This is a genomic window from Lacrimispora sp. 210928-DFI.3.58, from assembly GCF_020554865.1.
Classification (GTDB): Bacteria; Bacillota; Clostridia; order Lachnospirales; family Lachnospiraceae; genus Enterocloster.
Genome location: NZ_JAJCIC010000003.1, coordinates 115,343 through 173,013, shown reverse-complemented (window position 1 = coordinate 173,013; position 57,671 = coordinate 115,343). Strand labels below are relative to the sequence as shown.

Genomic DNA, 57,671 nt, shown 5'->3' with positions numbered 1-57,671 from the left:
ACCAGGAACGCCAGGCACCCAGATGCCAAAGGATGCAGGATCCGGCTCCTCTGCCTCTAATGCTGCTGCAAAATCTGCAGCTGCTACAGGAAGGACTTCCTCTACCTCTCCGTCCTCATTCTCAATCTCTGCCTCTGCAGTGATTCCGGCAGCCTCTGCCTCTGTCTCGAATGCCTGGATAGCTGCCTCATCCGGCTCCTCTGCTTCCAGAGCCTCTGTGATGCCATCTACATCAATGCCGGCCTCTTCTGCTGCTGCAATGTAAGCATCGATCTTTGCCAGCTCTGTCTCATAAGCGCCGGTAGCCTCATCGAAATCGCTCCGGCCGATGCCAGCCAGATACCAGCCATCGCCGAACACGCCGTCGTTTGCCCAGTCAGTAGCAATGGTTCCTACGCTGGTAACAGATACGTAGTACACGATCCACATTACGATAGCAAAGATCGGAAGTGCCAGCCAGCGGTTGGTAACAATGTGGTCGATCTTATCAGATGTGCTTAATTTCTGTTTGCTCTTCTTTTCATAGCAGTCCTTGATAATGGAAGCAATGTAGGTGTAGCGCTCATTGGTGACAATGCTCTCTGCATCGTCATCCATGGCATCCTCCACTCTCTTGATGATGCTCTCAACGTTAGGAACGCTTGTCATGGATGCTGCGATCTTCTCATCTCTCTCAAAAAGCTTGATAGCATAGAAGCGCTTCTGATCCTCAGCAATATCGCTCCCCAGATAGGTCTCGATCTCCTCCAGGGCTGCTTCCATATCCTGTCCGAACTTATGTACGGGAGCTGCGTTTTTCTTGTTCTGAGCTGCTGCTACTGCTGCATTTGCCGCTTCCGTGATGCCTGTTCCCTTTAAAGCGGAGATCTCCACAACCTGGCAGCCCAGATCCCTGCTCAAGTTCTTTACATTGATGGTATCGCCGTTCTTTGCAACAATATCCATCATGTTTACTGCCATGATCACGGGGATGCCCAACTCCATCAGCTGTGTGGACAGATACAGGTTACGCTCCAGGTTCGTTCCATCTACGATATTCAGGATGGCATCGGGGCGCTCTGTGATCAGATAGTTCCTGGCGACAACCTCCTCCAGTGTGTAAGGCGACAGCGAATATATGCCAGGAAGGTCCATGATGATAACATCCTTATGTCCCTTTAACTTACCTTCCTTTTTCTCCACTGTAACTCCTGGCCAGTTACCTACGAACTGATTGGAACCTGTCAGGGCATTGAACAATGTTGTCTTGCCGCAGTTCGGGTTTCCGGCCAATGCAATTTTAATTGACATTTTTCATATCCTCCTTGTCGCTTCTTATTGAGAAAATTTCTCAATAAATTAGTGTTAACTAACTAATAGACTTAAAAAAAATGCAGCTTTACTGCACTTCAATCATCTCTGCATCTTCCTTACGGATGGACAGCTCATATCCCCTCACTGTCACTTCCACCGGATCGCCTAAAGGTGCAACCTTGCGCACATACACCTCTACACCCTTTGTAATACCCATGTCCATGATACGGCGTTTTACTGCGCCTTCACCGTGGAGCTTTTTCACTGTTACGGTATTGCCGCACTTTACTTCCTTTAATGTCTGCACTTTACTTTCTCCTTCCTTTTCATACCCATGGCCTTTATATCATAATTTTATTTGCCATCTCTTTGCTGATCGCTACACGGGTCTCCTTTACGTTGACGATCACATTTCCGTCATTAATAGAAACAACGGTAACGTTCGCGCCAGGAACAAATCCCATGTTTTCCAGGTGGCGGCGGATCTCCTCCTTGCCTCCAACCCGTTTGATCGACGTTACTTCACCTTCTGTAGCCATTGTTAAGGGCATCATAATCACTCCTTCATAGTAAACCTACATGCGCCCGGCGGTCGGTGCGCCACCGCACCATGAAAACCTGGCGGGCGCACTTGGCATACCTGAATTTCGTGTCGCCTCACGGCGGCGGACTTTCATAGTAAGTGTATGCTAACTAATCGCCTTAAAAATTGCAGTCAGAAAAAGTTAGATTTTTCTAACTGCAAGGATAGATTAGCACTAACTAATCAGAATGTCAACAATTTTTTTCAATAATCTTCCAAATCTTCTAAATGCGGTCAGACCTTGATCCGTTCTGCCACATCGCGGCTTAGGGCAAGACGGCTTCCTCCCACGCTTACAATCATGTGGCCGATGAAGTTCTGTACCACCCGGATCTCGCTCCCCTCCTTCATATCATGGCTGTCCATCCACTCCAGAATCCCCGGATTTCCAAACATCCATTTTACCGTACATGTCTCCCCGCTTTTTACATTTGATAATGCTTCCATATTGCTGCACCTCCATATATCACATGTTTAAGGCTATTGTTTTCCTGCCCCTAGTATTGTCAGTCAAATTATTTTTCATACTATATATTGTAGTGACATTATGGTAGGTTAGTCAATCGTAAATTCATTTCCCGGTGATGGAAAATGGTAACAGTTCAGCCGGCCGCCGACTGAACTGTTACGGAAAATGTTCATCTTATCGCTTCCATATACTTGTCTCTTAGCTTCCTGACCAGATCAGGGGCCTTCATTCCCACTGCCCTTCCATCCAGTTCCATGGCTCTCATACTGGGATGGCTTGTGCTGGACATGATGATCTCGTCCGCCTCCATCAGCTCCTCAAGGGTAAATGCCCTCTCCTCCACCGGGATTCCCAGTTCTTTGCAGTATGCGATCATATGTTTTCTCTCTGTGCCGGGCAGGATCAGGTTATCCAAAGGATGGGTGACGAAAATACCGTCCTTGATCATGGAAACATTAGAATGGGAGCCCTCTGTCACATACCCGTCGCGGACAAATACTGCCTCATGGCAGCCTGCCTCCTTTGCTTCTTCAGCTGCCATGACATTGGGGAGCAGGTTCAGGGTCTTGATATTACAATGGAAGAAGCGGGTGTCCTTGATGCTTTTTAAGCGGTATTCGTCAGACATCTCCACCCCTTTCCAGGGCTTGCTGTATACGTACAGGCTGCTGGCTACGCCCTCCGGGAACAGGTGGTTCCTGGGAGAAACTCCACGGGTGATCTGCCAGTAAAGGAACTGGCAGCTGCTTTCCACCTTCAGGACCAGCTCCGACAGCAGCGCTCCGATCTCCTCCCTGGGGGCCGGAAGCTCTATCCTCACCATAGCTGCACTGCTGCACATCCTGTCCAAATGGTCCTCCAGTGCAAAGATCTTATGGTCAAACACCATAGCCGCCTCATAAATACCATCGCCAAAGTAAAAGCCTCTGTCATTGGCAGGTATCATCATGTCATTGATCAATGTGATCGTTCCGTTGTAATACGCAAGATTTTTCATTTGCTCCATGTGGGTATCTCCTTTTGCTGCCTTGCGCGCTTATCGCCTATCTGTCTTTCAGGTTTTACGTGCAGTGTGGGATTATTTTGCTGTTATCAGTATACAATTCTGATTTTTGTTTGTAAAGCGCCTGCTGGCCCATATCCTCAATTTTGGAAAAATTTTAATACCCGTCATACACCGGGCACTGCCGTTCCTGCATATAATAAAAGAAAAGAAGCCCCTAAGGACCTCCCATGAACCAACAATGCCGTTTCAGCAATGTCACAACGAATTACCTGAACATATTCCAGGCCATCTTAGATGAGATGATACTGGGCATGACATCTGCGTCCCTCACTGACAGCATTTCCCACAATTTCATTGTACAGATGATCCCCCACCACCGGGCAGCGATCGAGATGTCCCGCAACCTTCTGCGCTTTACCACAAATATTCCGCTCCAGGACATTGCCACCCGGATCATAACAGAGCAGACAAAGAGCATCCAGGATATGCTCCGCATTGCCGCCGGCTGCAGCCAGCTCAAGAATTCTCCGCAGGATCTTTACCTTTACCAGCACAGAATGCGTCAGATCATGGAAAACATGTTCGCCGACATGAGAAATGCTCCTGCCTCTAATGATATCAATATCAGCTTTATCTATGAAATGGTCCCCCACCACAAAGGCGCTATCGCCATGTCCGAAACCACCCTGGACTACCCGATCTGCCCGGAGCTGGTGCCTATTTTGCAGGCGATCATCCGTTCGCAGAAGATGGGGGTGGAGCAGATGGAGAAGCTGCTTTGGTATATGACTCAATCTCCTTAATGGCGTTTGATGCGCTGCTCCTGTTCATTCTGCAGTCGGATCTGCTCCTTGAGAATCAGAGGATAACAAACCAGCTCTCTTCCGTCTAAATCCTCTCTGCCCATGTCCACTGCAGTAATCTGATGATTCTCATAGGTGGTGTAGTAATAGATCCCCCTGTCCGCGTTGCAGCAGGAGGTATAAACGGTGATCTCATATTCCCTGTTTCCTGTCTGACAACAGCCACGTGTCTGCTGCACAGAGCCCAGGATATGAAAAAACTGACTCACGCTCTCTGATTCGGATTCTCCCGAAACAGAGTTCATCTTCGTAAACGCCGCCCTCACAAAACGGGAACCTGAGGATAAGTCCCCGGGCAGGCCCATAGCCCCCATACCTAAGCTGTAGACGGACAGGGGAAGCTGAAAAGCAAAGCGGTTTTCAGGCTCCTTTGGGGACAGGTGCATGTAATCATTCAGACGAAAAAGCTGCTCTGGAAAAGGCGGATTATTTGTCAGTATCCCCACCGGGTTATCATAAACCCGAAGCCCCTCCTTCACTGACTCCACTGTAATAGACTCCAGGCGGTCTGCGATCAGCCAGTGAAGCTGTGCCGCCGGCAGGCAGCGGTCAAAGACGGTTCCTGTCAGATTCAGGTTTTCAAGAAGCGCCCGTACCTCCTTTACGGACCCGCATTTCCCCAGTACCCAGGGGATAAACTCGAACTGGGCCACGTTGTCCCGATCCGGCTCCGCCCCCCGGTAGGCTGCATTTCCCACAAAGTTCAAGCCGGCCATCCCCAGTCCCTTTTCGTTCACCGCATCATAATACAGCGGATATCCCTTTGCAACATGGGCCATGCCGATGATCCCATAATGTGATTCCAATGCCTTCTTGTGACAGAAGGGAAGGAAATAATTGCGCGGGGTGATCACGACCTCCTCGCCGTATGAGCATGAATGATCCAGAGTGCGTCCAAAATAGAAATCCTTTGTCTTGTATGTGGCTGCTGTACACATGTCTATGCCTCCTTCAAGGTCAAGCAGCTGCAGGACCGTTTTTGTTAATTTTGATTTTGTTCGTTTTTAGATAGTTTGGGAAAATCTCAGCCTCTCTATTCGTGTCTTCGCCCTTTCTTTTTTATGACAGCTCTTCCCGGGGGACCTTAGGCTTCCGGACAAGGATCAGCGGCAGATATGAAATACCTTTTCTTCATACTCCCTAAATATTGAATTCTTCCCAATCCCTTTTTCGTAATCACCTCCGCATTGCAGCAGCTCGTCATGGTAGAACTTACTTTCGGAAAAAAAGTTATTGATCTGTATCTTCATGATCTTTTTGATGGATTTGACGGCTATTGTAAATAAAACGGTTCTGTTAGCGTCCACATCAATGATGATCTCCACTTCTCCATTTACAAAATCAGAAACTCTGAGCATTTGGTCAAAGGTACATATGACCTCACAGGCACCATTGCTATAAAATGCTTTCAGCGTACAGATACGGTCAAGCTCCCTCCTATGAAGCTTTCCATACTCTGCTATATTGCTGGTCCACTCCTCTGATTCAGCATTTCCATAATTCTGATAATGAAAGAAAGGAACGCTTATTCCAACATCACATAAAATATCGTTATGTTCATCATCAGGCCCTATTTCTAATCCATAATACAAATTATCAAGTAACAATATGTTATATGCTTCTTCTTTCATTCCTCCATAGGGCTTCAATCCGCTGAGGAGGCCTGCATAATTACACAATCCTAAAATAACTGCATTCTCGCAATACCGGTCTATGATGTCTACATCAGGAAAGAATGTTTTTATAAGCTCTGTAACAGAACATATCCTTGTCCCCAAACCTCCCAATAAAATGGAATCGATCACCATGTCATTATCTGAAAGAAAGCTTTGAACATTTTTCAGCAAATGCTCTATTTTTTTGTTTAGGGCATTCGTAAGCTCTGCAAATTCCTTTCGGCTTATATCAACGGAGAAGTCCACCAAAAAGCCCTTTTCATCCTCTAGATCGCTGATCAATAGCTCAGCCCTTTCCCTTTTGCTCAATTTTTTCTTGACCGCTTCCGCTTCCTTCAAGATATTTGACATGACTTTGTCATCAATCCTGGCTTCGGGCAGACCGGCTTTTATACTTTGAAGAATGTGATCATAGAGCACTCTGTCATAATCCAGACCGCCCACCTCATTATCCCCTGCCACGAAAAGCGTCTCCAGCACGCCATCTCCTGCTTCCATAACAGAGAGATCCGTAGTTCCTCCGCCCATATCCACTACAAGAATCTTGTCATAAGCTCTTTCCCTTTGAATGTAAGGATAATTCAAGCCCGCACAGCAGGGTTCACCGATTGAACGTATCAATTTGGCTCCCGTATACATGATCACTGCCTCTAAGGCATTATTCTGCTGAAATCCAAAATTGCCAGGCGTCGCTATCATGCAGTGCTTCACTTTTATACCGAAATACTGCTCTCCCCTTTTCATGATCGATTTTATATACAGCAAAGCTACGATTTCAACAGGCAGGCTGACATCAAATACCTGGTATTCTTTTCCTGTTCCCAGATACCGCTTAAAATCATTGATCGTAACATAGCTGTTTTCATCAGACTTCCTTTGCGCATCCTCCCCTGTCCAATAGTTCAGATATTTGTCAAAGCTGATCCATGTGGGAATATAGATGCTTTCTGACAGAGAAGGCAGGAAGTAAATCGTCTCCTCCACCGCTACGCCCAGGATCGTTTTTGAAGAACCAAAATCCAGCGCAAAGATAATATCCTCGCTTATTTTTTTCCCGAACCAGCTTATGCCCTGACTCATGTCTCTGAAGGAATGAAGCGTTATTTCACAAAGCAGATTCACATCAGCCAGGGATATATCTTCAACAGAAATATAGGGGTTCTGTATTTTTTTTCCGCATTTTTGACATAATAGTGGAACCTCTGTTTTTAAATAACCATTCAATTCTCTGACTGTTCTGCATTTTCCTTTTTCACTCAGAGCCTCTGTCAGGCAATAGGTAAAGATGCTCGCCCCCAGTTTCTTCGATTCAAAGGCCTCCTGGTTTGCACTGCAGGAAAAGAACACGGAGATCCCTTTTAGGTATTCTCTATCCGGTTCATAATCCCGGCTGAAACAGGGGGCTTTGGAATATACTACAGACTTACAGGCATCAATGAACAAAATGATATGGCATGCGTCAAAGCCTTTCAATATCCGGCACAGCAATTCTAAGGAAATGGATGTTTCCTCCAGATAATCCAGACAGGCATCTCCTAATGCAATATAATCATGGCCGTCCAGCCCTGAATGAAAACCGTGACCGCTGAAATAAACGATCAGGTTGTTGATCCCGCAATCAGTTAATTCTTCTTTTTTCTTGCACAAAAAAGAAATGACAGCGTTTCTTTCGGACCTGCAGCCGCTCTTGTCTGTACCTGATGATATTGTAAATATCTCTTCCTCCTTTAAGCGGCAATAGTTTACCAGAGAGGTACGCATAAGCTCCCGGTCATTTTCCGGGTATTTCAGGGCGGAAATCCGGGGATCTCCGTAAGTACTGCATGAAATCAGAAATGCTGCATTCATTTTTCTTTTTTCCTTTTAAATGTAAGGGTAATGCCGCCTGACATTCCCGCACTGACAGAGCCGATCAGACTCACCTCTCCTTCCGCCGAAACCTCAACGGAGACTTCAAATTCATCCAGCTCATACTCCGAGCTTCCAAAATCCATGCCATCCAGAATATGCATCCAATTTTGGCAGAACTGCCGGACATTTGCTGACAAGTATTCCGCATTAACCTTATACTTTGACCGCACTCTTCCCCCTACAGCCTCTGCTAATCCTTTGCTTCCATCGGAAGAGGGCCCTCCATAACCTAAAATTGATATTTCATAGTCATTTTTACTGGTTTTCAACATGATTACTCTCCTTTGTCAAATAATAGGTTCACTCATATATTTCCTCCACTAAAACACCATCTGATACATTGCATACATTTTCCGCCTTCATAAGATTTCAAGCGGGAATAAATTCATCACTCCTTCATAGAAAGTGCAGGACCATCCTGCTTTAAATATTCTCTTAACAGGAACGTACAAAAGTACGGAAATGTATAAATACTATCACTGTATCCAATATTCCCGGCAGTAAATTTTATGCCGCACTGTATATCAGGATACTTTTCACTTTGAATCAATGTTCTGAGGGATTTCGCCGTACCACGCTTTGCTTTTACCTCCACAGGCAGCAGATTTTTCTGAGTTCTTACAAAAAAATCTTCTTCCAACGTGGAATCTTCCCTTTTGTAGTAATATAAATCATACCCACATTTGGTTAATGCTTCTCCCACGATATTTTCATACAAAGCTCCCTTGTAAACACCAAGGTTTCTATTAGCCCGCAGATCCTCCTGCGCTTCTTCATCCAGCATAGCAACGAAAAGCCCTGTATCAAAAAAATAGAGCTTATATTTTGTGTCATCATAATTGCCGCGAAGGGGAAGCTCTGGATAATTGAGACAACAGCAGATATTGATGATTCCTGCATCTTTCAGCCATTCAATACATCCCCGGTAATCTTTGAATCTGGCGCCCTTTGCAACTTTAGAAATCTGAAACTTCTTGTTATCCTTTGCAAGCTGTATTGGAATCTGCTCAAACACATTAAGAATCCGTGCCTGATCCATACCCTCGGCATATTTGCGAATATCCTCTCTATAATCTTCCAGAAGCTGCCGCTGAATATCCAGCGTTCCTTCAAAGGTTCCCCGCATAATATATTCTCTTGCGACAGCCGGCATACCTCCCAGGATACAGTAATCCAGAAACAATCTGCTGTACACCGACATTTCCATCTCATTAAAAGCCTTTTGCATTTTCATATGCCATAGCATGTCTTCAATGTCCGCCTTGCCATATCCTTTTGCCCACAAAAATTCTTCAAAATCCATAGAAAACATATTATAATCTGTTTTATATCCGACACTGTTACTCTCAATTCGTTTGTAGTGAATACCCAACAGGGAACCACTGCAGATTACATCAAAACGATTGTCAATTTTAAAGAACTTCAATGATGTCGAAATCTCCGGATACTCCTGCAGCTCATCAAAAAAAATGAGTGTTTCCCCAGGCTCAAACCTTTTGGTTGGATCCATACGCGAAATATTCCGAATAATATCTTCCGTTTTATATCCATCCTCTGTAATCAGTTTGTACTTTGGTTCTTCAACAAAATTAATATAAATAATATTTTTATAGTTTTCTGTGGCAAAATGCAGTATAGACTCTGTTTTCCCTACCTGTCTCGGCCCTTTTACAATCAACGGTTTACGATTGGAATCTTTCTTCCATAAAGTCAGATAATTGTCGATTCGCCGCTTCAAATAAACCTCAACCATGTACATCCCTCCTCTCTGCTATTCCTATTATACAAAAAAATGAGCGAATTATGCAAGAGTAGCCGCAAAAAAATGAGCGAGTTTTTATCCTTTCGTTACAAAATTTCAAAAGAGCAAGACAACCAAACGTTTCCATTCATTGCCTTGCTCCCAAACAAATACCAATATTCAAATATCAAAGCATCCCTATTGCCTGTCCAACCCAATAAATTAACCCCAACGCCCAACTCGACAATATCCCATACAAAATCACCGGCCCCGCAATAGTAAATATCTTGCAGCCAACGCCTAAGACCTCTCCCTCCGAGTGTGTCAATATAGGACCAAAAAAATTTTTCAATGTCTGCCTGAAATATCCTTTTGACATATTTCTATTGATTCTTGTTTTTTAAAGATTTTCAAATTTCTCAATCACACATTGATGTTCCTTACTTTTTTTGTCATAGCTGACTCCAACAAGCAGCACATCTCCCCCGTAATCTTCAAGAGCACGGGGATACTTTTTTTCCTTGATCTGCTGAATCGCTGCTTTGGCATTTTTATTCCATTTCAGTTCAACCAGCAGCGCAGGGTAATCCCCCGCATACTCTGCTTTCGGAAGGAATACAAAATCAGCAAATCCTCTCCCTGCCGGCAGTTCCCGAATCGGTTTAAAATAATATTGCATAGAGCTTAAATACGCGATTGCAAGCACACTGCTGAGAGAATTTTCGTTATTGTACTGGATAGCTGAAACATAGTCCTCATGAATCTTTTCGATACCTTCAGCAACTGCCTCTCCATCCATATCAAGCGTTGCTTCAAGAAGTTTTTCTGATTCCCGCTGAAATTCAATCAGCTCATTCCACTTCTTACGCCTGGTTGCTGTTATAAATTCCTGACGAATTTCCTCATTTGGAATAAATGCAGTCTGGCTCTTTTGATTATAAGCAAGATATCCGAGATGGATCAGATAGGTAAGGATGTCATCCTTATTTTCAAAACTAACCGTATCGTTTTGGAACGATGTTACTCCAACCTCCACCGATGCACCGGACAGCATTTCAATAATCGATTCCCTTAGCCCGTCAAAATCCATGTTAATCAACGGCAGAATTGCCTCGTAAGAGCCTGTACTTGACCAATAACTCTGAAAATCTCCTCTGAGCATCACGCTCACAACTGCTTTAGGATTATATACCTGATAACCTGCAAGCTGGTATCCATCATACCAACGCTTCACCTCTTCAAAGTTCCGTCCATATTCTGCGCACAAATGACTTACTTCTTCTTCCGTAAAACCAATATATGGTGCCAGAATACTGGCATCCAGCATCGTAAACTCATCAAAATTATTGAGTGCAGACTGCGTTTTCACCTTTTTAATCGGCAGAATTCCAGTCAAATAGGCAAGCTGTATAAATCGTGTCGGCTCCGTCCCCTTGAACAATCCCCGCAGGAAGTTAATATACTCCTCCTGGACAGCCTGATTTGCTGCTTCATCGCGGATCAGTACGTCCCACTCATCAATAATAATAATGAATTTTCTGCCTGTTGCAGCATTGATGCAGGATAGAGCCTCAGCCAAAGAGGTAATTCTGTCGGACACAGTTTCCCCATATATCTCCCGTAACTCCTCAATAATGCTTTTTTTGATATAGGAAATCACTTTCTCAGGGCCACCGGCCGGATCCATGCACCACTGCACATCAAAATGAATCACATCATACTGATTCAAATGTTTTTTAAAGGTATCACTTTTACTGATTTCCAGCCCGTCAAACATTCTTTCCGAATCACATCCCCTGCTGTAATAGGCTGTAAGCATATTGGCTGTGATCGACTTGCCAAACCGGCGGGGCCTGCTGTTGCAGATCAATGCCTGTGTGGTATTCAGAACACTGTTCGTATATTCAAGGAGCCCTGTTTTATCTACATATATCTTTGAATTCAAGGCTACCTGAAACGCACTGTTGTCAGGATTTACAAATCTTCCCATTCTGTTTCTCTCCTTTACACCCATCCAACCTGGTTATCGCCCATTGCTTCGCCCCGGTATATTGCAAATAGCGGCGTCTCAAAGATTTCCTCTTCCTGAAAATCCTGCCGTTTCATCAAATTGATATACTCATAATTCTCTTTCAGAATATCAGCGATTGCCGTCTCTGTTGCTCCTGCGCGTTTCAAATAGTAACTGGTAATACCCAGATCCATAAAAAAACATCTTCTTCCCTGCTTAAAACCTAAATCATCCATTTCTTCCATTATTCCACAATAACCAATCATTCCGGAATGATACAGCCAATTAAGTGCGCGATTCCATGTTTCTTTTGAGATGTTACTGGAATGAAGCTCTGTTACCGGTTCCTGTAGTTCTTCACGGATACTTTCTTTCTCCAACCCCTTCTTTTCACGAAGCAGTGTGCGGCAAATGGCTGGAAGAATATCTCTAAAAATGCTGACATCCGTAATATTCCTGAAATACCGCGTAGATTCTTCCGAAAAAATCCGAATGATACGAGCCAGTTCTTCTTGTGCCGCCAACATATCTTTCTTTTTAAGATACGTTTCCACCACCTTAGGATAACCGCCAATCTGACAGTACAGGCCATAGACTTCTTTCAGTTGTTCATAAAGACCTGCCCTATTTTCATCTGCCGAAAGCAAAGGAAGATCAAGATACTTTTTATAAAGTTCCTCATCCAGCGCCTCCAGAAACTCTTTAAAAGACAACGTGTATATCTGAAGTCTTGTTATGTCACCGCCTGCAGACTTAAATTCCGGCTCCAGCACCCTTCCCAGATAACTTCCGGTAATCATAAAATAGGCTTTAAATTGTCTGGTAAACTCACTGATGCGGTTATAAATCTCTGCGGACTCCTGTATCTCATCTATAATGATAACCGTATTCTCTTCATCCTTAAATGTTTTATCATAGAGACGAAACGCATCATGAAGCGGATTTTCCGGCCGGTCATTTCCTGGAATCAATTCCGTTGCCTTCCGATAACATTCCATAAACTGTTTCCCAGAAAGTTCAAACAGATTTATGTATATCTTATGTTCAAAATTTTCATCCGCAAATTTATTTATAAGATAGGTCTTCCCTACCTGCCTGGCGCCGTTGAGTTCCAGAGTGCTCCGGCTCGTATCTTTTTTCCATTCCAAAAGCCGGTCATATATGGTACGTTTCAGATACATGATTCTACTCTCCTCTCAGCGCTCCTGATTTTATTATACCAAAAAAATTATAAATTCCTACTGATAATTTACTGGGGAACATAAATATTTGTCCTCTGTCTATGCCATACAGAAAAACAGACGCCTCAACATCGGATGCCTGTTTTCTCTTTTCTCCTTAACGAATTGCCTTTTCTGCGAATAAAAAACAAGACAATTGAACGTATACTGTCCTATCGTCTTGCTTTTAATCTTTAAATAGTATTAAATCTGAAAAATCCCCATCATCCCCCCAATCCAGTAAACCACTCCCAGCGCCCAACTGCTCAATATCCCATACAAAATCACCGGCCCAGCGATGGTAAAGATCTTACACCCGACACCGAACACCTGCCCTTCCGCCTGAAATTCAATCGCCGGCGCCACCACGGAATTGGCAAAGCCTGTGATGGGGACCAGGGCGCCGGCGCCGCCGTATTTTACAAGCTTGGGGTAGAGGTTGAAGCCGGTGAGAAGGACGCTTAGGAGGATAAGCTCCAGGGAGGTCCAGGCGGAGGCGGATTCCTTGTCCATTTTCATGGTCTCTGTCATGAAGGTCATGAGACATTGGCCCAGGAGGCAGATCAGGCCTCCTATGAGGAAGGCCTTTGCCATGGAGGCCCAGAGATTGTGTATTGGGGTGATCTCTTTTACATATTGCTCGTATTTTTTCTTGTCGATTTCCATAGTTCTCCTTTTTAAGCGCTTCCAAAAATGGTTCTATCGTCATTTTCAGACATTTCAGGGCGCTGCCATATCCTTCCAGAAATAGATGAGGGCACCTGCTAATTTTCCTGCTGCAATAGAGAAGATCAGATATTGGAGGCCCACTGCCAGATGGATCCTTCTGCTGATGGTGGGAAGGGCCTTTAGGGTTTCTGCCAAAGACATTGCCAGGCAGCCTACGAAGATTCCCACGCACAGCCCGCAAATGCATAAGAACAGCGCTCCCAAGGTGTTTCCCATAGGAAATGGGATTTCGTAAATATCCATTACATTTCCCAGGATGCCGCCCAGAATAATGATCGTCTCATATAGAAGTATGTGCTTCCTTGTGCCTGTCTTTCCCATCAGCCGCACAAATACGCCTATGATCGCAAGAAAGGCGTATACTCCTGCTGCTATGATGCCTCCAGCACTGAGTCCGATGATCCCTAAGAGTATCTGCCTAAGTAATATCAATCTTTGACTCCTTTCTGCTGTCATTGGCGATCAGAGTCTTTGTGATATTATCCTCATACAGGCGCATTTCTACCTCTAATGGTGTGGGATCTGTATTCAGCCGGATGGCCGCCACATGGTTGAAGAACAAGATAATGCCAAGTGCCAGACCAATGGAATAGCTGATCTCCAGAACAGAAAAACCATTTGATTCCCGGCCCATCACCAGCTTATATACCTCAGCAAATACATCTGTGACGTTCACATCATTGTTGAAGGTCATGATCGCAAAGGCTGCGCCAAAAAAACAAATGCCGCACACAAAGATGGTCTTTAGCCACTGCCATGCATACATGGGCCGGGAAGGAGGCTTGTAGGCTATAATGTAATCCTCAGCCCCCATGACGGTTGTTTCAATTGTGGGATCCAGAGCCTTCAATTGTCCGATAATGTCTAAGGAGCTCATGATATAGCGGCGCTTTCGGTCCTCATGGATGGTCTTGACCTTCATGGCGCTGCATTTATTTTGAATACTGCTGTTATCACAGTAGACCTGGGCTACATCCTTCAGAAACACATCCTTATTTGTCAGCTCTGTGATCGGATTGAATTTCACATATACGGTGTTGGTCATAATCCCTTGCTGCTCCTTATTGTCTCGTATTCCCCATATATCATGGCTTTGGGGTCAGTGACAAAGGCGGGCCATGCCTCTTTGCCGGCCCCTTCCTCAAGGAGGCTGTCCAGACATTCGTCTGCCTCCAGCTGCACCAGTGTCCCCTGGTCCTCATAGGATTTTCCGTGAATGCCAGAGAATACATACCACGCAGCGGCTCCTGCCAGAGCCAGCAGCGCAACCGCCGCCAATATCCCACATACGCGTTTTCCAAAACCCATATCATCACATCCTTTTCAAAAAATGTTTTCATTGGTTTCTGGTAATAGTATGGTTGGGCGGCTGTTTTTTTATTCTGAATTTTTTATTACGCTCGTCCCTCGCTTCATAAAAACCTACGGGAACCGCGAACTCCGCTTCGCTCCGTTTGCGTAGCAAATAGTTTCGCGCTCCGGCGATCAACTTTTTTTATAGCCCGGATTTCCTGCGCATCTCTTTTAATATCCTCTTTTCCAGCCTGGAAACCTGCACCTGGGAGATGCCCAGCTCTGAGGCGATCTGGGTCTGGGTCTGATTATAGAAATACCTTCTTACGATAATATCTCTCTGTCCGTCATTTAACTCTCCCATCAGATCCTTTAGCACCATGCGGTTTAAAAGCGCTTCCTGTTCGTTATTCTCCTCCTCTAAGCGGTCTAAGAGAGTGATCGCATTGCTGTCGTCGTTTCCACCTGCCGGGCGGTACAGGGATTCCACCTCGGCTCCCGCTTCCAGGGAAGCCGCCACCTCCTCACGGCTGGTCCCCAGCCTTCCTGCGATCTCCTCCAGAGTAGGTTCCCGGCCAAGGGTGTAGGTCATTTCTTCCCGCACACTTTTCACCTTTCCTGCCAGCTCCTTGATGGAACGGCTGACCTTGATCATTCCATCGTCTCTCAAAAAGCGCTTGATCTCCCCGGTTATCATGGGAACTGCATAGGTGGAAAATTTCACGTCAAAGCCCGTATCAAATTTATCAATTGCCTTTATGAGGCCAATGCTTCCGATCTGAAACAGATCCTCCATCTCATAGCCCCGGCCTGAAAACCGTCTGACAATACTCCATATGAGCCCTACATTGTCCATTACCAGCTGATCCCTGGCTGCTTTATCCCCTTCGTGAGCCATCTGTATTAATTTCATGGTCTCATCCATGGCCGCTACCTTCCGATGAATTTCTTCATAGTCACCGCTGTACCCTTTCCGGGCTCTGACTCCACCTCCACCTGGTCCATAAAGGCCTCCATAAAGGAAAAGCCCATGCCTGAGCGCTCTCCCGTAGTGTCTGTGGTGTACATGGGCTCCATGGCCTTCTTGATATCGCGTATACCGGTTCCCTTGTCCCCGACACAGACAGTCAGTATCCCTTCCTCCGGCTCTGCGGTGATATCCATAGAGACAATGCCCTCTCCTCCCTGATATCCATGGATAATGGCATTGGTAACCGCCTCAGATACGGCGGTCTTCACATCGTCCACCTCCTCTAAGGTGGGATTTAACCTGCTCATAAATACAGCTGTTACTACCCTGGCAAATTCTTCATTGCTGGAAAGGCTGTCGATTTCCAGTCTGATATGCTCTCTGCAGTTCTCCATTTTCTTATCCTCCATTTTTCTATCCCTTTAAGGCCTGCTCCCTGTTTTCATAGCCCGGGATCATCCGGCTCATTCCCGCCATATCCAGTATCCGCTTTACCTGCTTTCCTGCCCCGTAGTACGCCACCGTTCCCCGGCTGGCCGCCATCTGCTTATACCGGTTCAGCAATACGCCGATCCCGGAGGAATCCATAAAGGACGTGCGGGTAAAATCAAAGATAATGCGGTTGACAAAATTTTCTTCCAGCAGAAGATCCGTATCTCCCTTCAGATTTCTGCAGTTGTGATGGTCTAATTCCTTCGGCATGTGTATGATCAGAGTGCTTCCTGACGCCTCATAGGTAAATGTCCTCTGCTCCATCTGCGCGCTCTCCTTTCCTCTATTTCTGCGCAAAGTGCGCAAAAAAATACGGCAAAAGAATCCTTTTTCAGGTTTTCTTCTGCCGTATCTTTTTGATTTCTTCTTATCCTATACTAATAGCCTCTGGCATTTCTTGCTCTGGAAACGTACTCGGAATCAGGATATTCGTTGACTACCTTGTCAAACATGGTATTGGCATTGTCCATGTCTCCTGCATCCTGATACAGGCGGCCCACATAGAAGATCGCCTCCGGGTTGTCCGGCTGAATGGTGAGGCTAGCCTGGAACAGATCCATGGCCTGTGTCTTGTCTCCTGCGTTCCAAACCTGGAGTCCCCGGTCCACCAGTGTCTGATAGACATTGGCCGTCATATCCTGGCGGATATCCTCCACGATCGCCTGTATGGTCTCATCCTCGATCAGATCAAAGCCTGCCTCCGCAAATGCCTTTGCAGCTGCAGCCGTATCTCCTGTCCTGTAATTCTGGAGGATGTAGATCAGGCTCTGGTACTGAGCCATAACGCTGGTATTGCCCGTTGTAAGCTCGTCCAATTGGCTCTGGACCTCATCGGCCTGGGCCTTTAAGGTATCATAATCCTCCTTTAAAATGTCGTTCTGCCTGTTGGCATTGTTCAGCTTCTGCATATAGGAGGTGAGCTCGCTGTCCCTCTGCCTGTTCAGATCCCGCTCCCTGGCCGGCATTACCAAAAAGTAAAATGCCATCATGCCTAAGAGCAGGCCCACAATAATGTGGAATACCGTAGAAATGCCGGTGTTCTCCTTGTAGGTGTTCGGGATGATCACATCGTCATCCTGCATCTGCCTGTGGGAAAATGCCTTTACCATCTTGCGCTTTTCCACATCCGCCCGGCCCGTATTCTGCTTTACAATGGACATGTAATACAATGCCTTTGGGTTGCTCTTATCAATCTGAAGGATCTTATAAAGAGACCGCCCGGCCTTGTTGTAGTCCTCCCTGCCCATATAGAGAAGGGCTAACAAAAGATGGGCCTTTACAAAATGGGGCCTTGCCTCTACTACTCTTGCAAGCTGGAGGATCGCCAGGTCATCGCTGCCGTTCTGGGCATGCCACAGGGCCTGGTTAAAGGTCTTTACATTCTGGCTCTCCACCTCCAGCTGGCCCGGCTTTCTCTGGATCTCGTCCAGATAGTGGTCCGCCAGGTTGTTCTCCGGCTGCAGGTTCAGGCTTATGACCCACTGGACAAGGGCGTCTGCCACCTCTCCGTTCTCATAGTATATCAGGCCAAGAAGGTTCCTGGCATCTGTCTGGTATTTATTAAAATGAAGGCTCTTTTTCAGGCACTGGGCAGCCCCGGACAGATCCCGGATCTTCGCCTTTTCCAGGCCCAGGTTATAGTAGCTGTTGGCTATCTGCCTGTTTTTTTTCTCATAGTCCATATCCGCCCTCTAATTGACCGTTTTCTCTTTGATCAGTTCCATCATAATGTCTGTCATATCTGTCAGATCGCTTTTTACAATGGCGTCCTCCACTTCCTCCACATCGAGGCTGGGCTTGAAACGCTCAATTTCTTCTTCAAAATCAATCATTCTTTTTCTCCTGTTGTCTGCTGCTATTTATGATATCCCGGAGCTTCCCTTCTTCATACAGGCTTTGATCTCCCCTATGAGATAAAGGGAGCCTGCGCAGAAAAGAAGTCCTCCCTCTGCCCGGCGCTCCATATCTGCCAATGCCTGCCCTGTATCCTCGTAGGAGGTGACCTGGCAGGAGGCATGCTTTCTGAAAAGCTCTGCCAAAAGCCCTGCAGACAGCCCTCTGTCGCTGTTCATGTGCACTACGCCGATGGCTGCCCATTCCATTCCCTGGGTAAGCTCCTCTGCCATGACTTCATAATCCTTGTCCGATACGGCTGCAAAGAGGAGGTAAGCTTTTTTCTCCTGCCTTTCCCTAATCTCCTTTGCTGTCTCAAGAAATGCCCGTATCCCTCCCGGATTGTGGGCGCCGTCCAGGTATATGCCTGGTCTTGCCTGCTCCATACGGCCAGGCCATAAGGTTTTTTTGACGCCTTCTGTGAGATGGGCCGCTGTGATGGGCCGCGGCAGACGCAATCCTGTCAAAGACGGAGGCATCTCTGAAGCAGACAGCTCTGTTCCTGCCGCCGGTGTCTTTGTCCCTGGAGCCGCTTTGGAAAAATTCCCCTGCAGCACCTCCAGCGTCCGCACAGCCAGCATGGCATTCTCTGCCTGGTATCTTGCTTCAAAAGGAATGAGCAGATTAAGCGCTTTCCCATCCATCATCCTGGCGGAAATCTCCATTTGCCCGCTTCTTATCGCTTTTATAACAAAATCATCCTGCCCTACTGGGATCCGGGGAGAGTTTTTCTCCACGGCAGCATGTTCAATCACTCTGGACGCCTCCTCATCGGAACCGTCATAGATCACCGGAACGCCGGGCTTAACGATACCGGCCTTCTCTCCTGCAATCTCAGCAATGGTATTTCCCAGATAGGCTGTGTGGTCCTTGCTGATGGAGGTGATGACCGCTGCCAGAGGATGCTCCAGTACATTCGTTGTGTCCAGGCGTCCTCCCAGCCCTGTCTCTATGATCATGATATCCACCTTTTCCCTCTCAAACAGATCCATCGCCATGTAAAAGAGAAATTCAAAAAAGGTGGGATGGCAGTATCCCTTCTCCATCATCGCCCGGGCAGCAGAGAGGACCCTTTCAAAGCTTTCCTCTACTGCCTGGCTGTCTGCCATCCGGCCGTTTATCAGGAAGCGCTCCCTGATCTCTACCAGATGGGGAGAAATGAAGGTCCCGGTCTTATAGCCTGCCTCCCTGAATACAGAGGTGAGAAAGGCGCAGACAGAGCCCTTTCCATTGGTTCCCGCCACATGGATGGCCGGTATCCGGCGGTCAGGACTTCCCATGGCCTCCAAAAGAGCCCTTACATCCTGAAGGGAATTTTTCTTTCTGGTCCACATAGGGATCTGATCCAAATATTCTTCCGCTTTTCCCATACCGCAGCCTTCCTTTATCTTAACTTAATTTTTCCCATTTATCAACTGTAGTTTCTCGCCGCCCTTTGTCAGGATCCGACTTTATTCCCCACTGGAACCTGGGCCAGGATAATGGCTCCAAACATCAGGACGCATCCCATGATCTCCCTGGCAGACAGCTTCTGCCCCAGTATGATCCAGCCTGCCAGAACGGAAATGCTGGACTCCAGGCTGAGTATCAGCGACGCAACTGTTGGGTTCATGCCCTTCTGTCCCACGATCTGCAGAGTGTAGGCTACGCCGCAGGACATCACGCCTGCGTAAAGAATAGGAACCCCGGCTGCTATGATCTGGCTGATCTCAGGCGTCTCAAACAGCAGCATTCCAATGCCGGAAATGATGCCGCTGACAAAAAACTGGATGCAGGACATCTTCACCCCATCCACCATGGGCGAAAAGTAGTCGATCACCATGATGTGGATGGAGAACAGAAAGGCGCATACCAAAAGCATCAGGTCTCCCTTGTTCACAGACATTTCCCCGCCTGTCATGCAAAGCAGGTAAAGCCCTGCCACAGACAGGGCAACAGCCCCTGCGATGATGGGGCTGCATTTCTTCTTAAAAAATAGTCCCATAATGGGAACAATGACGATATAGCAGGCAGTGATAAATCCGGCCTTTCCCACAGAGGTATACTGGATGCCAAACTGCTGGAAATTGCTGGCAAAGCAGAGGGCTATGCCGCAGCATAGTCCTCCGATCAGCAGCGTCCGCCTGTCACCCTTTTTTGTTCCTGCCGCATTCCGGGAAGTTTCCGCTCCCTTGCCTGCCGCCTGTCCGCCTTCCTCCCTGCGGTTTAAAAACCAGATGCAGGGAAGGAGGACTGCGCTTCCTATAAGGCTTCTGACGCAGTTAAATGTCAGCGGCCCCACATAGTCCATGCCCACGCTCTGGGCCACAAATGCCACGCCCCAGATGGTGGCTGTGAGAAGAAGCAGCATTGCATTTTTGAATTTCATTGATGTGACCTCGCTGTATCTCTTAAGTAGTTCGTCCCTTTACTATAAAAATCCCGCCGCCGGACAGGCGGCATGTATTCAGGTATGCCAAATGCGCCCGCCAGACTTTCATGGTGCGGTGGCGCACTGGCCTGCCGGGTAAGCTTATTTCGTAAGCTGTGCCAGACGTGTCTGCACCTGCTCCATCATCTGGGTGTACTTCGCAAGCTTTGCCCTCTCCTCGGCGATCTTTGCCTCAGGAGCGCGGCTTACGAACTTTTCATTGCTCAGCATTCCATTGGAGCGGGCCAGCTCACCTGCCAGTCGCTTTTCCTCGCCCTTTAAGCGCTCGATCTCCTTCTCAATGTCTACCAGCTCTGCAAAGGGCATATAGATCACTGCCTTGTGGATCACCGCAGATACGGCGTCCTCGCCGATCCCGGCCTTATCCTTCTGGATGATGACCTCGCCTGCATAGCCCAGGGCTGCAAAGAAGCTCTTGCTGTGTTCGAAAATACCGCACACTGCCTCATCCTCGGAAACCACATATACGGTAGCCTTCTTGCTGGGCGGTACATTCATGGAAGTGCGCACATTCCGGATGGCCCTTACCGCCTCCTTGATGGTCTCTGTGGAGGTCTCCTCCGCTGTAAAGTTCCACTCATCCTTATATACAGGCCAGCTGGAGAGCATAATGGTCTCCTCTTCCTCCTGCAGGTTGCAGAAGATCTCCTCTGTGATAAACGGCATAAATGGATGCAGGAGCTTTAATGCCTGGATCAGCACATTTTTCAGTGTCCATATGGCGGCTGCCTTTGTGCTGTCCTCCTCGTTATAAAGGCGCGGCTTTACCATCTCGATGTACCAGTCGCAAAATTCCTCCCAGATAAAGTCATATACCTTCTGGAGTGCAATGCCCAGCTCGTATTTGTCAAGGTTCTCTGTCACATCCTTTGTGAGGGTGTTCACCTTAGATAAGATCCACTTGTCAGCCATTGTCAGGCTGTCCACAGTTACACCGGAGGTATCCGGGGCCTTCTCAATGTTCATCATGATAAAGCGGGAGGCGTTCCACACCTTATTTGCAAAGTTGCGGCTGTTCTCCACTCTCTCCCAGTAGAAACGCATGTCGTTGCCGGGAGCATTTCCGGTGATCAGGGTCATGCGAAGGGCGTCTGCACCGTACTTGTCGATCACCTCAAGAGGATCAATGCCGTTACCTAAGGACTTGCTCATCTTGCGCCCCTGGGAATCACGCACCAGGCCGTGGATCAGTACGGTATGGAAGGGGCATTTTCCTGTCTGCTCAATGCCGGAGAATACCATACGGATGACCCAGAAGAAGATGATGTCGTAGCCAGTCACCAGCACATCTGTGGGATAAAAATATTCCAGATCCTCTGTCTTCTTTGGCCATCCCAGAGTGGAGAAGGGCCAGAGAGCGGAGGAGAACCAGGTATCCAGGGTGTCCTCATCCTGCTTAAAATGCTGTCCGCCGCATTTCGGACAGGTGGCGGGAGCTTCCTTTGCTACTACCAGCTCACCGCAGTCCTGGCAGTAGTAGGCCGGGATCCTGTGGCCCCACCAGAGCTGACGGGAAATGCACCAGTCCCTGATATTCTCCAGCCAGTGGAGATAGGTCTTTCCAAAGCTTTCTGGAACAAATTTCAGTTCACCTGTCTTTAACGCTTCAATGGCGGGCTTTGCCATCTCCTCCATCTTTACGAACCACTGCTGCTTTACCATTGGCTCTACGGTAGTCTTGCAGCGGTCGTGGGTTCCTACGTTGTGGGAATGAGGAACTACCTTTACAAGGAGGCCCTGCTTTTCCAGATCAGCCACCATGGCCTTCCTGGCCTCGTAGCGGTCCATGCCAAAGTATGGGCCGGGAACATTGACTGTGGCATCGTCATTTAAGATCACGATCTCCTCCAGGTTATGGCGCTTGCCCACCTCAAAGTCATTGGGGTCATGGGCCGGGGTGATCTTTACGCAGCCGGTACCAAATTCCTTATCCACATACTCATCTGCGATCACCGGGATCTCCCTGTCAGTGAGCGGAAGCTTTAGCATCTTGCCCACAATATCCTTATAGCGTTCATCCTCCGGATTTACTGCTACTGCGGTATCGCCCAGAAGAGTCTCAGGACGTGTGGTTGCGATCTCCACAAAGCGTCCCGGCTCGCCCACTACAGGGTAGTTGATATGCCAGAAAAAGCCGTCCTGCTCCACATGCTCTACCTCTGCATCGGAAATGGAGGTCTGGCATACAGGACACCAGTTGATGATGCGGGAGCCCTTGTAGATATACCCTTTCTCGTAGAGCTTTACGAATACCTCCAGCACAGCGTCCGAGCAGCCCTCATCCATGGTGAAGCGCTCTCTGTCCCAGTCAGCGGAGGAGCCCAGCTTGTGGAGCTGGTTTACAATGCGGGTGCCGTACTCCTCCCTCCACTTCCAGCAGGCCTCCAGAAAGCCCTCGCGGCCTAAGTCTGCCTTATCAATTCCTTCTTTTTTCAGCTTGTCGATCACCTTGACCTCTGTGGCGATGGCCGCATGATCTGTCCCCGGCTGCCACAGAGCCTCATAGCCCTGCATCCTCTTGTAGCGGGTCAGGATATCCTGCATGGTATTGTCCAGTGCATGGCCCATATGAAGCTGTCCCGTGATGTTTGGCGGGGGCATCACAATGGTAAATGGCTTCTTTGAGCGGTTGACCTTTGCGCTGAAATATTTCCCCTTCAGCCATTTTTCATAGAGGCGGTCCTCAATGGCCGCCGGATTGTAGGTTTTCTCCAGTTCCTTCATTTTGGTTCTCCTTTATAGATGGATATTGTGATAACAGATTGACTGCAGCCATCACCAGCCAGTGAACAAGCCCCCTTTAGGGCTGCGATCCCCGCGGAGCGTTTTTGTTTCATAGGACGCACTTTCCTATGAAACAAAAAAGCCCTTTACCACTCCCCTTTCAGGGAGGGCAAAGGGCGAATCGCTCGCGGTACCACCTTTGATTCTGCCAAAAAACCGGCAATCTCTCGTGCCTTTAACGCAGGCTTACGGAAAGAAGCTACGCAGGAAAGCTGCTGGATAACCGTTTCACATCCAACTGTCTCCCTTCACCTCTCCGGTTCAGAAGCTACCTTCCGCCATTCTCTGCCCGGGCCGCCTTTCAGCCGGTGGACCGCCCTCTCTGCTGGTTCCTATGACGTACTCCTCTTCCTCATGACCATTTGTCTGGTGATGGATTTATTTATCAAATATATCGGGTTTGACTGGTTTTGTCAAGCGGTTTTTCCCTTGTATGACAGCTGTATTACAATGTATGCCGCTGTATGGCAGTTCCTTCCGATGATACTGCTGTCTATCGGCAAACGTTATCATACTCCCAGCCCCAATATACCGGTATAATATCCCACGATACCGATCACCATAAGGATCAGCACCACAACGATCGGAGAAACCTTCTTCTTTAACAGGCCCCATGTCCCGATGATAAATCCAAAGGGCAGCAGATTGGGCAGAAGGCCGTTTAATACATCCTGGAAAATGACGGTGGTCTGTCCGATGCTTATCTGCAGGGGCACATATACCAGCACCTTCTCTGCTCCCATGGCTCCGATGACTAAAAGGCCCAGGATGCCGAAGGCATCTGTCATCCTTGTGATGGAGCCGGCTCCCTCTCCCAGGATGTTCATGACGGATCTGCTTCCCTGCTTATAGCCCATCTGATACAGGTTGTAGCCCAGCACCAGCATGATGCCGGTAAACACCGCAAAGAACAGGATGGGGCCGGTGAAATTGCCCTTCAGCGCCAGGGCGCAGCCAACGGATACCGCAATGGGATAGATGATCCCTCCTGCCAGGCTGTCTCCCACTCCTGCCAGAGGGCCCATAAGGCCTGTGCGCAGTCCGTTTATCATCTCGTCGGAAATGTCTGCCCCGTTTGCCCTCTCCTCCTCTAAGGAAGCGCAGATGCCGGGGATGATATTTCCCACAAAGGACGGCTCTGTGTTGAAGAATACAAGATACCTCTTTAAGGCGGCCTTGATGTCCTCAGGATCTGTGTACAGGCGGCGGATAATGGGAAGCATTGCCAGCACATTGCCGGAGGCCTGCATACGCTCGTAGTTGTAGCCCACCTCTGCTCCCAGTCCGATGAGCCAGTGCTTGATCATATCCGACCTGCGCAGACGGATCTTTAATTCTGTCTTTGTCTCCTCCTCCTCGCCAGCCCCGAAGAGTTCCTCCTCCTTGCTCATTCCGCCGTAATATACGATCACGGCAATGCAGGCTCCCAATATGGCCACTGCCATGATGCTGAGCCCCAGGAAAGTAGCCGCAAAGAATCCGATGACAAAATAGGGGATCATTTTCTTCTTCCCCAGATAGTTGAGCAGCATGGCAACGCCCAGGGCGGGAAGAAGGTTGCCTGTTACACTCAATGCATTTACAAAGTCCTGTGGGATCTGGTTGAGCACGCTGTTGAAAAAATCTCCGCCCAAGAGCATCAGGATAAAAGCCGGTGTCCCGTTGATCACCAGAGCAGTCAGCTGCGGGAACAGCCATGCGTTGAAAAAGATCTTATTGATCTCCCCCTTTTCCGCATTGGCATCCAGACGGTGAACCCAGAATACATTCAGCGTCATCTGCAGGTTCCACTGGAGCACACCCAAAAGTCCAATGGGGATCGCAAGGGTGATGGCAAGCTCCGGTGTAGCCTTCGCAAGTATGGTGATCGCCGTTCCGTATACTCCCGCGATCCCAATGTTGGAGGGCATGGTGCCTCCGGCGGAGATCCAGCCAATATATGCTAAGTTGATGGTCGCACCTGCCATCAGGCCAAGAAGGGGATCCCCCAATATCAATCCCACAACAGTGCCGTTGATGAGCGGATAGCAGAAGGGCCACGTGATCGGGCTCCACACTCTGCCGCTTGCCAGATTTGCTGCAATCGCTAATAAAAACGCTTTTAATAGAATCATACTCCTTACCTCCTATCTTCTGTCAGATACTATCCAGAGTATAAAGGGCTTTTCCCGGCCCTGAAAGCCACTGCCCTCCCTCTTCTGTTACCAGAGCCTCATCCTCCATGCGGAAGGAAATCCATATTGTACCTGCCCCCCTTTCTAACTCATATGGATAGACCCCATTTTCCAATGCCAGCACCATGCCGGGCCTTATGATCTCGTCACAGTCATCGCTGATATTGGGATATTCTGTTACATTAAGTCCAATGGAATGACCGCTGGAATGTACTACCTGTTTTCCGTATTTTGATCGTCTCAAATACCCTTCTATTTCCCTGCTCACATCCGATATCCGCGCTCCCGGCCTGCATACGCGAAGGCCTGCATGGACGCATTCCCTGGCAGTCTCAGCCATCTCCCGGTAATCCTCCCCGGGCTCTTTTCCCAGATACATCACTCTGGTAAGATCCGAGGCATAACCGTCTATATGACCGCTGATATCCACCAGAACAAGGTCGCCGAAATCCACAATGCGGTCTGTGGCATAGCTGTTAAAGGTATGGTATTTGTCACGCCCTGAATTTACTGTGAGGTAGGAGATCTTGTCCACTCCTCCCGCCGTCATGCGGCTTGCAATTCCCCTGGCGATCTCCTTCTCTGTGGTGATTCCCGGACGTATGGTCCGAAATGTCTCTTCAATAGCCCTCTCCGTCACATATCCGGCAGTCTGGATCTTCCCTATCTCCCAGGATGTCTTTATCATCCGCGCTCTCTGGATCGCTCTTGTCCCATCGGTAAAGGAACAGTCCGAAAAAGAGTCCGTCAACTCCTTCAAGGTGGACAGGGACCAGAAATAGTGCTGTCCGTCTCCAGCCTCCAGACCAATCTTTTTTGTCTCGTAATCAAGGGCAGCCCTAAATTTTCTCAGGGCATCTGCAGGCCCTTCTGCATTTAAAGGCCCCAGATTCCGGCTTTTTGTGCCTGATACATAGATATTAGGGCACCAGCTCACATTTTCCACCGTTGATTTTTCCAGTATTCTCAGATAGATGGCCGGCTCTCCCTTCCTCGGCACAAAGACAAGCACAGGCCTGAACAGACTGGACAAATACCAGGAACGGTAGCCTGTGGTATAAAAAATGTTTTCCGGCGATGAGAGGAGCAGCAGATCAAGCCCCGTCTCCTCCATCTCCCTCTGCAGCTTCTGTATATGGGCCTCATACTCGGCTTGGGGGAAAGATTTCAAGTAATCGGGATATTCATTCATGGGTTTGTCCTCCTTTGCTGTTTTTCTTGCGCTCTCCGATATTTTCCAGCATTTTACAAAAGTTTTCTGATATTGACCTCTTTTTCACTGGGCACCAACTGGTAACAGATCTCTGTACCTCCTTCGATCATCCGCTTAAAGCATCCTGTTTCCTCTTCACTGGCAGAGACATTTCTGTTAAACGTCTTCCTGCCCGGCTTTGCTCCCATGCCGCCCAGGATGATCTTCGGGATCCTGATCCCTGACTGTATCAGGGCCTCCAGCACCTGTGGGATCTTTACCAGCACCATGAGCCCTTCCTTCGGACCAGGCGCTTCCTTTAAAAACCCCTCTGCGTCCTTCTGGTTCATGATCATCACCTCTACTCCCACAGGGGCCGCCGCCTTGTAGATACGCTCCATCAGCTTATTCTTTGACAGTTCCTCGTCAATGATCAGAATCTTGTTAATGGGATACTGCTTGATCCAGGCCGTCACCACCTGTCCGTGGATCAAACGGTCATCGATCCTCACTACCAGCATTTCCTTCATAAAAACCTCTCCTTTCTGTAATGTCATTCATTTTCAAGCTGCTCTAAAAATGCATTGCAGTCGTAAATGCTGCTCCTTGCCACCTCATCCAGTCCCTTCACAGCCTCCTCGATATCCTGGGTCATGCGCCTGTTTAACACCTCCAGAAAAAGCGGGAAATTGACCCCTGTAAAATGCTTAAAGCGGCATTCTCCATCTAACTCCATCATGGAATTAAAGGGCGTCCCGTTCATCAGGTCTGTTAAGACCAATACCTCCTGTCCCTTTGCTCCGGATCCGCGGATGGACTCGCGGATCCGGCATTTTAATCCGTCCACATCGCAGCCCAGCTCCAGCCCATAGGCCTCCAGCTCTCCCTGGGAACCAAATACCAGGGAGGATGCCCTGATAAAAGCTTCTCCCAGGCTGCCATGCATAAATAATATGATCTTAAACATTCCTATCCCCCTCCATAAAATAATTGATAAAATCAGGAATGATCGTATCCGGACAATTATCCAGCAGGTACACCAGCTTTGAAGAGAACAGCATAAAGTCCAGATTGCACATATTGATATGCACCTCAGCAATCGAGGTCCTGTCCTTATTCAGGATAAACCGGCAGCAGTTCTCCTCCCTATTGTTAATGACATACCTATAGCGGATCCCCTTTAAGGCTGGGAACCGTATCAGCAGCCTTCCCTCTTCTTCCCATTTTGTCCGGATGGCTGCTTCTGCAAAGCTGATCCGGCAGCCAATATCTCCCAGATCATTGATCAGCCGTACAAGCTCCCTGAAATACATAGCAGCGCTTTCACTGCTTTTCCAGAACAATTCCTGTATATCCTGAAAATCCCTGTCTTCCAATATCGGTGATACGAGCACATAGGGTAGCCTTTCCCTGCCGCCCTCCAGCATAAGGGTAGAAATACAGAAATCATAGGCGTCACGGCTTGTCAGGCTGTATTTCCTGGGTGTACAGGTGTCAAATTTCCACTGGGGAAAATGCTGCATCAGCCGCGTTTTCGTAAGGTTTGCAACGCTGTTTGCCAGATCCGTTACAAACAGGACATTGGCATGCTCGGACTGTCTTACTGTCTCCCCCAGAATATAGAGTGTCAGAAAGCCGATCTCATCAATGGAAAGCTCCGGCAGGCCAAACTTCTCTGCGAGGATGCAGCAAATGATCCGGCATACATTCAGGGTACTCTGATAATCCTTTAAAAGGAGCTCTAACAGAGGATTGATGGCAGGCGCACCATGGAGCAGGCGGTTCAACATGAGATTGATGTGGGCGACCACATTTTCACAAAATATTGGATTTTCTCTCAGGTTGATATCTGTGATAACAGCAAATGCATCAATAAAATCCTCACAAAACAGCTGGAACAATCTGCTGCTGTTCTCTCCCCTGTCCAAGGCGGATATACGCGTGGACGCCAGCAGGCGCTCCAGCTCTTTCTCCTCCTCCACAGACAGCTCCATGTGATAATGCTCCTGCATTTTCATTCTGATCTTTTCCGCGATTCTCCTTATGATCAGGCTTTCTGACAGGACAAGGGATATCTCCTCCCGGTTTTCGTCTGCAGAAGATCCGCTCTCCACGGAGGGCTTAAGGCTCCAGCCGTTTTTTAAGCGGTAGGCCATTACCAGAAAATGAAGGGACAGCCTTAAAAATTCCCTGTCCTCAAAAGTATGCTTGCATTCCTCCTCCATCTCATTGAAAAGCTGATTGGCAAAGCAGATGTCATCCTCCTTAAAAATATCCAGGATCGTCTCCAGCGTCTGGGCGGCAGGCTGGCCCCTTCCCCATGACTCCTCCTGCGTTTTGGGCTGTGTGGCTTCTCCGTCCAAAATATGGGAGAGCACTTGTACAATTGCCTGGCGTATCTCCCTCTCATCTCCAGAGAGGATCGTTCCCTTTGCCGTCCTCCTGAGCATCAGGGAAAAATGTCCCAGGATCTCTTCCAGGAAGATCAGATCCTGATTGACTGTGCTCTTGCTGACATAATACTTATAGGCCAGAGAGGACAGAGATGTATACTCATCGGAATACAGCAGCAGGTTCAGCAGGATATCCATTCGCCGAGCCTCTGTCTGCCAGGAATTTTCTTCCCGGCGATGGGCATGATAGCCGAGATAGGATATATGGTTTCTTAAACTTTCCCTGCTCTCCGTTCCAATGCAGAGGCGGATTCCCACTCCCTTTCTTTTCTCTACCCTTGCCTGAAAGCCCTCCAGAAATCCCTCCATCACCGCCAGATCCCTGTACAGCGTCTTTGGGGACGTCTCAAGCTCCCTGGCAAAAAAGCTGATCGGAAGGAACTCCTCTCTGTGCTTTAAGAGCATGTCTGAAAATGCAATCTGCCGTTTGTTCATACAACCTCCTCCTTGTCTTCATTATAACAACCAGTTCCTGGAAATTTAAGGCAGGGGCTTTTGTTCTTGTGTCCATTAATATTATGGACATGGCTGTACGCTTCTGCGAATTTCTACAAGGTTATTTCCTGCATTTTCCTCTTGAACAAGAACATATGTTCTTGTATAATGATCGTAAAGACGATCTTTGGAATCAGCGAAAGGATCATGATATGAAAAACCATGTATATCTCTGCATCGACCTCAAATCCTTCTACGCATCCGTAGAGTGCGCTGAGCGTGGCCTGGATGCCATGACTGCCCGTCTGGTGGTGGCTGACCCGGAGCGGAGGAGCGGAACCATCTGCCTGGCTGTCTCCCCTGCCTTAAAGGCCATAGGCGTAAAAAACAGATGCCGCGTCTATGAGATACCGGCATCTGTGGATTACATTATGGCGCCGCCCCGGATGCAGCTCTACATCCAGTATTCTGCTGCCATTTACCGTATTTACTTAAGCTATGTGGCAAAGGAGGATATTGCGGTCTACTCCATTGACGAGGCCTTTTTGGATGTCACAGATTACCTCTCCCTCTACTCTGTGACTCCCCGTGAGCTGGGAATCCGTATTATGGACGATATCCGGCAGACCCTCAGGATTCCTGCCGCCTGCGGCATCGGCACCAACCTCTATCTGAGCAAAGTCGCCCTGGACATCACAGCCAAGCATGCCAGGGACTTCACCGGCTATCTGGATGAGGAGCTTTACCGCAGGACTCTGTGGGGTCACAGACCCATCACCGACTTCTGGAGGGTCGGTCCCGGCACTGCCAGGCGCCTGCATTCCATGGGCATTGATACCATGGAAGGGATCACCCGCGCAGAGGAGGACCTTCTCTACCGCACCTTCGGGCTGGAGGCCGAATACCTGATCGACCATGCCTGGGGCCGGGAACCTACCACCATACAGCAGATCCAGGCGTATACTCCCAAGGACACCTCCCTGTCAAGCGGCCAGGTCCTTATGAGGGATTACCGCTGTGAGGAGGGGCTGCTCATTGTAAAGGAGATGACGGACCTGCTCTGCCTGGATCTGGTGGAACGGAGGCTGGTGACAAATTCCCTTTCCCTGTTCATCGGCTATTCCGGCCACAGTTTAAAGCCGGCCCGCGGGACCAGCTCCATGAGCGTCACCACCAGCTCTGTCCGCGTGATCACAGAATACATGGCAGCGCTCTACCGCAGGATCGTGGACCCTCAGTCACTCATCCGGCGGGTGGTCATTACCTTTGGCCATGTGATGGGGGAAGATTTTGAGCAGTGGGATCTCTTCACAGATCCCCAGTATCTGGAAAAAGACCGTCGGATACAGAGGACAGTCCTGGACATCAAACGGAGATTTGGGAAAAATGCCGTATTCAAGGCCATGGATCTCCAGGCTGCAGCCACTACCCGCGAGAGAAACCAACAGATAGGAGGACATCGAAGGGGACTTTTGTAACCGCGCAGACCGCGCTTGGCTCTTTACTCCCTTTGACGCCCTAAAGGGCTTCCGTGAGGCCCTGTCCCAGCAGGAGATTGTAAAAGCACCCAAAAAAGAGCTTCCTGAGGAAGCTCTTGAGGAATTGGACCGCCGTTTCAGACAGCTTGAAAAGGGAGCGCTGGTGACGCTCACCCACTACAGAGACGGCATGTATGTGCAGTCCACAGGGATCGTGGACCGCATTGATACGGACAGGCGGACGCTGTGCCTTTCCGGTATAAGGATCCCATTGAGGGATATTACTGAAATCCACCTCCCGCCCTGCATGCTATGACTCTTGTTTCTTTCCGAACCTGAGGGCCATAATAAGAAACTGCAGCAGCACATATCCCACGATCATCGTGGTGAGGTAGATCTGGATCCCGGATAGCTGCCCTGTCACAGCTGCCCAGGACTCCTTTCCTGCCCCGGCCAAATAGGCAGTCATCTTGTTAGTCGCCACGATACCGATACACATAGGGAAGGTCATTCCCGCAAATCCCGGTGCAAAAGGAAAGGAGAAAAATTTCGGCAGCTTGACAATGATAAAGGCCAGCGAGGCCAGCACACAGGCATACAGCAGGAACAGCAGCATCTGGCTGGGATCCTGTTCCACATTCAGGTAGCTTACCACGCACAGGCTGCAGGGAGCAAGCAGCACTGCCATAGTGTGGTAGACTGCCGGCTTCACCTCCACTGTGATCAGCCTGTAAAGCATAAATGGAAGGATCACAAAATACACGGCGATCCCGTAGTACAGCACGACCCGCAGCACAGGACCTGCATTCATGGCTCCGCCTATTACACAGCTCACCATAATGCCGTTATAGGTGACGAACCAGCTGGGAACAAAGGTGTTGATATTCCGGTCCTTGATCACATTCCTGTAGGTAAAGATTAAAATATGTACTGCATGTACTGCCAGGGCTGCCATCCAGATCCCCTTGCCCAAAGCAGGTACATAATCAAAATAATAGCTTCCCAGTATCATCAGTACCATGATAAAGCCTGCATAGAGGCTGCAGGGAACCACGGTCTCATACTCCTTTTTGCAGGTCAGCGGGAATTTCACGATTTTTGCCACATACAGCAGGACCACCAGGGTTGCCGCCCACATGGTCAGATGACGTACCCAGGTATATCCCATTCCTGAATAGACATTTCCCAGGGTCAGGGCGCCCACAAAGGTGGGCAGCACAGGTACGGGCATTCTCTCTAATCGGTTCATATGCTCTCTCCTTTTGTTTCATTACTGTTTCGCTCACGGCTGCCGGTCAACACTTTCATAATAAACGGACATGTCGCCTGACGGCGGCATCACAGATCATGAAAGTCAGCCCGATATCCATGAGACTCTGCATGCTGGCATGCGCCGTCTCACGGCTGCCGGTCAACACTTTCATAGTAAAATTCAAAGTTCTCTTTTATGTGGAAGAAATCAGAATAATCGATATCAAAAATGGGCTTCTTTACCTTTCCCACATCGATCTTCCGCGCGATCAGCTGCTGGAGGATGCCTCCGTAGGCCAGATCTCCCTGAAGAACGGCTCCCACGATCTTTCCGTCCTTGTGCAGGATCTTTTTGTAGGAATCCTCAGTCTCCCTCACCTCTGCTGTGATGCCATCCTCATTTGAGTTCACATCACCCAGGGACATGCTGGGGATCCCCAGGAAATTCATGGTGGCCTTGCTGGCAAAAAAGTCCGTCATCTTCCTTGGAACCCCTGCCATATTGCTGGCAGCCACAATACCCTCCTTCACCGCAGCGGGCCAGATGGGACTCGTTCCCGATACGTCTCCGGCTCCGTAGATATTGTCATTGCTGGTCTTTCCCGTCTCATCGTAGATCAGCCCAAAACGGCTGGTCTTGATCCCTGTTCCCTCCAGAAATTCCACATTGGAGCGGACTCCCGCTGTCACTACCACATGATCGCAGGGAAGTCTTGTCCCGTCTGTGAGTATTGCTTCCCTGATCCTGTTATCCTCATCCAGCACCACCTCTGCAATGCCCACACCATAATACTGTTTGATCCCCTGCCTTTCAAAGGCATCCTGGTATGTCTTTGCCGCTCTTTCGTCCAGCTGTTTGGAGAGAAGCCAGCCCGCCATTTCCACCAGAGTCACCTTTACTCCCAGATCCAGAAAGCCCATGGCGCAGTCTATTCCCACAAGGCCGGCTCCCATGACGATCACATTTTCTGCCTCCTGGGCAACTGCCTTTAATGCTTCCACGTCCTCTATATTGCGAAAGCCGGTGACATTGCAGGCCTTCTTCAGATTCTTTACCGGAGGCACAAAGGTATGGGAGCCTGTGGCGATCAGAAGCTTGTCATAGCTGACGGTCTCTCCATTTTCCAGGATCACCAGCCTTTCCTCAGGTTTTATGCCTGTGCAGCTCCTTCCCTTCATCCAGTTTACCCGGAAGAGGTCCGCAAAATCCTGCTCTGCAAAGCAAAGCTGCTCCATGTTCCTCTCATTGCTCAGATAATGGTGGAGGATGCAGCGGGAATAGATGGCCTTGTCTTTGGATATCAGGACGATCTCACTGTCCTTATCAAGCTTTCTCAATTCCCTCACTCCGTTGATCCCGGCTGCCGAGGAGCCTAATACTACATATTTCATTCCGCTACACCTCCTCTAATGTGATCGCCTGCATGGGACATTTTTCCACACACATGGGCTTTGCGCTTCCGTCCTCACTTCTGTGCACGCACATATTGCATTTCATGATCTCCTTTTTGCGGATGCTGTCATATTTTAACACTCCGTATGGACATGACATGATGCACATGTAGCAGCTGGCGCACTGTGTTTTGTCATACTCCACATAGCCGGTTACAGGATTCTTCTTCATTGCGCCGGTCATGCAGGTGTACACGCACTCCGGCCTCTCACAGTGGCGGCAGAATATGGGCGCCGGCTGTGTCTCACTGTCTATGGTCACGCGGTTTCTCGCGTCTGTGCTCTCCATCTCATGGCTGACTACACAGGCCGTCACACAGGTCAGACAGCCAATGCAGCGGCTTCGGTCAATTTTTATACGGTACATAAGCCCCTCCTAACATTTCTCAAACCGGACCGGTGTCGCCTTATACGATGGCTCCTTTGAGTAGGAATCATATAGGGACGGCGTCAGCTTGTTGCATTCAATATAGTGGATCGGCGCATACAGCTCATCGTGCCGGACATTGTCTGTGACTTTCACCGCAAACACAGCATTCTGTCCATTGGCAGAGTATACTCGGATCTCGTCTGTCTCTTCGATGCCCTTTTCACGGGCAAGCTCTGTGTTCATGTACAGGTAAGCCTTCTTCACAGAGACATCCTCCACAAACCGTACCTCCTTTGTCCGGCTCTGGGTATGCCACTGTCCCACGCTTCCGCGGCCTGTATTGAACACATAGGGGAACTCCTCTGTGGTGGGAAGTGGATTTTCCCTGACCTCCTCAAACATAAACCGGGCCTTTCCTGATGGAGTGAAGAAGCGGCCGTCTCCATATAAACGCCTCTGCTCTTCCCTGTTCTCCTCCTCCTTCCCCTCCGGGTAAGGCCACTGGATCCCATGAGAATTTTCCAGATTTTCCCATGTCACACCGGTAATATCACAGGGCATTCCTCTGGAACACTCCTTCATCAGGTTGAAGCAGTCTCTGGGTGTCTCCCAGACCTTTAAGGCATCGCCCATTCCCAGAGCCTTTCCCACGCCCAGAATAGCTTCATAGTCAGATATCTCATTTTCTCCCCGCTCAAGAACAGGACGCATGGCGGACAGGCGGCGTTCCAGGTTGATGTAGGTGCCCTCCTTTTTCAGTCCCGGCACCACAGGGAAGAACACGGTACAGTCCTCAGCGCTCTCAATGGTATCATAGATATCCTGGACAACGAAAAGCTCAAGCTTTTTGGCTGCCTGGGCAAAGGTTTCATTGTTGGTCCAGCTGTGCCTGGGGTTGGTGCACAGGATCCAGAGTCCCTTGATCTCTCCTGCATTGATTCCCTCAATGATCTGGTTGTAGGTCTTTGTGGGCTTTTCGGCCAGCATCTCCTCCCCAACTCCCAGCACCTCGGACATGCGCTTTCTTCTGGCCGGATTGGTGAAATCGCCGCCTCCGAAAAATACGGCCGTATTGCTGTAGGAACGGGAGCCCATGGCGTTGCACTGTCCTGTAATAGAGTTGGCTCCTGTGCCCGGCTTTCCGATATTTCCTGTCATAAGCGCCAGGTTGATGATGGCCTGGGCCGTGCGCACAGCCTCATAGCCCTGGTTGACACCCATGGTCCACCAGAAGGATACCCGTTTTCCGCTGTGGATCAGCTCCACCAGCTCCAGGATCTGCTCCTCCTTAAGGCCTGTCCCTGAAGCACTCCTTTTAAGGGTATAGCCTTTCACAAATTCGCGAAATTCCTCAAATTTTTCCGTGTGCTCCTCAATAAATGTGTGATCCAGGTAATCCTTTTCAATGAGCTGGTTGGCAATGGTGTACAGAAGGATCAGGTCGCTCCTCCATTTCAGGCCGTACCAGTAGTCCGCATTCATGGCTGTCTCTGATCTTCTGGGATCGATCACGATGATCTTGTGGTCCGGCACCTGATTCTGGCGCACTCTGCCCCACAGGATCGGATGCGCCACCACGGGATTGGCCCCGATAAAGATGATCCTGTCGGAAAGCTCCAGATCCTTGAGGGTAAAGCCCGGCGCGTCAAAGCCGTAGCTCTGCTTGTGGGCCACAACGGCTGTTGCCATGCAAAGGCGGGTATTTCCGTCCACATTGGCCTTTAAATAATTCCTCATCACATGGCCGAATATGGCAAATTCTTCCAGAGTAAGCTGTCCGGTACTGATCCCCGCCACGCTCTCCTGACCGTATCTGGCCTGCAGCTCCTTTAGCTTATCTGCCACATACTGAAAGCCCTCCTCCCAGGAGACCTGACGGAAGCTTCCGTCCTTTTCACGTATCTTCGGCAGGCTGTTTGGCTTCACGGTCTTCTGCTGCTTGTCCAGGGACAGACCCTTGATGCAGCAGAAGCCGTCATTTACGGGATATCCCTTGGTGGGCACCGTCTTTACCACCCGGTTGTCCTCCACGTAGAAGTCCAGGTTGCAGTCTATGGCACAGTAATTGCATACAGATTGTATTTTTTTCATAGCTTCCCCCTTTTACCGGTCAAAATGAATGCCGTTCCAATACACACACTGTTTTACGATCGTCTCCGGCATCAGCTCCACGCCGTCCAGCGCCCACTTTTTATATTCTTCAAAGCCTACACGGTCAATGATATAGCCAATGTGCTCCTTTCTGGCCGGAGCATTGGGAGAAATATACTTCTCCACAAATTTGTAGGTGTTTAAAATGATCTTGATGATATTGTCGGCATCTGCCCATACAAGGAAATCCTCGCCCAGACGCGGATTGCGCTTCCCTGTCCTTCCCATGATCGTGAGCTTATAATACTTCTTTTTGCTCCTGGTCAATGCCCTGGTGGGACATTTGGTGATGCAGACGCCGCAGCCAATGCATTTTTCCTCATCGCGGACGATCTTATAATTCTCTACCCTGAGGGCATTGACAGACAGGCTCTTGCATCCCTTCACACAGGCCTGGCAGGTGACACAGCGGGTGGGATCATACTGGGGCATTGTCATGCCGATGATCCCGAAATCATGCATTCTCGCCTTTGCACAGTCATTGGAGCAGCCGGTAAGGGCAATCTTAAAATGCAGGTCATTTGGGAACACGGCCTTTTCGATCCTCTTTGCCAGCTCTGCCGTGTTATAATTGGCAAATGGACAGACATTGTTTCCGATACATGCACTGATATTTCTGGTGCCGGATGCCGGATATCCCGTATCCGGGTCTGTCTGGTTGATCTCCAGCTTCTCGATGATGGGCTGAAGCTTCTTATTGATCTCATCCATATCCTCCAGGCGGATCCCCTCGATCTCAAATCCCTGGCGGGTGGTAAGATGTACATATCCGTTTCCATAAGTCTGGGCGATCTCCTGGACCATTCCCAGCACCTCTGCATTTAAGTAGCCGCCGGGGACACGGATCCTGGATGCTCCGATCCCTCTTACCTTTGATACGCGGAATGCATTTTTTTTCAATTTCTTTGTATTAATATCTAATCCCACTTACGCCGCCTCCTAATCGATCAATTCTTTTCCATCCACATAGTTGAACACCGGGCCATCCAGACAAATATAGGTGGAGCCGATCTTGCAGTGACCGCATTTTCCCAGACCGCAGCACATTTTGCGCTCATTGGATATCCAGATATTCTTCTCCGGCACTCCCAGCTTTAGGATCTCCATTACCGTAAACTTCATCATGATAGGCGGACCTACACAGATAAAAGCAGTGTTTGAGATATCCTCAAATCTCAGATCCGGTATGTACTTTGTCACCATTCCAACTGGCCCCCTGTAGCCTTCCGGAGCAGTATCCACTGTCTGAATGACCCGGATGCGCTCCTTCCAGAATGCAAAGTCCTCCTTGAACAGCACATCCTTCGGAGATTTGAAGCCTGCGATCAATGTGATGCCTGCAGCCTCCTCCGGGTGGTGTGCAAAATGATCCACCACGCCGCGCACTGGGGAAAGTCCTGTTCCTCCGGCAATGATAATCAATTCTTTGCCCTTGTAATCTTCGATCTCAAATCCATTTCCGTAGGGCCCGCGGATAAACAGGCGGTCGCCTATGTAGTTTTCAAAGATCTCATTCGTCACCTTTCCCACACGGCGTATAGTGAAATCCACTGTTCCCTCGCCGATCCCACTGACAGAAATGGGAGCCTCCCCGTACTTTGGCAGGGACACCTCAAAAAACTGTCCCGGCTTTACCTCGCCGTCAAATTCCATGCGGAAGGTGTATTCCAGATCCGTATGCCTGATCACTTCCCTGATGGTGGATAACTGAGGAATATATTCGTTTTTCATGCTTCCATTTCCTCCTTTGCTAAACGGTTGACGCAGTTTGAGTAGGATATGTACTCCGGGCAAACATCATCGCAGCGTCCGCAGCCCACGCACATGGGATAGCCAAACCGCTTCTCGTAATCATAAATCTTGTGCATAACCTTAAACCGCATCCTGTCCCCCTGACCCTGACGGAAGCCATGTCCTCCCGCCATATCGGTATATCCATCCACCTGACAGGAGGCCCACACACGGCGCCGCTCTCCTGCTTTCGGGTTATCCTTATAGAATATGTCCTGCATGGTGAAGCAGGTGCAGGTAGGACAGACGAAATTACAGCGGCCGCAGCCAATGCAGCGGGCCCCGTATTCCTTCCAGATCTCTTTTGAAAAGCTTTCGTTAGAAAGGTGTTTTGGCAGAGTGACCTTTTCTTTATTCTCTGTCACGTAGTCGGGATGGACCTCTGCCTGCTTCACCGGCAGCTTTTCAGCCATGTCTTCCCCCAGACCTCCTGGCTCTTCTGATTTTACGGTTTCTTCCAATTCAGCACATCTGAAATCTGCAAAAACAGCCTCGCCCTCTACCTTCAGATAAGCATCGTAATTATCCGACCGGTTGGTCCCCATACTGACGCAGAAGCCGGATCCACAGGTCTCCTTACAGCCCATCAGGATGAACTTTGCCCGCTCCCGCACTCTTCCATAATAGAAGTCCTCAAATCCGTTTTTCAGATAGATTTCATCCAGCCGCTTCACTGCATGAAGGTCGCAGGAACGCAAAAAGATCAGAACATCCTTTTCGGGCCCCTTTGGCACTGTCCACTGGTCCTCTGTAAAATAAAACAGCGTCTCATTGATGGCCAGCAGGACCTCCTTGAACGAATAGTCGGACTTCCTCTCCCACTCAATTTCGTCAAGGGAATTGACCTTTCCATACCGTACAATGTCTGTATCAGAAAAACAGCCTTCCCCCTCCATCAGCTTCGGTGCAAATATCTCATACTGCTTGGTCCATTTCTGAAACATTTGCCCTGCCTGCGTTTTTGATAGTTGATATCCCATAACGGCTCCTTTCCTCCTTTTGTTTTGTTGATAATATTTTAACAAAACAAAAAAAAGAATTCTGTGACGGACATCACAGAATCCTCAAATTTCTACAATTTATTCTGTTTCTCCGGTCTTATAGAAGACCGACATTTTCTCAGGATTGATAATGGTAATCCTCTTTTTATTGATCTTCATAAGCCCAAGATCAATTAAGATGCTGCACAGCCTGGAGGTGGTCTCCCTGGAGGAGCCCAGCATGTCTGCCAGCATGGTGACTGACAGGTTGATATCGATCTCGATCCCATCCGGCTTCTGGATCCCGAAATCCCTGGACAGCTTCCAGAGCTTTGCCGCCAGCTTCCGCTCCATGTAGATGCCGCCCTGGGTATTCTTAAGCTGATGGCCCAAACGCCAGATCCTGCACTCCTGGGTCTCCAGCACTGCCCTGGTAAGGGTGAAATCCTCCTCCATGCATTGGAGGAACAGCTTTAATGGCACTGAGAAGATCCGGCTCTTCTCTATGGTCTCGCAGAACAGGGAAGCCGGGTGGGCGTTCATCACATGTTCATTTAACAGAACGCCTCCACCGAAGAGGAAAATGATCTTCCTCTTTCCCATATGAGTCAGATTGTAGACCATGGATTTTCCTGACAGCTGGATGTATACCTGGCTGGTACAATCTTTCGCCCTCATAAGGACATGCCCTGCCGGAAACTCTCTGATACTTCCGGCAGCCCATAGCTTGTCTGCCGTATCCCTAGCTACGTTTTGAAAAAATTTCTGCTCATATAATCGATTTTTTCCCTGCATGGTATGCTCCTTCTCAGATGTATCCGGGGCAAGCCGCCGTAACTGCTGTATCTTCCTGCGTTTCTGATAGCGCCGCCGATTATGATAGATATTTTTATTATAACATTCCTGGTTTTAAACCGCAATTGTTTGTGACTTCCCAAGTCTTTGCATTTTTTGATGGTATGCCGAAGAAAATAATTCTTTTTCCTTCATCTTTAGAAGTATATTGCCAGAATTGTTCCGTAAAATCAATTACATAGCACTTCCTTTTTAGAAAGCAGGTGATCCATATTAAGATTTACTGGGATAAGGAAAACAATTCAAAAAACCTGATTGGCCCAAAGGTCAAGGAACTGCGCATAAAACGCCATCTTTCTCAAAAGGCTTTGGCGGCTCAGCTCCAGCTTGCCGGATATGAATTTAACGATTTGACCGTACTCCGTATTGAACACGGTACGCGGTTTGTCTCGGATTATGAAGTCGTTGCACTGGCAGAATTCTTCCATGTATCATGTGAATATCTGTTAGGTGTCAAAGAGGGCAATAAGCAGTGATCTGTTTTTCATATACAGATCACTGCTTATTGTCTATAGAAACCAATCACCCTTTCACAAATGCATTTCTATCTCAGATAGGCTCCGGTAATGCTGTTTTCTTCTCTGCCGATCTCCTGAGGCGTACCCCTGGCAATGATCCTTCCCCCATGGATGCCGCCGCCCGGTCCCATGTCGATCACATAATCGGAATTTTTTATCACATCCAGATCGTGTTCAATGACAATAACCGTTGCACCGCTGTGGATCAGTGTGCGGAATACCTGAAGAAGTGTTTTCACATCCAACGGATGCAGGCCGATGGTGGGTTCATCAAATACAAAAACAGAATCCGACTGTCCTCTTCCCATCTCGCTGGCAAGCTTTAACCGCTGTGCCTCGCCGCCGGACAGACTGGGCGTTTCCTCCCCCAGTGTCAGATAGCCAAGGCCCAGATCCCGGAGCACCTGCAGACGCTTTGCTACCAGAGGAAGATCTGCACAGGCAGCCAGCGCTTCATCTACACTCATATCCATCAGCTCAGGAAGCGAATTAGCTTTTCCGCCCTTTTTCGGAACTCGCCGGATCAGGCCTGCTTCCTTTCCATATCGTGAACCGCCGCAATCCGGGCATGGAATGTCCACGTCTGGCAGAAACTGCACATCCAGGCTGATCATTCCCGTGCCATCGCAGACCGGGCAGCGCAGCTTTCCGGTATTATAGGAAAAATCGCCCGCCTTATACCCCTTTTCCTTTGCTTTTTGGGCCCTGCTGAAAACCTTGCGCAGCTCATCATGTACATTTGCATAGGTTGCAACGGTGGATCGGACATTGATGCCAATGGGAGTAGCGTCAATGAGCTTTACCTGGCTGATACCCTCTGCAGAAATACGATTCACATGCCCCGGCAGCTTCTCCCCCTTGATGGATGCCTCCAATCCAGGGATCAGGCTTTCCAGGACCATGGTAGTTTTACCGGAACCAGATACACCGGTCACTGCGATCAGCCTGCCTTTCGGAAAATCCACCTCAAGGGGTTTCACTGTGTGGATCTGATTGGTGGACAGATGGATCCTGCCCAGATCAAACATCTCTTCCGAAGATGCGTTTGTCCCTATGTTGATGACCGTCTTCCCTGTAAGAAAGCCTCCTATTCTGGACGACGGATCATTCTCAACCTCCTCAAGCTCTCCCTGTGCAATGATCGTTCCGCCCTTTGCTCCAGCCTCCGGCCCCATCTCGATCAGCCAGTCTGCCTGGGACAGCACATTTGTATCGTGATCGACCAGAATAATGCTGTTTCCATCTGACAGCAGATCCTCCATCACACCGATCAGACCTTCCATGTTGGAGGGATGCAGGCCGATAGACGGCTCATCCAGCACATAGAGGACGCCCGTAGTGCGGTTGCGCACAGCTCTGGCAAGCTGCATTCTCTGACGCTCTCCCGTTGAAAGCGTAGACGCGGCACGGTCGAGTGTCAGGTAGGAAAGTCCCAGGTCCATCAGCCGCTTCGCAGCGCTCTGGAAGGATTCGCAAATGCTTTCCGCCATTGGCTTCATTTCTTCCGGCAGAGAGGAGGGAACACCTTTCACCCATTCAATTAAATCAGAGAGTGTCAATGTGCAGGCTTCAGCCAGTGAAATTCCGCGAAGCCTTGGCGCTCTTGCCCTCTCACTGAGTCTGGTTCCCCTGCAATCAGGACAGATGCTCTGCCGCAGGAATTTCTCCACACGCTTCATCCCCTTTTCGTCCTTGACCTTGGACAGGGCATTTTCCACAGTATAGGTTGCATTAAAGTAGGTAAAGTCCATTTCTCCTGCAGCGCCGCTGGTCTGATTCTGGTAGATCATATGCTTTTTCACTGCGGGTCCATGAAACACCATGTCACGTTCTTCCGATGTCAGATCTTTGAAGGGCACATCCGTCCGTACGCCCAGGTCGCGGGCAATATCCTTCATCAGAGACCACATGAGCGTCTGCCACGGCGCAACAGCTCCCTCGTCAATGGTGAGGCTTTCATCCGGCACCAGAGTGGATTCGTCAACCGTCCGGACAATTCCTGTACCATCGCATCTTCTGCAGGCCCCCTGGCTGTTGAATGCCAGCTCTTCTGCCCCTGGCGCCAAGAAATGCTCCCCGCAGACCGGGCAGGCTAATTCCAACCCTGCCGCCACATTCAACGAAGGCTCCACATAATGTCCTTTCGGGCAGCAATGGCTGGCAAGTCTCGAATACATGAGGCGAAGACTGTTCAAAAGCTCCGTGCCGGTGCCAAAGGTGCTGCGGATTCCGGGCACTCCCGGTCTCTGGCGAAGGGCCAGGGCAGCCGGCACATAGAGGACCTCATCCACCTGGGCCTTCTCCGCCTGTGTCATGCGCCGTCTCGTATAGGTAGAAAGGGATTCCAGATACCGCCTGGAACCCTCCGCATACAGAATGCCGAGGGCCAATGAGGATTTGCCGGAACCGGAAACGCCTGCAATTCCTACGATCTTATTTAGCGGAATATCCACATCAATATTTTTCAGGTTATGTACCCGTCCGCCGCGGATCCTGATCTTCTGCGGAGGGGTATTGCTTCTTCTGCTCATATCCGTAATAACCTCTATTTCATCATTCCATCTGCCTGCGGATCCACTCCATCAGTGTATCCACAACATATTTCTGCTGTCCGGCCGTCAGCTGCGCTCCGGCCTTATCCGCCAGCACTCCGACCTCCATTCATCTGCTTCCTCCAGGAAGAAATCTGAGGTCATGCAGGTAAATACTATGCCAGATTCCGGCTGCAGGTTATATTTGTTCGCAGAGGCCTCCAGCTTTGTCCCATCAATAAAGACCGTCTCTTTGGACAGCTTACCGGCCTTCTCTAACCGTTTCACCATTTGATAAAATAGGTCTCTTCACAGGCATCCAGAAGAAATCCTGTACGGAATCGAGCAATCGTGCTGTGATCGGATGCTTTTTGTCCGGCAAGAAGCCACATGAAGTTGACATCTCGCTTACATGCCGTTTCGATCTTTCTGGACGCATAGATGTTTTGGGAATAAGCATAGGTCAGGAGCTTGAACATGGTCTTGGGATCCACTGCCGAATTTCTGCCTTTGGCGGAGTAAGCCTGATACAGGAAGCTGTAGTTAAGTTCCTCCAATTCGTGGCTCAGCAGTTGGACAGAATCATCATCCTGAATCAAACCTACCAAATTTAATGGCAAAACCAGTTAATAAGGCTCACCAAATTCGGTATAATTTTTATGGAATTATTTTATGTATTGTAAGTCTCCATTTCTCAATAACTGAAACTTTCCATCATAAATATCATCCAGCACCTGCGTAATTGACACTCTGATTCTCTGATGGCCGGACAGCGACCAAACCCTATACTCTGTCTGATTCTTTAAAAAAGCTGATAACTGATTATAGTATTCTTGCATTTCAGCTTTATCATACCCCATTTTCATCAGCTTATAGAACACACCTAAGATACTTATGCAATTAATTGGTTTAGTTAAACCGGCAATGCTCTGTCTTGCTTTAAAATCATCGGAACAGAATACATATACCTGCTTATTGTAAAGTATCTCCATCATCTGAACTAAGACATAGGTTTTCTTTTCTCCCAAACCATTTTGATGCGGTATATTATCATCGCACCCTTTTAATGCTGCAAGAAAACAATCAATATCTGTTACATTTTCAGTATATTCTAAAGAACCATAATATTCTTCATAAAATCCGGCATTAAAAGTATCACAACTAATCTGAAGTAAGGATTTATATGTGAGTGTCGCTGCTGCTCCATAAATTTTACTTAATTCATTCACAATATCACGATCAGAATACAGCTTTATTCTTCCAGCTGTGATTTTTTCTTCAAGCCATGGATTGGGATCCGGATTGATTTCATGTCTTGTCAGTTCTTCTTTTATCATTTCATGACAAAAAAATTCGTAATCGTCAAAATTAAGAACAAATTCTGCCAATGTATGATTTGCTGTATTCCTTGCCAAATGTGCTTTGTATAAAAAGTCAGTATCCAGCAAGGCATATTTCTTGTCTATCTCCATTGACACTACCTCGCTAGTTTCCCTAACATTTTTACAATCTCATTTAACCTGGCCTTATCGCTTTTCAAACGTTCGTCCCGTACACCTTCCCACTGTTCCAGATCATACATTTTTTCTGATAAACTTCCAAATCGGATGAGATTTCTAGGGATTTCCTGCCATCTTGCAGCTTTTCCGGTCACTTCAATCTGCTTATTGATTTCATCACTATCAATCTGCAAAAGCTTCTTCGCAGTTTTTATATCAATCTTCTCTTCTTCAAAAAGTCTGAGTACTGCTGCCTTGTATGGAATTGCAAAAATATCCATTACTTTAAGAATCACCTGAACCGAAGCATTCTTATAGGATAAATTGTAAACATCTGACTGTTCTTCAAGGCGATCCTTTGGAACTAAAAAAAGCGCAGCAAAAGCATTTGCTTCCATATCCTCAAGTTCTTTTGCTTCATCGTCAATAACATCTGATTCGAGAATGGATCCTGACTGTAATAATGCAAAATCTTTCTCTTCAAAATAGCAAAAAATATGATACAACTCATGTGCTGCTGCAAATATTTGTTTTGATAAAGGAATTGCAGAATTAATCATCACAAACATTCGTCCTTGTCTTATAAATGTACAGGCACATAATTCTGCATCCCCTATTGGATATCTAAGCAGTTCAAATGGCATATCATGACGAGCCACATAATTTTCTAACACGCTAAAAATATCGTCCTGAACGATGTTATTCTTATTATAGAGAGAATTAAAGCTTGTCACACATTCACTTATCTTTATATATTTTTTACGATCCTTTATATAAAGGCTGTTGTTCAAGACTTTACACATAGGCTTATGCCTCCCATGGTTGCATCATTTCTGCTGCATTTTCATGAGTACGAGCATAGAAACAAATCATATTTGCAATCTCATCTGCAATTTCAAGGCCATCCTTTGCTTCCTGAGATTCAACTCTTCCCATAAAAGCCTTCACAGTATTCGTTTCTGGAATCATCTGTGGAACCTTTACCAGACGTTCCATTGTAACACCCAGGAACTCTGCTATTTTCTGCAGTTCAATCGCATTAATCATTCTGGCTCCACTAAGCATTTTACTTATAACCTGCTTAGATACACCGAGATATCCAGCAAGATCAACCTGTTTCTTGTCATTCTGCTTCATAATATTCATAATATTGTTACTGATAATCTCATTCATGTTTACCATCACAAGTACCTCCAAGTAAAATTAACTATAATAACTCAATTCACACTATTATTATATGCAGAACGAATCCGATAGTCAATATTTTCTTGACTCCTATTTAAGTTTTTTTATTATTGTTTCTATTTTGGCAACACACTATTTATTATACCCAGAACCCGATTGTTTATCTCCCCTCTTCCCATACCAAAAAATATTTCATTTCGCAACTGCACACGCAAGCCCCACCCGCCGTTCTAGTAAGAGCAGTCCCGTAGAGATTTCGGCCACCCCTACCCTTCACACGAAGCAGGCAACGGATTTCTGTGAATTATTTATCTTCCAGACCGGCCATTCTCTATATACTTTCCATTTTCTCATAAAAATCTTCATGATCACCTTCCAGTGTTATACCTGCAAAATTCTCTATTGGCTTTGCTAAGATCATAAGCACCTCCCAATTAGTCCCATCCCTTCCATACATCTGGCTGATAACTCAACATAGACTGCTTTCCGTTTCTGACAACCAGAGTCTTGATTACCTGAGGATTCTCAAGAATCTTCTCAGGCTTATCCTCATCAGCGATATACCTAATGAGAGCAAGCATACCCTAATCCTTGCCCTGAATTTCCGCACGCCCCTCCCATAGCTTGCAGTTAATTCTTCACTCCTGTTGGAATCCCATCTGACATATAAAGATTATCCGATTCCTCATTAATTCTGATAATCTTAAAAATGACTGCCCTTATACCATCGTTACAGGAATTGATAGATACACCAGTAGTCTGAATCCAGTCTCCATACAACAGTGCATCATCATCCATATGGCAAAGTGCAAAAACATTTCCCACCTCACGAGCCGGACAGACACAGGTAACACCATATTCCTTTGCCAGTTCTTCATCAAAGGTAGCCTTGATCACTTCAATCTTACTTTTTTTAACGACTATATTCACCTCTCTGCCATTTCAATAATATACTCATCCGGATCCAATAGCTACAACGCACGCTTGCCCCAGCTATTGGTTCTGACTCCACCAATTAACCGAACCTGCTCCGGATATTTTTCTATTAAATGCAAAAATGCATCAAAGTCATTCTCCTCGAAGAATAGTTCAGATGCATTACCAGCCACTGTATCGTTCTTTATTAACTGCTCCTGTAATACCAATCCTTCACTAAGAATAACGTTTTCTCCAAAATCACATACAATCTGCAGTCCAAAGAAGTCATGATAAAACCTCTTCGACTGCTCAATATTGCTCACTACGAGTAGGATATTTTTTAATCTCATAAATTCACTTACCTGCTCAGAATCAACTTCACTGCATCAATCATATCTTCGCTGAAACCTTCCAGCTCATCCATTGTGATAACCTCATCCCGGACATACATCGCAATATCCAAAATTGCTGTTGATTTTCTCAGTTCTATACACACCTGAATGCTTCTTATCCTGCTTGATTCTTTTCTCAAGTTCCCAGAAATGATCTGATGCATTTCCCGGTGAACTCAATAATTTAATATATTCCTTTGTAAGTCGCTCCATGTAATGTTCCTGCCACTCAGGAATTCTCTCCCGGAACAGTTTCCAATCTGATTTTGAAATAACCATCATCCAACTTTTCTCCTTGCTGCATCAATTTTTATTCTTCCAGCACTAAATCATAGTACATCTTCTCAGATATAATCTGTAATTAGCCTTAAGACCATCCTAGCCCATTTGAAATGATATAGTTATTGCCACACACCATATAACTAATCCAACACATCACTCATCTGTACCTTAATCGTCTCGACAAGGATTATATCCGCTGGAAGCCATTCTACAGAATCCAATTCATCCTTCGTAAGCCATCTCGCGTCTTCAGCTTCCCTTAGTTCAAGATTTCCTGATATCACCTCTGCCCAAAAGCAATCCATAGAAAGATGGAATGCCGGGTAATCATACTCTATTGTATCTATCAGATTCCCAACTTTAATATCAGTATCAAGCTCCTCCTTTATTTCACGAATCAATGCTTGCTGTGGAGTTTCTCCTTGTTCAATCTTTCCTCCTGGAAACTCCCAGCCACCTTTGAATTCGCCATAACCTCTGGCAGTAGCAAAAATTTTATTTTTTTCTTCTATATTGTCACAGATTATTGCTGCAACTACTCGAATTGTTTTCATACTGCATTCTCCTCTGCAACATTAATGTTGCTCTGTAAATATCTTAATAAATCTTCACGCACTGGATGATGCATTTTCATTGTTACCTTCGTTATTGGCTGCATCTTGCCCTTGTTATCTTCTTTCGTGGAATTTATAGCCTCAACCACATCAAATTGCCCCATGTAATAGAAATTACTCTCTGCATCACTCTTCTTCACAAGTAAATGCTTACGTGGAGCCGAGATAACATCTATCATATAAGAGCTTTCCTTACTCATACCTATTTTGGAATCCCATTTAAAGATCATATTGTCTTCAAAAGCATCTGCATAGTCCGGTTTGCCATCTACATAATTTTTCTCGTCCTTGCTCTCTTCCTTATGGTATGTGATGAAAATAAATACATCATCCTCTATACGCTTCATTCCAAACATTACAGAAGATAAATCCTTTCCACAATTCATAAGCAGGCTAACATCTCGCCTTGAATATTTTTCATAAAGTACAAAAGGACCTTCATCATTTCTGCTATCAAGATATTTATCATGATACCGAGCAATTCCTACGGAGATTATATCCTCAATTTGCTTATAAAATTCTTTATGAGAAAGTCTGTTAGTATAGCTGGAAATACGCTTTATTACACGTTCTTTGTCATATTCCAAAATATCTATATGACAGAATTTCTCATACTCTTTCTCATTACTTGTAAAATGTCCTTGAAGAACACGCACTGCTTCATTAATCTGCGACAATGCAATTTCATATCCATAGGTTTCTCTGTACTTATTTGCAAATTCACTTACAGAGACATTGTCCTTTAACATCAATTCCTTCAATATTTCAAGTTCATCTGGACGAACTCCGCTAAGAATAGTCTTGGAAAGATATTCAATTGTCAGCTTTTCCTGTTCACTTAAAGGATTCACATAATTTGATTTTTCCATGGCTTCTATAAATGCATAATAGGTCTTGTATTCCCTAATTATCACCAAAGGATCCATCTCTTCGTTTTCATAAAAGTCTATTAAAAGAGGAACTCTTCCAAGTCTATTTTTTAATGAAATGTAGCTTTCCCTAATGATTGCCTTCATTCCCTTTATCTTATCTATAGACTGGAAAATCTTGTCTTTTGCAATCTCATCAAAATGAACGGTTGAAGCTCCGGGAATTGTACTGTTACCACTAATAACATATTTTCTTATAACATCTGCATTATATGTTCGATCTCCGGATAAAGCAATTGGAATCATAAAATTGTTTGTATAATTTCCAATGAAATCAAGAATTACTACGAATTCCTTTCCTTCTGCTTTTCTTAAACCTCGGCCAAGTTGCTGGATAAATACAATCGGAGACTGAGTCGGCCTTAGCATAATGACTTGGTTAACTTCGACTATATCAATACCTTCATTCAGGATATCTACCGAAAAAATATAATCTAAAATTTGCCGTTCTTCACTTGCTTCATCCTCTTCCATCGCAAGTCTTTCAAAAGCCTGCTCTCTTGCTTTAGGTGGCGTATCACCACTAAGGGCAACTGTGCGATATCCCCTCTCATTAAGCATTTGCGACAAAACTTCGCACTCTCTATTTCTGCTACAGAAAATCAATCCCTTAACACGACTACCGCTATATCCATAGTACTGCGCTTGCTCTAGAATATGCTGGACTCTGGCTTCACTTGTAAGCTGATTAAAATCCTTCTCCGAAATATTTCTCGCATTAACCGCTTTATCATCCAAAACTGTAATATCACTTATTCCAAAATAGTGAAATGGGCACAACAGATTATTTTCCATAGCCCTTTGAAGGCGAATTTCATGAGCAATCTGGTAGTGAAACAGTTCATATACATTTCTTCCTTCAATGCTGTCATCTCTTTTATCCGGTGTGGCCGTCATACCAAGAAATAGCCTTGGCTCAAAATAGTCCATGATCTTTTGATATGTATTAGCAGGACTATGATGCGCCTCATCCAAAATGATACAGTCGAATGCATCCTTATTAAATTTTCGTATATTTTCATCTTTGCTAAGTGTTTCAACCATTGCAAAGATATAATCTTTATCCTTTCCTTTTTCTACAGACTGTGATCCTACAATGATTCCCATAGAAGTATCATCAGCAAACACATTTTTATATGACTTTATCGTTTGCTTCACTAATTGCTCTCTATGAACAATAAACAAGACCCTCTTAAAACCAAGTTCTCTCATAGCAAAGGCAGAAGCATATGTTTTGCCGGTTCCAGTCGCACTAATTAGCAACGCTCTTTTTTCACCAGCTTCAAGTATTTTTCTTAAACCTGCAATGAACTCCTCCTGCATTGAATTTGGTTTAAGAGTATATTTCTCAAGCGAAGGAATCTTTTCTCTTTTTGCGATTTCCCTCTGATGTTTTATTATGTTATATCTCTCTGTGTAAATCGCAAAGAATCTATCAAAGCTTAATGCATATTCACTATTCCACAGCTCAGTAAATTCTCTTACTATCTCAAGAGCCACTTCCCCCTGCTCAGCAGAAACAAGCTTTGTATTCCACTCTCGATTGCTTGTAAGAGCTGCACTTGTCATATTCGAACTTCCAATGATGATTCTATATATTTCCTCTTTTTTAAAAATATATCCCTTTGTGTGAAAGCCAATATCGGACGCGTCGACATCATACATTCTGATTGTTACGTTCTTTAACTCATTCAGCTTTTCAAGCGCTTTGGGTTCACTGAAATTCAAATAATTTGTCGTCAAGATTTCCCCAGGAATACCTCTTTTTTCAAGTTCCTTTAAAGTTTGTAACAAAGGCGTTATTCCACCTAAAGTTATAAACGCCACACTAATCTGAAACTTGTCGCACCTTAACAATTCATCTTCTATAGATGAAATGACCTTTTTGCCCTGTCCTGGATTGTTCGATACAAATCCCGGTTTATAAGAAAGGTTTGCTGCCAAGCTTCCATCAATATATGCCGTTTCATATCCAGCTCTTAGCTCTAATTTAACCTCTTCTGTCATTTATAACTTCTCCCTGTATCTTCTCTGGTAATAATCCATCGCTCTATACTCGATCACATCCTGCATATGGTCTGCAAAGGCAGGAAGCTTTATTGCCCTTTCCAAATCGTCCCGCAGTGCCAGCGCATATCCGTCCTTTTTGACAAAAAAGCCCTTTCCTGATTCCTGCAGGAAATGAACCGGCATCTGCAGAATTTTTCTGATATGCTCTCTGTCCGAAATGTTCTGGTATCTCTCGTATGTAATACCTGTTTCTAAATCCCTCCAGTTAGTACCCCTTTCAAAAAACTCCTTCCAGCTTCTCAAAAGCTCGTCCTCCGTAACCGCCATCCGCACATTTCCGCGATTATAAAATGCCATAAGTATCGGCATCTTGTAAACCTTAGACATATTGGTCGTTTCCAGAATATGAATAAACTCACGGCCAACTCCATCATACAGTCTCGCTTCATCATCAGAAAGCGCATCCATTTCCTTCAGGTACTCCAAATAATGCTTAAATGGATTCTCCTTTGCATGGCTTACGGCCATTTGATAAACATCGTCATCCATATAGGTAAAAAGCTCCATCCGCGATGGTGTTTTATCCAGCATTTCTTTTATGCGCAAAAACTCATCCCTGATCTGATCCCTTGCCTTCCGGTTTTTCTTATCCATCTCAGAAAACAGATCGATCAGCTTCATATCAAAGTCTATCAAACAATCATCAGGGAAATTGCTTCTGTCTGCCGGATCATAAGCACCCTTTTCTGGTATGCTTTTTCCTGTAAGGAGAAATCTGACTCTTCCTGCATTTTTATAATTTCCGATAAAATCAAGAACATTCAGATATTCCTTTCCCCTGCTTCGGCGCAGGCCTCTGCCAAGCTGCTGCAAAAATACAATCGGCGATTCTGTAGGACGAAGGAACATAACCATATCCACTGCTGTAATATCTACTCCCTCATTGAACATATCTACAGAAAATATTATGCGGATATCTCCATTCTTCAATTTTTCGATTGCCCTGCTTCTCTCTTCGGAAAATTCACCATCCCCATTGCTGTATACAGCTACAGCGGAAATTCCTCTTTTGCAGAACTCCTTTGCCATTTCCTCTGCATGAGCTCTGGAGCAGCAGAAGCCTAACGCACGCTTTGATCCATATTTGCAGTAATATTTATAGATCAGATCATGGCGATGCACATTGCCGATATATATCTCGTTCAACTCCTTTTCATCATACCTGCCCCGCACAACATGTACCTTAGAATAGTCCGTATCGTCATAAATCCCATAATAGTGGAATGGAACAAGCATTCCCTTATTAATCGCATCCTTCAATGAGATTTCATACGGAACGTTATAGTCGCAGATCTCATAAATATTCCGTCCATCCATTCGATCCGGGGTCGCTGTTAGGCCCAGCAAAAACTGAGGCTTAAAATAGTCTACAATTCTTTGGTACTGATCAGTTACCGCATGATGAAATTCATCAATTATCACATAATTAAAATAGTCCGAAGCAAAATAGCTTTCATTTAGGTATTCCGGCCTTCCCAATGTAGAAACAGAAGCAAAGATCACGGATTTATCCCTGCATTTGCTATCTCCGTCAAAAAAGCCGTAATCATTAGAATTTCTCACATTTTTAAAGGAAAGAGCTGCCTGATCCAGAATTTCTTTTCTATGAGCTACAAAGAGAACTTTTTCATAGTCCTTTGAATCAAACGCTGCCAAATATGTCTTTCCCACGCCTGTAGCCGCCTGAACCAGTGCACGCCTTGCGCCTTCTCTCCGGCTATCTTCCAATGCGTATAAAGCTTCTATCTGTACGCCTCTCGGTTCATAAATCGATCTGACATTCCCTGCCGAATCAGCCCTTTCCTGCCAGGCTGCCTCATACTTATCAAGATCCCTTGCTACTGCTGGACGATGCCAGCTTTTTGAGTACCGCTTTAATTCCTCATCATCAATAACAATAGAATGATGCTCAAATAAATCCTCAAAGGTCTTGTAAAACTTTTCATAATTCTCCTGATCTGTTTTGCTGCTGAACCTGTAATTCCATTCTATTCCAGACGTCAGCGCACTTCTTGAAATGTTGGAAGATCCGATAAACAGCTCGCTGTGATCAGCATAATGGAATATATATGACTTTGGATGGAACGACCGGTTTTTCTCACTGTAAAAGCGCAGATCCACCCTGTCTCCAAGCCTCCTCTTAATCAGATAAAGAGCAGATGGTTGCGTAATACCAAGATAATTTCCAGTAAGAATTCTGATCCGCGCTCCCCTGTTCAACGCCCTCTCCAATTCCGACAGAAGCATCTTTACACCGGATTCCATAAGAAAGGAAACGATGATATCGACACTTTCCGCCTTTTTCAGGCTTCCGATAAGCTGATAATAAAGGTACATCCTTCTATCTCTATCACCTGTCATTACATTAGTGAACTCAATTTCTAAACCATCCATTTTCCGTTCTTGCGCACAATTACATTCAGCCATTTTTCCTCACCTCTGCCTGGTCTTACGTCCCTTGTAATCCAGCATTCCTCTATGGAAAGATTTTTGTATTCCCTCATAAATTCATCAAATGTCTCTTTTGTAAAATCGATAAAATACCGTCCGTTTCTGGTCCCCTCAAAAGAACCATATTTAAACGAAGTGTATATGATCCCTTCTTTTTTTACAGCCCTCTCCATCCTCCAAAGAACATCCTTCAATTCTGCCTTTGATAAATGCAATATGGAAGAGCAGGCCCATATGCCATCATAAGCTTCCCTGCTATCAAGCTCTTGAAACAGCATTTGCTTCACTGCAATCCCTGTATAGGCACTGGCAAGCTTACACAATTCTTTTGATCCGTCAGCAGCGTCAATATCAAAGCCCTTCATCAGAAAATATTTTGTATCCCGTCCAGCACCGCAGCCAAAATCCAGAATTTTTCCGCCCTGTGGTAATTTATCTAAGAATCGATCCTGCGTTTGCCGGAAATCGACATATAAGGTACTCTCAGCAAAGCTGCTTGCGTTTTTTTCATAAAAATCTAATGTAATATTCATCTTTTTACAGATGCCTGTCAGACATCAGCTCCTTCTCATAATTATGCTGATTTTTCCATAATCATTTTCTCTGTATCCCTCTGGGTAAAGCCTATCCGTCAGCCCCCGCCATGAGATATGGTACAGTCCTAAATACATAAAACATCAAGTTATCTTTATTATATCTGTGTCCTCCACTTTTGTATAGAAATTTTTCTTTCATGCTGCATTATCCTCAGTGGACTCTCGCCCCTTGTTCACTGAGGGTACCTTCACATAAAGCCAAAAAAGGACATCCTCCCAGATTTCTCCAGGAAAATGTCCCATATGATCAATGCCTCTAATATAACTTCGCACCTGCCGGGATATGATCATCTACTATCAGAAGATGAAGTCCCTCTTTTCCATCCTCCTCATGAACTGCTGAGATCAGCATTCCGCAGGAATCAATGCCCATCATCTTTCTCGGCGGCAGGTTTACGATGGCAATCGCTGTCTTTCCAATCAGCTCTTCCGGCTCGTAATACTCATGAATTCCGCTTAAAATCACACGGTCTGTGTCTGTTCCATCATTCAGCACGAACTTTAAAAGCTTCTTGCTCTTCGGAACAGCCTCACAGGCCTTGATCTTCACTGCACGGAAATCAGATTTGCTGAAGGTCTCAAAATCCACCATTTCTTCAAACAACGGCTCGATCTTTACCTTGGAAAAATCGATCTCCTCTGGGGCTTCCACAGTCTTTTCCTCCGCCTTTGCAGCCTCCGCTTGGACAGCCTTCTCTGCCTTCCTTGCACTGTCGGAGCCTCCCAGTGACTTCATCGTCGGGAATATAACCGAAGCTAATCCACCACAGTCCAAATAAGTTGATAAACGCTTTTTTACACGATTTTCATTATATATCGCCAGTCCATATTTGTCCACCAAAATCCAACAAACTAATGTCATTTTGATGTATTCTGACTTTTTTGATGTCAGGTTTGTCTTGGAAATCGTCCCCTTGCAAGGACTTCTTCCTAAAATATATCACTATTATTTTCCAGAGCTTTAATTGCTTCCTTTTTCTTCACATCTGTTGCTTCCGCATAAATATCCATCGTTGTTTCAATATTTGCATGACCCATAATACTTTGAATCACTTTCAGATTTCTTTCATTTTCACAAAATCTGGTGCAAAATGTGTGTCGGATATGATGACACGAAAAATGAGGAATCAATACCGGGCGTCTGCTCTCCCGTTTTGCCTTAATAATTTCTTCGGCATTGTAGGCTTCGTAAATTCTTTTGATTGCACTGTTGATTACGCTGGGTTTATGGATAATTCCGTCTTTATTGCAAAAGATAAACCCACTCATACCATCAACCACTTGCACATTAAAACCGGTTTCTTTCTGTGCTTCGTATTCATCCTTAAATGCCTGTTCTACAGCCTGCATCATCGGAATAGTACGAATCCCGGCTTCTGTCTTTGGCGAAGAAATATGAAATTCACTCTTTCCATTCTCCATTACTCGATAGATAGCCGCATGGTTTATACTAATGGTTTTATTCTCATAATCCAAATCTTCCCAACGCAGCCCTATCATTTCTCCTATGCGACATCCCGTTCCAAAAAGTGCTGTAAACAGTGGCAACCAATGGCAATACACAGGACTGTTCGATACATAATTCAAAAATGCTCTCTGCTGTTCCAATGTAAGTGCGTGTCTTATGCCCTTATTCTTTCCATTCGCCTTTTTGATTTCTGCCATTACACCGCTTGCCGGATTATTGCGTATCACATTGTCCCTAACTGCCATCTGAAAGGTTGGGTGCAGAATCGTATGAATATTATCCAATGTATTCGCCTGTAACCCCAATATGTTCATCAACGAACAATAAAAGAATTTCACATCAGAATACTTTATATCATTGATGATTCTTTTTCCAAAAGTATCTCTGACAAAACGGTTATACATATACTTATAATTTACCCGTGTGTGTTCTTTCAAATCATACTTCGTTGAAATATACCTGTCAAATGCATAGTTCAAAGTTGTCTTTCCACTGCAATAGCTTTCAAGACCGTCCAACTGATTGCGAACAAGTTCTTTTTCCTTTTCCCTTAACTCCAACAGGTCATTTGAATAAACGACCCGCCTTTTACCTGTCGAATCGGTGTACTGGTAGATATACCTTCCGTCGTTTTTCCTCTGACTTTCGCCTTTCCTTAATACTCTGCCTTTTGAATCTTTTCTCGACATTGACATTATGTACCACCTTCCTCTCAATATAAGAAAGAGGTCACAAATGCCATTACTCATTCTCGGTATTATCCTGCTCTTGCAGCTTTCTAAATCCTTGAACAAGCGTCTGTGTTATGGTCAGATCATGAGAGCTGGCATACTCTGTTATATCTGTATGCTCATCTTTTGTAAGACGGATGAATACACCTTCACTTCTCGGATTTTCTAACTTAGGTCTACCCATTCTTGCCATCCGTCAACACCTGCCTTTCATAACCTGACTTCATTTTACTACTTGTATATCAAAAAGTCAAATGCTTTTTGATATACAATAATTCGTTTTCCTCTTTCTTATCATGTCTACGCCCGAAAAGATTCCAAATACTCCTCAAAAATCTTCACGTTTACCAATGTGATACGGTTAATTTTATAAACAGCACGAGCATCCTGTGCCAATTTCATAAAGCTGTGTTTACTCATAGAATACCTCTCCGCACCCTCGTCATACCTTATAAAATTTTTTGTGTTCACTTTTGCCTGCATTCTTCCACCTACCTTTTCAAAGTGTGTTCTTTTTCTCTTGCTATGGTTATGGCATATCTGCCAATAAAAACATACTTAACAAACAAATATGCTTTTATTGGAAGATATTAAAAAATCCGTACAGGTGGCAGCTCATTACACTACCCACATCGGTATCGCACCGTCATCTTATCTGACCGGACTAAGCCGGAAGTATCATTATCAAAAATATGTATCAACGCCTCCGTGTAACTGCTACACATTTATGCCGGATATTTCTCGCTCCACACCTTAACTTCAATATCTGCTTTCAATATTCCTTCGTATCCACCTCTGCCAAAGGCAAAAGCAGGTGTCTTATGGCGTATCCTCAAAGCGGCTCCACATATTCCACACGTCCTGTACGCATTGGTTTATGAAATTGTCAAGGTACAATCGCAGACATCGTCTGCATTTTGGATAAAATCAAAGCTGAAATTGTCAGCCTAAAAAGCACATAAGCACACTTCCGTCTGCTATGAACGGTTCTGTAAAAATTATGTGCTTTATCAGAATGACAAGATCAAAGTTGTAATTTATCCGGTCCATATTTTCTTAGAACTTGAAATAAAACTTTTTTATGTATGCCCTCCGTCCAATCATATAATTCATGCAAGGCAGCTACTTCCATAGGTGTCAGCGAATTGGCATAAGGCTTGTAATCCTCTCTTATAAAAATTCCTCCGTTCTCTCCCTGTTTTGTATAAATCGGATAAACCGGAGTTAAAGCCTGAATATCATACTGTATCGTGCGAATGGAAACGCCAAATTCCTGTGCCAATTCATTCGCTGTTGTATGTCGTCTGATAATAAGAATATTGATTATTTCCGTTCTACGATGTACGGTATTCATGCTTCACCCCCTCTCTTCTGGTTTTCCAATTCTAATTTTAAATGCAGAATATGCAGTATCTTTGCTTATTCCCCTAAATTTCTCTGTAAATCTTTTATCTCTCTCCAGCCATTGACTTTCCCCTTTCCCATTGATAAAATCATTATGGATAGAATCAAAAATCATAAAAAGTCACACAAACTGCTA

Annotated in this window: 56 protein-coding genes and 5 pseudogenes (1 of these 61 cut by a window edge); 4 read left to right on the top strand and 57 right to left on the bottom strand. The window is 46.4% G+C overall.

Annotated features, from left to right (window positions below):
* The 5 genes from feoB to LIZ87_RS03295 form a co-directional block, all read right to left on the bottom strand.
* A protein-coding gene (feoB, locus tag LIZ87_RS03315; RefSeq protein WP_178314573.1) for a ferrous iron transport protein B crosses the window boundary here: on the bottom strand, positions 1–1,290 show its 5' portion. 1,179 nt of this gene lie to the left of the window's left edge; the window shows 1,290 of its 2,469 coding nt (coding positions 1–1,290); its start codon is at positions 1,288–1,290; its stop codon lies off the left edge, out of view.
* 88 nt (positions 1,291–1,378) lie between these two features.
* The gene (locus tag LIZ87_RS03310; RefSeq protein WP_178314575.1) at positions 1,379–1,600 is read right to left on the bottom strand and encodes a FeoA family protein; all 222 of its coding nucleotides are present in this window, start codon (positions 1,598–1,600) and stop codon (positions 1,379–1,381) included.
* A 34-nt stretch (positions 1,601–1,634) separates the two neighbouring features.
* Complete coding sequence (locus LIZ87_RS03305; protein WP_178314581.1) at positions 1,635–1,844, bottom strand: FeoA family protein; 210 nt, start codon at positions 1,842–1,844, stop codon at positions 1,635–1,637.
* A 266-nt stretch (positions 1,845–2,110) separates the two neighbouring features.
* Positions 2,111–2,323 (bottom strand): FeoA family protein, encoded by a 213-nt coding sequence (locus LIZ87_RS03300; protein ID WP_178314577.1) that lies wholly within the window; start codon positions 2,321–2,323, stop codon positions 2,111–2,113.
* Positions 2,324–2,514: 191 nt separating this feature from the next.
* Complete coding sequence (locus LIZ87_RS03295; protein WP_330664525.1) at positions 2,515–3,351, bottom strand: aminotransferase class IV; 837 nt, start codon at positions 3,349–3,351, stop codon at positions 2,515–2,517.
* 227 nt (positions 3,352–3,578) lie between these two features.
* On the opposite strand from LIZ87_RS03295, the gene LIZ87_RS03290 reads away from it, so the two are divergent.
* Positions 3,579–4,154: a DUF305 domain-containing protein gene (locus LIZ87_RS03290; protein WP_227145255.1), complete on the top strand. Its 576-nt coding sequence runs from the start codon at positions 3,579–3,581 to the stop codon at positions 4,152–4,154.
* On the opposite strand, the gene bsh is transcribed toward LIZ87_RS03290, so the two are convergent.
* The 24 genes and pseudogenes from bsh to LIZ87_RS03170 form a co-directional block, all read right to left on the bottom strand.
* Positions 4,151–5,152 carry a choloylglycine hydrolase gene (bsh, locus tag LIZ87_RS03285; RefSeq protein WP_227145253.1) on the bottom strand — a complete coding sequence of 334 codons (1,002 nt, stop codon included), beginning with the start codon at positions 5,150–5,152 and terminating at the stop codon, positions 4,151–4,153. The genes LIZ87_RS03290 and bsh overlap by 4 nt on opposite strands.
* A gap of 165 nt (positions 5,153–5,317) precedes the next feature.
* The gene (locus LIZ87_RS03280) at positions 5,318–7,738 is read right to left on the bottom strand and encodes an Hsp70 family protein (protein WP_227145251.1); all 2,421 of its coding nucleotides are present in this window, start codon (positions 7,736–7,738) and stop codon (positions 5,318–5,320) included.
* Positions 7,735–8,073, bottom strand: a complete 339-nt coding sequence (locus tag LIZ87_RS03275) for a Pepco domain-containing protein (protein ID WP_227145249.1) — start codon at positions 8,071–8,073, stop codon at positions 7,735–7,737. The genes LIZ87_RS03280 and LIZ87_RS03275 overlap by 4 nt, the downstream gene beginning before the upstream one ends.
* Positions 8,074–8,189: 116 nt before the next feature.
* Complete coding sequence (locus LIZ87_RS03270) at positions 8,190–9,554, bottom strand: ATP-binding protein (protein WP_227145247.1); 1,365 nt, start codon at positions 9,552–9,554, stop codon at positions 8,190–8,192.
* Positions 9,555–9,729: 175 nt separating this feature from the next.
* A pseudogene (locus LIZ87_RS22815) lies at positions 9,730–9,864 on the bottom strand (SpoVA/SpoVAEb family sporulation membrane protein); the annotation flags it as partial.
* A 78-nt stretch (positions 9,865–9,942) separates the two neighbouring features.
* Positions 9,943–11,532: an AAA family ATPase gene (locus tag LIZ87_RS03260; protein WP_178313554.1), complete on the bottom strand. Its 1,590-nt coding sequence runs from the start codon at positions 11,530–11,532 to the stop codon at positions 9,943–9,945.
* 14 nt (positions 11,533–11,546) lie between these two features.
* A complete protein-coding gene (locus LIZ87_RS03255; RefSeq protein ID WP_178313552.1) occupies positions 11,547–12,734 on the bottom strand; it encodes an AAA family ATPase in 1,188 nt (395 codons plus the stop codon).
* A gap of 243 nt (positions 12,735–12,977) precedes the next feature.
* The gene (locus tag LIZ87_RS03250; RefSeq protein WP_178313549.1) at positions 12,978–13,439 is read right to left on the bottom strand and encodes a SpoVA/SpoVAEb family sporulation membrane protein; all 462 of its coding nucleotides are present in this window, start codon (positions 13,437–13,439) and stop codon (positions 12,978–12,980) included.
* Positions 13,440–13,493: 54 nt separating this feature from the next.
* A complete protein-coding gene (locus LIZ87_RS03245; RefSeq protein ID WP_178313547.1) occupies positions 13,494–13,934 on the bottom strand; it encodes a stage V sporulation protein AB in 441 nt (146 codons plus the stop codon).
* Positions 13,921–14,547, bottom strand: a complete 627-nt coding sequence (locus tag LIZ87_RS03240; protein ID WP_178313545.1) for a stage V sporulation protein AA — start codon at positions 14,545–14,547, stop codon at positions 13,921–13,923. Before LIZ87_RS03240 ends, LIZ87_RS03245 begins: the two co-directional genes overlap by 14 nt.
* A complete protein-coding gene (locus LIZ87_RS03235; protein WP_227145246.1) occupies positions 14,544–14,810 on the bottom strand; it encodes a hypothetical protein in 267 nt (88 codons plus the stop codon). The genes LIZ87_RS03240 and LIZ87_RS03235 overlap by 4 nt, the downstream gene beginning before the upstream one ends.
* Before the next feature lie 187 nt (positions 14,811–14,997).
* A complete protein-coding gene (locus LIZ87_RS03230) occupies positions 14,998–15,720 on the bottom strand; it encodes a SigF/SigG family RNA polymerase sporulation sigma factor (RefSeq protein WP_264467867.1) in 723 nt (240 codons plus the stop codon).
* Between the two features lie 5 nt (positions 15,721–15,725).
* Positions 15,726–16,160 (bottom strand): anti-sigma F factor, encoded by a 435-nt coding sequence (gene spoIIAB / locus LIZ87_RS03225; protein WP_227145332.1) that lies wholly within the window; start codon positions 16,158–16,160, stop codon positions 15,726–15,728.
* A gap of 19 nt (positions 16,161–16,179) precedes the next feature.
* Positions 16,180–16,521, bottom strand: a complete 342-nt coding sequence (locus tag LIZ87_RS03220; RefSeq protein ID WP_178316737.1) for an STAS domain-containing protein — start codon at positions 16,519–16,521, stop codon at positions 16,180–16,182.
* Positions 16,522–16,634: 113 nt separating this feature from the next.
* Positions 16,635–17,939, bottom strand: a complete 1,305-nt coding sequence (locus LIZ87_RS03215; protein ID WP_227145244.1) for a tetratricopeptide repeat protein — start codon at positions 17,937–17,939, stop codon at positions 16,635–16,637.
* Positions 17,940–17,948: 9 nt separating this feature from the next.
* Positions 17,949–18,089, bottom strand: a complete 141-nt coding sequence (locus tag LIZ87_RS03210; protein WP_227145243.1) for a hypothetical protein — start codon at positions 18,087–18,089, stop codon at positions 17,949–17,951.
* A 27-nt stretch (positions 18,090–18,116) separates the two neighbouring features.
* A complete protein-coding gene (locus tag LIZ87_RS03205; RefSeq protein ID WP_227145241.1) occupies positions 18,117–19,520 on the bottom strand; it encodes a bifunctional folylpolyglutamate synthase/dihydrofolate synthase in 1,404 nt (467 codons plus the stop codon).
* 68 nt (positions 19,521–19,588) lie between these two features.
* Positions 19,589–20,518 (bottom strand): DMT family transporter, encoded by a 930-nt coding sequence (locus tag LIZ87_RS03200; RefSeq protein ID WP_227145239.1) that lies wholly within the window; start codon positions 20,516–20,518, stop codon positions 19,589–19,591.
* A 144-nt stretch (positions 20,519–20,662) separates the two neighbouring features.
* Positions 20,663–23,305, bottom strand: a complete 2,643-nt coding sequence (locus tag LIZ87_RS03195) for a valine--tRNA ligase (protein WP_227145237.1) — start codon at positions 23,303–23,305, stop codon at positions 20,663–20,665.
* 569 nt (positions 23,306–23,874) lie between these two features.
* The gene (locus LIZ87_RS03190) at positions 23,875–25,479 is read right to left on the bottom strand and encodes a PTS system mannose/fructose/sorbose family transporter subunit IID (protein WP_227145235.1); all 1,605 of its coding nucleotides are present in this window, start codon (positions 25,477–25,479) and stop codon (positions 23,875–23,877) included.
* A gap of 22 nt (positions 25,480–25,501) precedes the next feature.
* Positions 25,502–26,731 (bottom strand): M24 family metallopeptidase, encoded by a 1,230-nt coding sequence (locus LIZ87_RS03185; RefSeq protein WP_178316965.1) that lies wholly within the window; start codon positions 26,729–26,731, stop codon positions 25,502–25,504.
* 53 nt (positions 26,732–26,784) lie between these two features.
* Positions 26,785–27,261 carry a PTS sugar transporter subunit IIB gene (locus LIZ87_RS03180; RefSeq protein WP_178316964.1) on the bottom strand — a complete coding sequence of 159 codons (477 nt, stop codon included), beginning with the start codon at positions 27,259–27,261 and terminating at the stop codon, positions 26,785–26,787.
* Positions 27,262–27,284: 23 nt separating this feature from the next.
* Positions 27,285–27,698: a PTS sugar transporter subunit IIA gene (locus LIZ87_RS03175; protein ID WP_178316963.1), complete on the bottom strand. Its 414-nt coding sequence runs from the start codon at positions 27,696–27,698 to the stop codon at positions 27,285–27,287.
* Entirely contained in the window at positions 27,691–29,619 is a 1,929-nt protein-coding gene (locus LIZ87_RS03170; RefSeq protein WP_227145233.1) for a BglG family transcription antiterminator, read from the bottom strand. Before LIZ87_RS03170 ends, LIZ87_RS03175 begins: the two co-directional genes overlap by 8 nt.
* 212 nt (positions 29,620–29,831) lie before the next feature.
* Here LIZ87_RS03170 and LIZ87_RS03165 point away from each other — a divergent pair, with 212 nt between their 5' ends.
* Positions 29,832–31,097 (top strand): Y-family DNA polymerase, encoded by a 1,266-nt coding sequence (locus LIZ87_RS03165; RefSeq protein ID WP_227145231.1) that lies wholly within the window; start codon positions 29,832–29,834, stop codon positions 31,095–31,097.
* Positions 31,078–31,413, top strand: coding sequence for a YolD-like family protein (locus tag LIZ87_RS03160; RefSeq protein ID WP_319638567.1), 336 nt, complete (start codon positions 31,078–31,080; stop codon positions 31,411–31,413). Before LIZ87_RS03165 ends, LIZ87_RS03160 begins: the two co-directional genes overlap by 20 nt.
* Here the strand turns inward: LIZ87_RS03160 and LIZ87_RS03155 are convergent.
* The 8 genes from LIZ87_RS03155 to LIZ87_RS03120 form a co-directional block, all read right to left on the bottom strand.
* Positions 31,408–32,346 (bottom strand): TDT family transporter, encoded by a 939-nt coding sequence (locus tag LIZ87_RS03155; protein ID WP_227145229.1) that lies wholly within the window; start codon positions 32,344–32,346, stop codon positions 31,408–31,410. The two genes, LIZ87_RS03160 and LIZ87_RS03155, sit on opposite strands and share 6 nt — an antisense overlap.
* A 149-nt stretch (positions 32,347–32,495) precedes the next feature.
* The gene (locus LIZ87_RS03150) at positions 32,496–33,740 is read right to left on the bottom strand and encodes an NAD(P)/FAD-dependent oxidoreductase (protein WP_178316960.1); all 1,245 of its coding nucleotides are present in this window, start codon (positions 33,738–33,740) and stop codon (positions 32,496–32,498) included.
* Positions 33,741–33,744: 4 nt separating this feature from the next.
* Positions 33,745–34,167, bottom strand: coding sequence for a 4Fe-4S dicluster domain-containing protein (locus LIZ87_RS03145; RefSeq protein WP_178316959.1), 423 nt, complete (start codon positions 34,165–34,167; stop codon positions 33,745–33,747).
* 9 nt (positions 34,168–34,176) lie between these two features.
* Positions 34,177–36,261, bottom strand: coding sequence for a molybdopterin oxidoreductase family protein (locus LIZ87_RS03140; RefSeq protein WP_178316958.1), 2,085 nt, complete (start codon positions 36,259–36,261; stop codon positions 34,177–34,179).
* A 12-nt stretch (positions 36,262–36,273) separates the two neighbouring features.
* Positions 36,274–37,248: a sulfite reductase subunit C gene (gene asrC / locus LIZ87_RS03135; RefSeq protein ID WP_227145227.1), complete on the bottom strand. Its 975-nt coding sequence runs from the start codon at positions 37,246–37,248 to the stop codon at positions 36,274–36,276.
* A gap of 12 nt (positions 37,249–37,260) precedes the next feature.
* Positions 37,261–38,052: an anaerobic sulfite reductase subunit AsrB gene (gene asrB, locus LIZ87_RS03130; RefSeq protein ID WP_227145225.1), complete on the bottom strand. Its 792-nt coding sequence runs from the start codon at positions 38,050–38,052 to the stop codon at positions 37,261–37,263.
* On the bottom strand, positions 38,049–39,092 hold the full coding sequence (asrA, locus tag LIZ87_RS03125) for an anaerobic sulfite reductase subunit AsrA (protein WP_227145223.1): 1,044 nt from the start codon (positions 39,090–39,092) through the stop codon (positions 38,049–38,051). Before asrA ends, asrB begins: the two co-directional genes overlap by 4 nt.
* Positions 39,093–39,191: 99 nt before the next feature.
* Complete coding sequence (locus tag LIZ87_RS03120; protein ID WP_227145221.1) at positions 39,192–39,887, bottom strand: Crp/Fnr family transcriptional regulator; 696 nt, start codon at positions 39,885–39,887, stop codon at positions 39,192–39,194.
* A gap of 272 nt (positions 39,888–40,159) precedes the next feature.
* Between LIZ87_RS03120 and LIZ87_RS03115 the strand changes: the two genes are divergently transcribed.
* Positions 40,160–40,423 carry a helix-turn-helix domain-containing protein gene (locus tag LIZ87_RS03115; RefSeq protein WP_178313406.1) on the top strand — a complete coding sequence of 88 codons (264 nt, stop codon included), beginning with the start codon at positions 40,160–40,162 and terminating at the stop codon, positions 40,421–40,423.
* A 68-nt stretch (positions 40,424–40,491) separates the two neighbouring features.
* Here the strand turns inward: LIZ87_RS03115 and LIZ87_RS03110 are convergent, their stop codons facing one another.
* The 20 genes and pseudogenes from LIZ87_RS03110 to LIZ87_RS03020 form a co-directional block, all read right to left on the bottom strand.
* Positions 40,492–42,996 carry an ATP-binding cassette domain-containing protein gene (locus LIZ87_RS03110; RefSeq protein WP_227145219.1) on the bottom strand — a complete coding sequence of 835 codons (2,505 nt, stop codon included), beginning with the start codon at positions 42,994–42,996 and terminating at the stop codon, positions 40,492–40,494.
* Between the two features lie 93 nt (positions 42,997–43,089).
* A pseudogene (locus LIZ87_RS23055) lies at positions 43,090–43,200 on the bottom strand (DUF5131 family protein); the annotation flags it as partial.
* A pseudogene (locus LIZ87_RS03105) lies at positions 43,198–43,622 on the bottom strand (transposase); the annotation flags it as partial. The pseudogenes LIZ87_RS03105 and LIZ87_RS23055, both read right to left, overlap by 3 nt.
* 39 nt (positions 43,623–43,661) lie before the next feature.
* Positions 43,662–44,468: a hypothetical protein gene (locus tag LIZ87_RS03100; RefSeq protein WP_178313403.1), complete on the bottom strand. Its 807-nt coding sequence runs from the start codon at positions 44,466–44,468 to the stop codon at positions 43,662–43,664.
* Positions 44,469–44,473: 5 nt separating this feature from the next.
* Positions 44,474–45,298, bottom strand: coding sequence for an ImmA/IrrE family metallo-endopeptidase (locus LIZ87_RS03095; RefSeq protein WP_227145217.1), 825 nt, complete (start codon positions 45,296–45,298; stop codon positions 44,474–44,476).
* 4 nt (positions 45,299–45,302) lie between these two features.
* The gene (locus LIZ87_RS03090) at positions 45,303–45,677 is read right to left on the bottom strand and encodes a helix-turn-helix domain-containing protein (protein ID WP_227145215.1); all 375 of its coding nucleotides are present in this window, start codon (positions 45,675–45,677) and stop codon (positions 45,303–45,305) included.
* 437 nt (positions 45,678–46,114) lie between these two features.
* A pseudogene (locus tag LIZ87_RS22810) lies at positions 46,115–46,258 on the bottom strand (ArsC family transcriptional regulator); the annotation flags it as partial.
* A 52-nt stretch (positions 46,259–46,310) separates the two neighbouring features.
* Positions 46,311–46,610: a TIGR04076 family protein gene (locus tag LIZ87_RS03080; RefSeq protein ID WP_227145214.1), complete on the bottom strand. Its 300-nt coding sequence runs from the start codon at positions 46,608–46,610 to the stop codon at positions 46,311–46,313.
* 41 nt (positions 46,611–46,651) lie between these two features.
* Complete coding sequence (locus LIZ87_RS03075) at positions 46,652–46,948, bottom strand: glyoxalase (RefSeq protein WP_227145212.1); 297 nt, start codon at positions 46,946–46,948, stop codon at positions 46,652–46,654.
* 84 nt (positions 46,949–47,032) lie between these two features.
* Positions 47,033–47,272, bottom strand: a complete 240-nt coding sequence (locus tag LIZ87_RS03070; RefSeq protein ID WP_227145210.1) for a hypothetical protein — start codon at positions 47,270–47,272, stop codon at positions 47,033–47,035.
* Between the two features lie 140 nt (positions 47,273–47,412).
* Positions 47,413–47,826, bottom strand: a complete 414-nt coding sequence (locus LIZ87_RS03065; protein WP_227145208.1) for a (deoxy)nucleoside triphosphate pyrophosphohydrolase — start codon at positions 47,824–47,826, stop codon at positions 47,413–47,415.
* Entirely contained in the window at positions 47,823–50,822 is a 3,000-nt protein-coding gene (locus tag LIZ87_RS03060) for a DUF3427 domain-containing protein (RefSeq protein WP_227145206.1), read from the bottom strand. The genes LIZ87_RS03065 and LIZ87_RS03060 overlap by 4 nt, the downstream gene beginning before the upstream one ends.
* Positions 50,823–53,312: a DEAD/DEAH box helicase family protein gene (locus LIZ87_RS03055; RefSeq protein WP_227145205.1), complete on the bottom strand. Its 2,490-nt coding sequence runs from the start codon at positions 53,310–53,312 to the stop codon at positions 50,823–50,825.
* Complete coding sequence (locus LIZ87_RS03050) at positions 53,267–53,869, bottom strand: class I SAM-dependent methyltransferase (RefSeq protein ID WP_227145203.1); 603 nt, start codon at positions 53,867–53,869, stop codon at positions 53,267–53,269. The genes LIZ87_RS03055 and LIZ87_RS03050 overlap by 46 nt, the downstream gene beginning before the upstream one ends.
* Positions 53,870–54,188: 319 nt before the next feature.
* Positions 54,189–54,683 (bottom strand): annotated as a pseudogene (locus LIZ87_RS03045) (lysine--tRNA ligase); the annotation flags it as partial.
* A 179-nt stretch (positions 54,684–54,862) separates the two neighbouring features.
* Positions 54,863–56,095: a site-specific integrase gene (locus LIZ87_RS03040; protein WP_002596379.1), complete on the bottom strand. Its 1,233-nt coding sequence runs from the start codon at positions 56,093–56,095 to the stop codon at positions 54,863–54,865.
* Between the two features lie 46 nt (positions 56,096–56,141).
* Positions 56,142–56,324 (bottom strand): hypothetical protein, encoded by a 183-nt coding sequence (locus LIZ87_RS03035; protein ID WP_002596378.1) that lies wholly within the window; start codon positions 56,322–56,324, stop codon positions 56,142–56,144.
* A 107-nt stretch (positions 56,325–56,431) separates the two neighbouring features.
* A complete protein-coding gene (locus tag LIZ87_RS03030; protein WP_002596377.1) occupies positions 56,432–56,614 on the bottom strand; it encodes a DUF6462 family protein in 183 nt (60 codons plus the stop codon).
* A 541-nt stretch (positions 56,615–57,155) separates the two neighbouring features.
* Positions 57,156–57,485, bottom strand: coding sequence for a helix-turn-helix transcriptional regulator (locus tag LIZ87_RS03025; RefSeq protein WP_002596376.1), 330 nt, complete (start codon positions 57,483–57,485; stop codon positions 57,156–57,158).
* A 3-nt stretch (positions 57,486–57,488) separates the two neighbouring features.
* A complete protein-coding gene (locus tag LIZ87_RS03020) occupies positions 57,489–57,650 on the bottom strand; it encodes a hypothetical protein (protein ID WP_014081113.1) in 162 nt (53 codons plus the stop codon).
* Between the last annotated feature and the right edge of the window lie 21 nt (positions 57,651–57,671).

What these genes read in the sequence shown, in the direction of transcription:
- LIZ87_RS03055 (WP_227145205.1), bottom strand. Translation starts at nt 53,312, where the DNA reads ATGGCTGAATGTAATTGTGCGCAAGAACGGAAAATGGATGGTTTAGAA.
- LIZ87_RS03200 (WP_227145239.1), bottom strand. Translation starts at nt 20,518, where the DNA reads ATGAAATTCAAAAATGCAATGCTGCTTCTTCTCACAGCCACCATCTGG.
- LIZ87_RS03075 (WP_227145212.1), bottom strand. Translation starts at nt 46,948, where the DNA reads ATGAGATTAAAAAATATCCTACTCGTAGTGAGCAATATTGAGCAGTCG.
- LIZ87_RS03255 (WP_178313552.1), bottom strand. Translation starts at nt 12,734, where the DNA reads ATGTATCTGAAACGTACCATATATGACCGGCTTTTGGAATGGAAAAAA.
- LIZ87_RS03065 (WP_227145208.1), bottom strand. Translation starts at nt 47,826, where the DNA reads ATGAAAACAATTCGAGTAGTTGCAGCAATAATCTGTGACAATATAGAA.
- LIZ87_RS03185 (WP_178316965.1), bottom strand. Translation starts at nt 26,731, where the DNA reads ATGAATGAATATCCCGATTACTTGAAATCTTTCCCCCAAGCCGAGTAT.
- LIZ87_RS03035 (WP_002596378.1), bottom strand. Translation starts at nt 56,324, where the DNA reads ATGGCAAGAATGGGTAGACCTAAGTTAGAAAATCCGAGAAGTGAAGGT.
- LIZ87_RS03150 (WP_178316960.1), bottom strand. Translation starts at nt 33,740, where the DNA reads ATGAAATATGTAGTATTAGGCTCCTCGGCAGCCGGGATCAACGGAGTG.
- LIZ87_RS03220 (WP_178316737.1), bottom strand. Translation starts at nt 16,521, where the DNA reads ATGGAGCAGAGGACATTTACCTATGAGGCGTCAGGAAGCACTCTGATC.
- LIZ87_RS03305 (WP_178314581.1), bottom strand. Translation starts at nt 1,844, where the DNA reads ATGCCCTTAACAATGGCTACAGAAGGTGAAGTAACGTCGATCAAACGG.
- LIZ87_RS03100 (WP_178313403.1), bottom strand. Translation starts at nt 44,468, where the DNA reads ATGGAGATAGACAAGAAATATGCCTTGCTGGATACTGACTTTTTATAC.
- LIZ87_RS03145 (WP_178316959.1), bottom strand. Translation starts at nt 34,167, where the DNA reads ATGTACCGTATAAAAATTGACCGAAGCCGCTGCATTGGCTGTCTGACC.
- LIZ87_RS03025 (WP_002596376.1), bottom strand. Translation starts at nt 57,485, where the DNA reads ATGAATACCGTACATCGTAGAACGGAAATAATCAATATTCTTATTATC.
- LIZ87_RS03170 (WP_227145233.1), bottom strand. Translation starts at nt 29,619, where the DNA reads ATGAACAAACGGCAGATTGCATTTTCAGACATGCTCTTAAAGCACAGA.
- LIZ87_RS03290 (WP_227145255.1), top strand. Translation starts at nt 3,579, where the DNA reads ATGAACCAACAATGCCGTTTCAGCAATGTCACAACGAATTACCTGAAC.
- LIZ87_RS03205 (WP_227145241.1), bottom strand. Translation starts at nt 19,520, where the DNA reads ATGGGAAAAGCGGAAGAATATTTGGATCAGATCCCTATGTGGACCAGA.
- LIZ87_RS03210 (WP_227145243.1), bottom strand. Translation starts at nt 18,089, where the DNA reads ATGATTGATTTTGAAGAAGAAATTGAGCGTTTCAAGCCCAGCCTCGAT.
- LIZ87_RS03040 (WP_002596379.1), bottom strand. Translation starts at nt 56,095, where the DNA reads ATGTCAATGTCGAGAAAAGATTCAAAAGGCAGAGTATTAAGGAAAGGC.
- LIZ87_RS03250 (WP_178313549.1), bottom strand. Translation starts at nt 13,439, where the DNA reads ATGGAAATCGACAAGAAAAAATACGAGCAATATGTAAAAGAGATCACC.
- LIZ87_RS03260 (WP_178313554.1), bottom strand. Translation starts at nt 11,532, where the DNA reads ATGGGAAGATTTGTAAATCCTGACAACAGTGCGTTTCAGGTAGCCTTG.
- LIZ87_RS03110 (WP_227145219.1), bottom strand. Translation starts at nt 42,996, where the DNA reads ATGAGCAGAAGAAGCAATACCCCTCCGCAGAAGATCAGGATCCGCGGC.
- bsh (WP_227145253.1), bottom strand. Translation starts at nt 5,152, where the DNA reads ATGTGTACAGCAGCCACATACAAGACAAAGGATTTCTATTTTGGACGC.
- LIZ87_RS03120 (WP_227145221.1), bottom strand. Translation starts at nt 39,887, where the DNA reads ATGCAGGGAAAAAATCGATTATATGAGCAGAAATTTTTTCAAAACGTA.
- LIZ87_RS03050 (WP_227145203.1), bottom strand. Translation starts at nt 53,869, where the DNA reads ATGAATATTACATTAGATTTTTATGAAAAAAACGCAAGCAGCTTTGCT.
- spoIIAB (WP_227145332.1), bottom strand. Translation starts at nt 16,160, where the DNA reads ATGGAGAACTGCAGAGAGCATATCAGACTGGAAATCGACAGCCTTTCC.
- LIZ87_RS03155 (WP_227145229.1), bottom strand. Translation starts at nt 32,346, where the DNA reads ATGAACCGATTAGAGAGAATGCCCGTACCTGTGCTGCCCACCTTTGTG.
- LIZ87_RS03275 (WP_227145249.1), bottom strand. Translation starts at nt 8,073, where the DNA reads ATGTTGAAAACCAGTAAAAATGACTATGAAATATCAATTTTAGGTTAT.
- LIZ87_RS03090 (WP_227145215.1), bottom strand. Translation starts at nt 45,677, where the DNA reads ATGGTAAACATGAATGAGATTATCAGTAACAATATTATGAATATTATG.
- LIZ87_RS03140 (WP_178316958.1), bottom strand. Translation starts at nt 36,261, where the DNA reads ATGAAAAAAATACAATCTGTATGCAATTACTGTGCCATAGACTGCAAC.
- LIZ87_RS03030 (WP_002596377.1), bottom strand. Translation starts at nt 56,614, where the DNA reads ATGCAGGCAAAAGTGAACACAAAAAATTTTATAAGGTATGACGAGGGT.
- LIZ87_RS03195 (WP_227145237.1), bottom strand. Translation starts at nt 23,305, where the DNA reads ATGAAGGAACTGGAGAAAACCTACAATCCGGCGGCCATTGAGGACCGC.
- LIZ87_RS03235 (WP_227145246.1), bottom strand. Translation starts at nt 14,810, where the DNA reads ATGGGTTTTGGAAAACGCGTATGTGGGATATTGGCGGCGGTTGCGCTG.
- LIZ87_RS03020 (WP_014081113.1), bottom strand. Translation starts at nt 57,650, where the DNA reads ATGATTTTTGATTCTATCCATAATGATTTTATCAATGGGAAAGGGGAA.
- asrB (WP_227145225.1), bottom strand. Translation starts at nt 38,052, where the DNA reads ATGAAAAACGAATATATTCCTCAGTTATCCACCATCAGGGAAGTGATC.
- LIZ87_RS03070 (WP_227145210.1), bottom strand. Translation starts at nt 47,272, where the DNA reads ATGATGGTTATTTCAAAATCAGATTGGAAACTGTTCCGGGAGAGAATT.
- LIZ87_RS03175 (WP_178316963.1), bottom strand. Translation starts at nt 27,698, where the DNA reads ATGTTTAAGATCATATTATTTATGCATGGCAGCCTGGGAGAAGCTTTT.
- LIZ87_RS03095 (WP_227145217.1), bottom strand. Translation starts at nt 45,298, where the DNA reads ATGTGTAAAGTCTTGAACAACAGCCTTTATATAAAGGATCGTAAAAAA.
- LIZ87_RS03240 (WP_178313545.1), bottom strand. Translation starts at nt 14,547, where the DNA reads ATGACCAACACCGTATATGTGAAATTCAATCCGATCACAGAGCTGACA.
- LIZ87_RS03300 (WP_178314577.1), bottom strand. Translation starts at nt 2,323, where the DNA reads ATGGAAGCATTATCAAATGTAAAAAGCGGGGAGACATGTACGGTAAAA.
- LIZ87_RS03190 (WP_227145235.1), bottom strand. Translation starts at nt 25,479, where the DNA reads ATGATTCTATTAAAAGCGTTTTTATTAGCGATTGCAGCAAATCTGGCA.
- LIZ87_RS03280 (WP_227145251.1), bottom strand. Translation starts at nt 7,738, where the DNA reads ATGAATGCAGCATTTCTGATTTCATGCAGTACTTACGGAGATCCCCGG.
- LIZ87_RS03295 (WP_330664525.1), bottom strand. Translation starts at nt 3,351, where the DNA reads ATGGAGCAAATGAAAAATCTTGCGTATTACAACGGAACGATCACATTG.
- LIZ87_RS03180 (WP_178316964.1), bottom strand. Translation starts at nt 27,261, where the DNA reads ATGAAGGAAATGCTGGTAGTGAGGATCGATGACCGTTTGATCCACGGA.
- LIZ87_RS03060 (WP_227145206.1), bottom strand. Translation starts at nt 50,822, where the DNA reads ATGACAGAAGAGGTTAAATTAGAGCTAAGAGCTGGATATGAAACGGCA.
- LIZ87_RS03215 (WP_227145244.1), bottom strand. Translation starts at nt 17,939, where the DNA reads ATGGACTATGAGAAAAAAAACAGGCAGATAGCCAACAGCTACTATAAC.
- LIZ87_RS03165 (WP_227145231.1), top strand. Translation starts at nt 29,832, where the DNA reads ATGAAAAACCATGTATATCTCTGCATCGACCTCAAATCCTTCTACGCA.
- LIZ87_RS03270 (WP_227145247.1), bottom strand. Translation starts at nt 9,554, where the DNA reads ATGGTTGAGGTTTATTTGAAGCGGCGAATCGACAATTATCTGACTTTA.
- LIZ87_RS03230 (WP_264467867.1), bottom strand. Translation starts at nt 15,720, where the DNA reads ATGGATGAGACCATGAAATTAATACAGATGGCTCACGAAGGGGATAAA.
- asrA (WP_227145223.1), bottom strand. Translation starts at nt 39,092, where the DNA reads ATGGGATATCAACTATCAAAAACGCAGGCAGGGCAAATGTTTCAGAAA.